At 69.5% G+C, this 56,508-nt stretch carries 53 protein-coding genes (1 of these 53 only partly in view); 35 read left to right on the top strand and 18 right to left on the bottom strand.

Translation table 11 applies throughout. From position 1 onward, the window contains the following. Positions 1-2: 2 nt before the first annotated feature. The gene (locus ACWEOO_RS09495; protein ID WP_452142597.1) at positions 3-3,137 is read right to left on the bottom strand and encodes a glycoside hydrolase family 3 N-terminal domain-containing protein; all 3,135 of its coding nucleotides are present in this window, start codon (positions 3,135-3,137) and stop codon (positions 3-5) included. A 106-nt stretch (positions 3,138-3,243) separates the two neighbouring features. Beyond that, positions 3,244-3,885 (bottom strand): hypothetical protein, encoded by a 642-nt coding sequence (locus ACWEOO_RS09500; RefSeq protein ID WP_452142598.1) that lies wholly within the window; start codon positions 3,883-3,885, stop codon positions 3,244-3,246. A 119-nt stretch (positions 3,886-4,004) separates the two neighbouring features. Here ACWEOO_RS09500 and ACWEOO_RS09505 point away from each other — a divergent pair, with 119 nt between their 5' ends. The 3 genes from ACWEOO_RS09505 to ACWEOO_RS09515 all read left to right on the top strand — a co-directional run bounded on the left by ACWEOO_RS09505 (position 4,005) and on the right by ACWEOO_RS09515 (position 10,712). Then, on the top strand, positions 4,005-5,846 hold the full coding sequence (locus tag ACWEOO_RS09505; protein ID WP_452142599.1) for a S8 family serine peptidase: 1,842 nt from the start codon (positions 4,005-4,007) through the stop codon (positions 5,844-5,846). Between the two features lie 86 nt (positions 5,847-5,932). Next, entirely contained in the window at positions 5,933-6,895 is a 963-nt protein-coding gene (locus ACWEOO_RS09510; RefSeq protein WP_452142600.1) for an LLM class F420-dependent oxidoreductase, read from the top strand. Between the two features lie 187 nt (positions 6,896-7,082). Next, positions 7,083-10,712 (top strand): S8 family peptidase, encoded by a 3,630-nt coding sequence (locus ACWEOO_RS09515; RefSeq protein WP_452142601.1) that lies wholly within the window; start codon positions 7,083-7,085, stop codon positions 10,710-10,712. 101 nt (positions 10,713-10,813) lie between these two features. Here the strand turns inward: ACWEOO_RS09515 and ACWEOO_RS09520 are convergent, their stop codons facing one another. Further along, complete coding sequence (locus ACWEOO_RS09520) at positions 10,814-12,181, bottom strand: lytic murein transglycosylase (protein ID WP_452142602.1); 1,368 nt, start codon at positions 12,179-12,181, stop codon at positions 10,814-10,816. A 281-nt stretch (positions 12,182-12,462) separates the two neighbouring features. On the opposite strand from ACWEOO_RS09520, the gene hemL reads away from it, so the two are divergent. Genes hemL through ccsB form a run of 6 tightly spaced genes read left to right on the top strand, consistent with a single transcriptional unit; the run spans position 12,463 to position 18,316 of the window. Further along, positions 12,463-13,788, top strand: a complete 1,326-nt coding sequence (gene hemL, locus ACWEOO_RS09525; protein ID WP_452142603.1) for a glutamate-1-semialdehyde 2,1-aminomutase — start codon at positions 12,463-12,465, stop codon at positions 13,786-13,788. 37 nt (positions 13,789-13,825) lie between these two features. Continuing rightward, complete coding sequence (locus tag ACWEOO_RS09530; protein ID WP_359941051.1) at positions 13,826-14,449, top strand: histidine phosphatase family protein; 624 nt, start codon at positions 13,826-13,828, stop codon at positions 14,447-14,449. Further along, positions 14,449-15,015 carry a TlpA family protein disulfide reductase gene (locus tag ACWEOO_RS09535; protein WP_452142604.1) on the top strand — a complete coding sequence of 189 codons (567 nt, stop codon included), beginning with the start codon at positions 14,449-14,451 and terminating at the stop codon, positions 15,013-15,015. Before ACWEOO_RS09530 ends, ACWEOO_RS09535 begins: the two co-directional genes overlap by 1 nt. A 16-nt stretch (positions 15,016-15,031) precedes the next feature. Then, the gene (locus ACWEOO_RS09540) at positions 15,032-15,775 is read left to right on the top strand and encodes a cytochrome c biogenesis CcdA family protein (RefSeq protein WP_452142605.1); all 744 of its coding nucleotides are present in this window, start codon (positions 15,032-15,034) and stop codon (positions 15,773-15,775) included. 1 nt (position 15,776) lies between these two features. Next, complete coding sequence (gene resB, locus ACWEOO_RS09545; RefSeq protein ID WP_452142606.1) at positions 15,777-17,348, top strand: cytochrome c biogenesis protein ResB; 1,572 nt, start codon at positions 15,777-15,779, stop codon at positions 17,346-17,348. After that, complete coding sequence (gene ccsB / locus ACWEOO_RS09550; RefSeq protein WP_452142607.1) at positions 17,345-18,316, top strand: c-type cytochrome biogenesis protein CcsB; 972 nt, start codon at positions 17,345-17,347, stop codon at positions 18,314-18,316. The genes resB and ccsB overlap by 4 nt, the downstream gene beginning before the upstream one ends. Before the next feature lie 7 nt (positions 18,317-18,323). Here ccsB and ACWEOO_RS09555 read toward each other — a convergent pair whose 3' ends face one another. Together ACWEOO_RS09555 and ACWEOO_RS09560 are read right to left on the bottom strand one after the other, a co-directional pair. Beyond that, positions 18,324-18,779, bottom strand: a complete 456-nt coding sequence (locus ACWEOO_RS09555; protein WP_452142608.1) for a hypothetical protein — start codon at positions 18,777-18,779, stop codon at positions 18,324-18,326. Continuing rightward, positions 18,779-19,519 carry a hypothetical protein gene (locus ACWEOO_RS09560; RefSeq protein WP_355694508.1) on the bottom strand — a complete coding sequence of 247 codons (741 nt, stop codon included), beginning with the start codon at positions 19,517-19,519 and terminating at the stop codon, positions 18,779-18,781. The genes ACWEOO_RS09555 and ACWEOO_RS09560 overlap by 1 nt, the downstream gene beginning before the upstream one ends. Positions 19,520-19,632: 113 nt before the next feature. Here ACWEOO_RS09560 and ACWEOO_RS09565 point away from each other — a divergent pair, with 113 nt between their 5' ends. Next, positions 19,633-19,884 carry a DUF4229 domain-containing protein gene (locus tag ACWEOO_RS09565; protein ID WP_452142609.1) on the top strand — a complete coding sequence of 84 codons (252 nt, stop codon included), beginning with the start codon at positions 19,633-19,635 and terminating at the stop codon, positions 19,882-19,884. A 61-nt stretch (positions 19,885-19,945) separates the two neighbouring features. Here ACWEOO_RS09565 and ACWEOO_RS09570 read toward each other — a convergent pair whose 3' ends face one another. Further along, on the bottom strand, positions 19,946-20,368 hold the full coding sequence (locus tag ACWEOO_RS09570) for a hypothetical protein (RefSeq protein WP_452142610.1): 423 nt from the start codon (positions 20,366-20,368) through the stop codon (positions 19,946-19,948). A gap of 234 nt (positions 20,369-20,602) precedes the next feature. On the opposite strand from ACWEOO_RS09570, the gene ACWEOO_RS09575 reads away from it, so the two are divergent. After that, on the top strand, positions 20,603-21,199 hold the full coding sequence (locus ACWEOO_RS09575; protein WP_355482157.1) for a TetR-like C-terminal domain-containing protein: 597 nt from the start codon (positions 20,603-20,605) through the stop codon (positions 21,197-21,199). Between the two features lie 59 nt (positions 21,200-21,258). After that, positions 21,259-22,827 (top strand): MFS transporter, encoded by a 1,569-nt coding sequence (locus ACWEOO_RS09580; RefSeq protein WP_452142611.1) that lies wholly within the window; start codon positions 21,259-21,261, stop codon positions 22,825-22,827. A 62-nt stretch (positions 22,828-22,889) separates the two neighbouring features. Here the strand turns inward: ACWEOO_RS09580 and ACWEOO_RS09585 are convergent, their stop codons facing one another. From ACWEOO_RS09585 to ACWEOO_RS09600, 4 genes are read right to left on the bottom strand one after another with little or no spacing between them, the layout of a single operon-like run. Continuing rightward, positions 22,890-23,369: a GNAT family N-acetyltransferase gene (locus ACWEOO_RS09585; RefSeq protein WP_363712774.1), complete on the bottom strand. Its 480-nt coding sequence runs from the start codon at positions 23,367-23,369 to the stop codon at positions 22,890-22,892. After that, entirely contained in the window at positions 23,366-23,977 is a 612-nt protein-coding gene (locus tag ACWEOO_RS09590; protein WP_359940832.1) for a TMEM175 family protein, read from the bottom strand. The genes ACWEOO_RS09585 and ACWEOO_RS09590 overlap by 4 nt, the downstream gene beginning before the upstream one ends. Then, on the bottom strand, positions 23,974-24,990 hold the full coding sequence (locus tag ACWEOO_RS09595; RefSeq protein WP_452142612.1) for a M48 family metallopeptidase: 1,017 nt from the start codon (positions 24,988-24,990) through the stop codon (positions 23,974-23,976). The genes ACWEOO_RS09590 and ACWEOO_RS09595 overlap by 4 nt, the downstream gene beginning before the upstream one ends. 34 nt (positions 24,991-25,024) lie before the next feature. Continuing rightward, positions 25,025-25,336 carry a hypothetical protein gene (locus ACWEOO_RS09600; protein ID WP_452142613.1) on the bottom strand — a complete coding sequence of 104 codons (312 nt, stop codon included), beginning with the start codon at positions 25,334-25,336 and terminating at the stop codon, positions 25,025-25,027. A gap of 162 nt (positions 25,337-25,498) precedes the next feature. Here ACWEOO_RS09600 and ACWEOO_RS09605 point away from each other — a divergent pair, with 162 nt between their 5' ends. Further along, positions 25,499-26,617, top strand: coding sequence for an L-cysteine desulfhydrase Cds1 (locus ACWEOO_RS09605; RefSeq protein WP_359940841.1), 1,119 nt, complete (start codon positions 25,499-25,501; stop codon positions 26,615-26,617). A 61-nt stretch (positions 26,618-26,678) separates the two neighbouring features. Here the strand turns inward: ACWEOO_RS09605 and ACWEOO_RS09610 are convergent, their stop codons facing one another. Continuing rightward, positions 26,679-27,653, bottom strand: coding sequence for an NADPH:quinone oxidoreductase family protein (locus ACWEOO_RS09610; protein ID WP_452142614.1), 975 nt, complete (start codon positions 27,651-27,653; stop codon positions 26,679-26,681). Between the two features lie 104 nt (positions 27,654-27,757). On the opposite strand from ACWEOO_RS09610, the gene ACWEOO_RS09615 reads away from it, so the two are divergent. From ACWEOO_RS09615 to ACWEOO_RS09625, 3 genes are all read left to right on the top strand, one after another. After that, a complete protein-coding gene (locus ACWEOO_RS09615) occupies positions 27,758-28,363 on the top strand; it encodes a TetR/AcrR family transcriptional regulator (protein WP_452142615.1) in 606 nt (201 codons plus the stop codon). An 88-nt stretch (positions 28,364-28,451) separates the two neighbouring features. Then, positions 28,452-28,631 carry a hypothetical protein gene (locus tag ACWEOO_RS09620; RefSeq protein WP_452142616.1) on the top strand — a complete coding sequence of 60 codons (180 nt, stop codon included), beginning with the start codon at positions 28,452-28,454 and terminating at the stop codon, positions 28,629-28,631. A gap of 39 nt (positions 28,632-28,670) precedes the next feature. After that, positions 28,671-29,099, top strand: a complete 429-nt coding sequence (locus tag ACWEOO_RS09625; protein WP_452142617.1) for a hypothetical protein — start codon at positions 28,671-28,673, stop codon at positions 29,097-29,099. Between the two features lie 19 nt (positions 29,100-29,118). Here the strand turns inward: ACWEOO_RS09625 and ACWEOO_RS09630 are convergent, their stop codons facing one another. Further along, positions 29,119-29,991: a 1,4-dihydroxy-2-naphthoate polyprenyltransferase gene (locus ACWEOO_RS09630; RefSeq protein WP_452142618.1), complete on the bottom strand. Its 873-nt coding sequence runs from the start codon at positions 29,989-29,991 to the stop codon at positions 29,119-29,121. 201 nt (positions 29,992-30,192) lie between these two features. Here ACWEOO_RS09630 and ACWEOO_RS09635 point away from each other — a divergent pair, with 201 nt between their 5' ends. Genes ACWEOO_RS09635 through menD form a run of 3 tightly spaced genes read left to right on the top strand, consistent with a single transcriptional unit; the run spans position 30,193 to position 33,847 of the window. Continuing rightward, a complete protein-coding gene (locus ACWEOO_RS09635) occupies positions 30,193-31,287 on the top strand; it encodes an AMP-binding protein (protein ID WP_452142619.1) in 1,095 nt (364 codons plus the stop codon). Further along, positions 31,284-32,210 carry an o-succinylbenzoate synthase gene (locus ACWEOO_RS09640; RefSeq protein WP_452142620.1) on the top strand — a complete coding sequence of 309 codons (927 nt, stop codon included), beginning with the start codon at positions 31,284-31,286 and terminating at the stop codon, positions 32,208-32,210. Before ACWEOO_RS09635 ends, ACWEOO_RS09640 begins: the two co-directional genes overlap by 4 nt. Beyond that, the gene (gene menD / locus ACWEOO_RS09645) at positions 32,207-33,847 is read left to right on the top strand and encodes a 2-succinyl-5-enolpyruvyl-6-hydroxy-3-cyclohexene-1-carboxylic-acid synthase (RefSeq protein WP_452142621.1); all 1,641 of its coding nucleotides are present in this window, start codon (positions 32,207-32,209) and stop codon (positions 33,845-33,847) included. Before ACWEOO_RS09640 ends, menD begins: the two co-directional genes overlap by 4 nt. On the opposite strand, the gene mptB is transcribed toward menD, so the two are convergent. Genes mptB through ACWEOO_RS09665 form a run of 4 tightly spaced genes read right to left on the bottom strand, consistent with a single transcriptional unit; the run spans position 33,834 to position 37,699 of the window. Continuing rightward, positions 33,834-35,237, bottom strand: a complete 1,404-nt coding sequence (gene mptB, locus ACWEOO_RS09650; protein ID WP_452142622.1) for a polyprenol phosphomannose-dependent alpha 1,6 mannosyltransferase MptB — start codon at positions 35,235-35,237, stop codon at positions 33,834-33,836. The two genes, menD and mptB, sit on opposite strands and share 14 nt — an antisense overlap. 40 nt (positions 35,238-35,277) lie before the next feature. Next, the gene (locus tag ACWEOO_RS09655; protein ID WP_452142623.1) at positions 35,278-36,042 is read right to left on the bottom strand and encodes an ABC transporter permease; all 765 of its coding nucleotides are present in this window, start codon (positions 36,040-36,042) and stop codon (positions 35,278-35,280) included. Further along, positions 36,039-37,025, bottom strand: coding sequence for an ABC transporter ATP-binding protein (locus ACWEOO_RS09660; protein ID WP_452142624.1), 987 nt, complete (start codon positions 37,023-37,025; stop codon positions 36,039-36,041). The genes ACWEOO_RS09655 and ACWEOO_RS09660 overlap by 4 nt, the downstream gene beginning before the upstream one ends. Before the next feature lie 32 nt (positions 37,026-37,057). Beyond that, positions 37,058-37,699 carry a PadR family transcriptional regulator gene (locus ACWEOO_RS09665; protein ID WP_452142625.1) on the bottom strand — a complete coding sequence of 214 codons (642 nt, stop codon included), beginning with the start codon at positions 37,697-37,699 and terminating at the stop codon, positions 37,058-37,060. Positions 37,700-37,755: 56 nt separating this feature from the next. Between ACWEOO_RS09665 and ACWEOO_RS09670 the strand changes: the two genes are divergently transcribed. Next, positions 37,756-38,580, top strand: coding sequence for a GNAT family N-acetyltransferase (locus ACWEOO_RS09670; RefSeq protein ID WP_452142626.1), 825 nt, complete (start codon positions 37,756-37,758; stop codon positions 38,578-38,580). Here ACWEOO_RS09670 and ACWEOO_RS09675 read toward each other — a convergent pair. Both ACWEOO_RS09675 and ACWEOO_RS09680 read right to left on the bottom strand, forming a co-directional pair. Further along, positions 38,573-39,187, bottom strand: a complete 615-nt coding sequence (locus ACWEOO_RS09675; RefSeq protein WP_359940877.1) for an MBL fold metallo-hydrolase — start codon at positions 39,185-39,187, stop codon at positions 38,573-38,575. The genes ACWEOO_RS09670 and ACWEOO_RS09675 overlap by 8 nt on opposite strands. Positions 39,188-39,189: 2 nt before the next feature. Beyond that, a complete protein-coding gene (locus tag ACWEOO_RS09680) occupies positions 39,190-40,470 on the bottom strand; it encodes an isochorismate synthase (protein WP_452142627.1) in 1,281 nt (426 codons plus the stop codon). 60 nt (positions 40,471-40,530) lie between these two features. Here ACWEOO_RS09680 and ACWEOO_RS09685 point away from each other — a divergent pair, with 60 nt between their 5' ends. The 15 genes from ACWEOO_RS09685 to ACWEOO_RS09755 all read left to right on the top strand — a co-directional run. Beyond that, positions 40,531-41,244, top strand: a complete 714-nt coding sequence (locus tag ACWEOO_RS09685; RefSeq protein ID WP_359940883.1) for a demethylmenaquinone methyltransferase — start codon at positions 40,531-40,533, stop codon at positions 41,242-41,244. A gap of 154 nt (positions 41,245-41,398) precedes the next feature. Next, entirely contained in the window at positions 41,399-42,712 is a 1,314-nt protein-coding gene (locus ACWEOO_RS09690; protein WP_359940886.1) for a geranylgeranyl reductase family protein, read from the top strand. 108 nt (positions 42,713-42,820) lie between these two features. Next, positions 42,821-43,180 carry an NADH-quinone oxidoreductase subunit A gene (locus tag ACWEOO_RS09695; RefSeq protein ID WP_355694469.1) on the top strand — a complete coding sequence of 120 codons (360 nt, stop codon included), beginning with the start codon at positions 42,821-42,823 and terminating at the stop codon, positions 43,178-43,180. Position 43,181: 1 nt separating this feature from the next. Then, positions 43,182-43,736 (top strand): NuoB/complex I 20 kDa subunit family protein, encoded by a 555-nt coding sequence (locus ACWEOO_RS09700; protein WP_359940889.1) that lies wholly within the window; start codon positions 43,182-43,184, stop codon positions 43,734-43,736. Beyond that, positions 43,733-44,440 (top strand): NADH-quinone oxidoreductase subunit C, encoded by a 708-nt coding sequence (locus ACWEOO_RS09705; RefSeq protein WP_359940892.1) that lies wholly within the window; start codon positions 43,733-43,735, stop codon positions 44,438-44,440. The genes ACWEOO_RS09700 and ACWEOO_RS09705 overlap by 4 nt, the downstream gene beginning before the upstream one ends. Beyond that, positions 44,440-45,777, top strand: a complete 1,338-nt coding sequence (locus tag ACWEOO_RS09710) for an NADH-quinone oxidoreductase subunit D (RefSeq protein WP_452142628.1) — start codon at positions 44,440-44,442, stop codon at positions 45,775-45,777. The genes ACWEOO_RS09705 and ACWEOO_RS09710 overlap by 1 nt, the downstream gene beginning before the upstream one ends. Then, positions 45,778-46,605 carry an NADH-quinone oxidoreductase subunit NuoE gene (gene nuoE, locus ACWEOO_RS09715; protein ID WP_452142629.1) on the top strand — a complete coding sequence of 276 codons (828 nt, stop codon included), beginning with the start codon at positions 45,778-45,780 and terminating at the stop codon, positions 46,603-46,605. A gap of 2 nt (positions 46,606-46,607) precedes the next feature. Further along, the gene (nuoF, locus tag ACWEOO_RS09720; RefSeq protein ID WP_359940900.1) at positions 46,608-47,909 is read left to right on the top strand and encodes an NADH-quinone oxidoreductase subunit NuoF; all 1,302 of its coding nucleotides are present in this window, start codon (positions 46,608-46,610) and stop codon (positions 47,907-47,909) included. Continuing rightward, complete coding sequence (locus ACWEOO_RS09725) at positions 47,906-50,344, top strand: NADH-quinone oxidoreductase subunit G (protein WP_452142630.1); 2,439 nt, start codon at positions 47,906-47,908, stop codon at positions 50,342-50,344. The genes nuoF and ACWEOO_RS09725 overlap by 4 nt, the downstream gene beginning before the upstream one ends. Further along, positions 50,341-51,651, top strand: a complete 1,311-nt coding sequence (gene nuoH, locus ACWEOO_RS09730) for an NADH-quinone oxidoreductase subunit NuoH (RefSeq protein WP_452142631.1) — start codon at positions 50,341-50,343, stop codon at positions 51,649-51,651. The genes ACWEOO_RS09725 and nuoH overlap by 4 nt, the downstream gene beginning before the upstream one ends. After that, positions 51,644-52,192, top strand: coding sequence for an NADH-quinone oxidoreductase subunit NuoI (nuoI, locus tag ACWEOO_RS09735; protein ID WP_359940909.1), 549 nt, complete (start codon positions 51,644-51,646; stop codon positions 52,190-52,192). The genes nuoH and nuoI overlap by 8 nt, the downstream gene beginning before the upstream one ends. Further along, the gene (locus ACWEOO_RS09740) at positions 52,189-53,028 is read left to right on the top strand and encodes an NADH-quinone oxidoreductase subunit J (protein WP_359940912.1); all 840 of its coding nucleotides are present in this window, start codon (positions 52,189-52,191) and stop codon (positions 53,026-53,028) included. Before nuoI ends, ACWEOO_RS09740 begins: the two co-directional genes overlap by 4 nt. Then, on the top strand, positions 53,025-53,324 hold the full coding sequence (gene nuoK / locus ACWEOO_RS09745; protein WP_130384807.1) for an NADH-quinone oxidoreductase subunit NuoK: 300 nt from the start codon (positions 53,025-53,027) through the stop codon (positions 53,322-53,324). The genes ACWEOO_RS09740 and nuoK overlap by 4 nt, the downstream gene beginning before the upstream one ends. Positions 53,325-53,336: 12 nt before the next feature. Next, positions 53,337-55,205, top strand: coding sequence for an NADH-quinone oxidoreductase subunit L (gene nuoL / locus ACWEOO_RS09750; RefSeq protein ID WP_363712824.1), 1,869 nt, complete (start codon positions 53,337-53,339; stop codon positions 55,203-55,205). Then, a protein-coding gene (locus tag ACWEOO_RS09755) for an NADH-quinone oxidoreductase subunit M (RefSeq protein ID WP_355694453.1) crosses the window boundary here: on the top strand, positions 55,202-56,508 show its 5' portion. 217 nt of this gene lie beyond the right edge of the window; the window shows 1,307 of its 1,524 coding nt (coding positions 1-1,307); it begins with the start codon at positions 55,202-55,204; its stop codon lies beyond the right edge, outside the window. Before nuoL ends, ACWEOO_RS09755 begins: the two co-directional genes overlap by 4 nt.

Raw genomic sequence — 56,508 nt, forward strand, 5'->3', positions numbered from 1 at the left:
ATCTACCTGGTCGCGGCGGTCAGCTTGGCGACCGCCGTACTCAATTGACCGCTCAGGAGGGCGTGGTCAGCGTCGGAGACGAGCTTCGACGCGGACTCGTCCAGGTTCTGCCCGATGTGGTTCTGCGCGATCCAGCGGGCCACGCCGACCACCGCGTCGTCCTCGGCGAACGTGTCCGCCTTCGTACGCTCCAGGAACGTGGCGGACCGGGCGGCCGCGGCCAGTGCAACAGTTGCCTGCGGCCCTGACCAGTCGCGGATCCCGAGCGCGGCGCTCGCCGTCGCCGCGGCCGCCACCGCGTACGGGTCGTGCCTGCGCAGCAGGCTGTTGCGCGCTTCGGTCAACGCCTGCCGGGCGGCGGCCTGGGTGGTGAGGCCCCAGCCGAACGGGTACTGCGGGTCGTAGGACGCATCGCCGACGTTGAGCGGCTGCTGGTCCTCGGTGCGCGGCCAGCTGACCGGCAGCCGGCCGCTGAACGGGACCTTGCCGAACAGCACGTCCGCGACACCGGCGCCTTCGGTCCCCGGCAGCCAGGAGGCGACGAGCGCGTCGATCTCGCCGAGCTGGTCGGCGATGACCTGCGGCCGGCCGGACACGATCAGCACGACGCACTTCATCGCGCCGCAGACCTTGTCGACGGCCGCCTTGTCGGCAGCCGAGAGCAACAGGTCGTGGCCGTTGCCGACGTCGCCGATCCCTTCGGCGTACGGGCGTTCGCCGACCACGACCACGCCGACGTCGTGACCCGCGAGCGGTGCCGACGCGTCCGCGCTGAAGGTCGCGTCCGGGACCACCTGCCTGATCCCGTCGAGGATCGTCGTACCCGTGGTGGTCGCGCCCGATCCGCCCTGCCAGCTGATGCTCCAGCCGCCCATCTGGTTGCCGAGGTCTGCTGCGTTGCTGCCCGCGACGTACACCTTGCTGGTCGATGCCAACGGCAACAGGTTGTCCTGGTTCTTCAGCAGCACCTGCGACTTCGCCGCGGCCTCGCGCCCGACGGCGCGGTGTGCGGCCGATCCGACCGACGCGGCGTTGGTCGTGTCGGCGTACGGGTGCTCGAACAGGCCGAGCTTGAACTTCTCGGTCAGGATCCGGCGGACCGCGTCGTCGATCCGCGGCATCGGGATCCGGCCGGCCTCGATCTCCGCGGTCAGGCCCTGGGTGAAGCCCTGGTAGTTCGTCGGCACCATGATCATGTCCAGGCCGGCGTTGACCGACGTCCGGATGTCGCTCGCGTAGTCGCCCGGGAGCTGGTCGATCGCCTGCCAGTCGCTGATCACGAACCCGTCGAAGCCCATCCGCTGCTTCAGCACGCCGTTGATCAGCTCGCCGTTGCCGTGCATCTTGACCGGCGTCGCGCCGTCGACCGACAGGCTCGAGTACGACGGCATCACGGTGCCGACGCCGAGGTCCACGGCGGTCTTGAACGGTGCGAGGTGGATGGCCTCGAGTTGCTGGCGGGTGACCTGTGTGACGCCTTGGTCGATCTTGTACGAGCCCGTGGTCGAGCTGCCGTACGTCGTGCCGCCGTCACCGACGAAGTGCTTCGCGGTTGCGAGCACGTGGTTGTTGCGCGCGAGCTGGCTGCCGTCGGCCTTGCCCTGCAGCCCGGTCACGACGGTCGCCATCGACTGGACCAGCGCCGGGTCCTCGCCGTACCCCTCGTAGGCACGGCCCCAGCGGTCGTCGCGGACCACGCACACGCACGGCGCGAAGTCCCACGGGATGCCGGTGGCGCGCACCTCGGTCGCGGTGACCTCGCCGGTCCGCCGAGCCAGGTCGGGATCGCGGGTGGCGCCGATCGCGATGTTGTGCGGGAGGATCGTCGCGCCGACCACGTTGTTGTGCCCGTGGACGGCGTCGACGCCGTAGATCAGCGGGATCTGCAGGCGGGTGGCCTGCGCGTTCCGCTGGAAGGTGTCGATCATCGCGGCCCAGGCGGCCGGCGTGTTCGGGGTCGGGACGGAGCCGCCGCCGGACAGCAGCGAGCCGAGCGCGTAGGACGCGATGTCGGAACGGGACCGGAGCGCGTTCCGCTCGGCCTGGGTCATCTGGCCGACCTTTTCCGCCACCGTCATCCGGGCGAGCAGATCGTCGACGCGGTTGCGGAGCGGGAGTTTCCGGTCCAGGTACGGCAGGTCGTGCGCGTCGATCACCACGACCGGTTGGGTCTGCGGGGCCTTCGCGCCGGTCACCGTGAGCTCGAGGGGAACGGTTTCCGCAACTTCCGCGGAACTGTCTTTCCGGGTGGTCACGGAAACGTTCTGCGACGTTCCGGAAACCGTTCCGGCAGGGAACGTGAGCGTTCCGGAAACCGGTGTGTAGTCGTCGGCGCCGGCCGTTCCGGTTCCGGTCCGGTAGGCGACTGTGACCGGCTCGTCGAGCGGCGTGCCGCCGGTGGTCACGACCGTGACCTTCACCTGCGCGGTCCCGCCCTCCTTGACCGGGTAGACGTCGGCGTCGGTGACCACGCTGTTCTTCAGCGCCGGGTCGGCCTTGCCGTAGACCTCGACCTGGTCGATCGCGAACTCACCCGGCGAACCGGCCGGCATCGTGAACGCGTAGCCCCACATCTGCGTCAGGTTCAGCACGTGGTCGATACCGCCGACCGGCTGGTAGTCGCCGCGGTACACGAGCTCGCTGAACGGGATCTCGACCTGGTGCCAGCCCTGCCAGTCGTCGGTGAAGCTCGTGTTCCACAACTCCGACGCCTCGGCGTTCGCACCGCCGTCCTTGATCTCGAAGAAGATCCGCTTCCCCGAGCCGGGCGGCAGCGGAGCGGTGTTCTGCCCGTACCACCAGAAGCGGATGCCCTTGTACGGCGACCAGTCGCCCGGGTTCACGTCGTACGTCACGTCGTGGCTGAACCCGCCCCAGCCGCTGATGTCGTAGGTCCCGTGCAACACCTTCTCGCCGGCCGGCGCGTCCGCCCGGGCCTGGAGCTCGAGCGTCGGCGGATCGTCCGCGTCACTGCCCCAGGTGAAGATCCCGGCGTTCGGCGGCGCGGCGAACGGCTCGCCGCCCTCGAACGCCGCCAGCGTCATCGGCGCCGGATCATCGGCCACCGCCTCCAACGGCAGCATCCCCGCCACCAGCGCCGCCACCACAACCACACCAACCCGCCGCCACCCACGCATGGCCGCTCCCTCCCGGAACCCGGGCCCGACGCCCACGTCCGGCCCCGACTCTCAAACACCCACCCTCCGCGGTCAAGACCTCGCCGGTTCCGGAACTAGAGCGCTCTCACAGGCGCGCCGGGCGCATGTGGGGACGTGGTCGGAGGTGGTGGTCGGAGCGGACCAGATCGGCGGTGGGGATAGTGGTGGTGCCGACTGGGAGGTGACGGCGGGACTTGACCCAGGTGATCAGGTCTTCGGGGTGGGTGATGTCTTCGGTGAAGTGGAGGAGGTTGAGGTACCAGATGTCGCGGCGGTCGGGTTCGTGCCAGGCGTCGGGGCCGAGTTCGGCGGTGAGGTGGTCGCTGAAGGTGTCGGCGGTGGTGTCGACCGGCTCGGCGCAGGCCATGACGGTGCCGGGGGTGAGGGTGAGGCCGGTGACGCGGAAGCCGATCGGCCAGGGGCTGCGGGTGGCCGCGCGGCCGAGGGCCGACCGGTAGCGGGTCAGAGCCGGGTCGTCGGGCGGGATCAGCTCGCGGCGCGGCTCCAGAGCCCGCACGGTCAAGTGGGCTGATCCGAGCTGCCCGGTCTGCCAGTGACCCGGCCCCGCCAGTTCGGCGGCCTCCTGGGTCAGCGCGTCGAGGGCGTACGCGAGAGGCCCGGGCGCGGGGCGCAGTACGACGCTGACGGGCCAGCGCCCGCCGTCGCGCGGGATCTCGTCGCGCTGGTGTGTCCCGGCGCTGATCTGCGGGGCGGCGAGGGCGAACAACTGATCGAACTTCGTGGTGTCGATGATCCTGCCTCCTTCGCTCGGGTACGACGCGAGGTCTGGACAGGTGGTTCGTCGGTGGGTGACTGTTGTGCCCGGCGTCGAGTGGGGAGGAATCGATGAAGCTCCGTTATGTCCTGAGCAGCGTGGCACTGATGGTCCCGATGGCGGTGGTCGCTGTCGTGACACCGGCCGCCGCGGGACCGGCTCAGAGCTCTGCTGAAAGCCCCGGTGCATCCGCGAAGGTCCCGTCGCTGTTGCGGGACGCCGCGAAGGCGGCCGCGGCCAAACAGACCGGTGTGAAGGCGCGCGCACTGAGCGCGGACGCGAGCGGCCAGCGTCTCGGCGTACAGGTGTACGCCGCGCAGCCGGTCACCACGCAGCAGCGGGCCGACCTGGCGTCCTTGGGCGTGTCGGTCCTGAAGAACTCTGCCGACTTCAAGAAGGTCCCAGGCGTCGACATGCCGAGCACCGGGCTCGTGTCCGCCTCGGTGCCGTACGACAAGCTCGACGCCGTCGCCGCGCTCGGCTGGGTGACCGCGCTGCGGCCCTCGCTGCGCCCGGCCGTCGACGTCGGACCGATCACCGCCGAGGGCGTCGCGTTGCACAAGGCCGACCTGGCCCAGGCGCGCGGCCTGACCGGACGCGGGCAGAAGGTCGGTGCGATCTCCGGCGACGTCGACCACATCGCCGACTCGATCGCGCAGGGTGAGCTACCGGCCGACGTCCAGGTGCTGCAGCAGGCGGCGTCGTACGAGGACGACGAGGGCACCGCGATGCTCGAGATCATCCACGACCTGGCGCCGGGCGCGAAGCTCGCCTTCGCCAGCACGCAGGACACGACCGCGCAGTACGTCGAGGCGTTCCACACGCTGGCTGCGGCCGGCGTCACGATGATCGCCGAGGACATCGCCCTCGACGACGAGCCCGCGTTCCAGCAGGGCATCGGCGCGGCGACGGCGGAGAGCCTCGCCAAGCACGGCATCTGGGTCAGCTCGTCGGCCGGCAACCTCGGCGGCCGGCACGCGCCGCGGGTCAAGGCGATCGGCACGGGCAGCGGACCGGACGGCGCCACCGGCCCGTTCACCGGCTGCCCGAACGCACCTGACAACGTCGTGCAGCTGCGCGGCACCGACACGACGTACAACCTCAACCTGCTGCCCGGTGCGACCGTGATGCCGACGCTGCAGTGGAGCGAGCCGCGGGCCGTCTACCCGACGGCGGGCCAGGGCGGCTTCACCGACCTGAACCTGTACCTGATGGACGCCGCCGGTACGACGTGCCTCGCGTCCAGCACCGGCGTCCAGGCGAACGGCGTCGGCGACACCATCGAGCAGTTCATCTACGAGAACACGACCGGTGTGGCGCAGCCCGCCAAGCTGGTCGTCGACGTCCAGGGCACGTCGTCGGCCGTGACGCCGCCGATCCTCGACCTGCGCTGGCGGGCGCTCTCGGCCGGCGTCCAGACGATCGACCCGCCGGAGCGCGCCGGCTCGATGAACCCGGACTCGAACTACCTGGGCTTCGCCACCAGCGCCGGCGCCGTCAACGCCAGCGTGTCGGTCGACCCCGCCGTCGCCCCGCTGGAGGCGTACAGCGCGGCGGGCCCGACGCAGGTCGTGACCACGACGCGGTGTGCGGGCGGCAAGCCGGGCCCGTGCCGCGGCATCGCCGGCCCGGGGGCCAGGACCTTCCCGGCGCCGTACTGGGTGGCGTCGGACGGCGTCTCCGTGAGCGGCGCGGGCGGCTTCGGCTCCGGCACCTGCCCGACCACCGTGCAGGGCGCCTGCCGTTTCTTCGGTACGTCGGCCAGCGCGCCGACCGCGGCGGGCGTCGCGGCCCTGACCAGGCAGGAGTTCGGCGGCAAGCTCTCCCCGGTGGCCCTGAACGTGATCCTCGCGGCCCGGGCGAAGCACCGCACCGGCCCCGAGTTCGGCGCGGGGGTGTTGAGCGCCCGCTGATTCAGAAGCTGCAGTGGTCCGATTGAGAACGAATTCAGTACTCGTAGTCATGGACCGATGCCGCCATCCCCGGAAAGGATGGCGGCATGACTACACGTTTCGGGGTCTTCGTACCGCAGGGCTGGAAGATGGACCTGGCCGGGATCGCCGACCCGATCGAGCAGTGGGAGGCGATGACGGCCGTCGCCCAGCGCGCCGACGAGCAGTCCTGGGACTCGATCTGGCTGTTCGACCACTTCCACACGGTGCCGGAGCCGAGTGACAACACCACCTTCGAGTGCTGGAGCGCCACCGCGGCGCTGGCCCGCGACACCAAGCGGGTGAACATCGGCCAGATGGTCGGCTGCAACGGGTACCGCAACCCCTCGCTCTACGCGAAGATCGCCTCCACCGTCGACGTCGCCAGCCACGGCCGCCTGTACGCCGGGATCGGCGCGGGCTGGTACGAGCACGAGTGGAAGGCGTACGGCTACGAGTGGACCGACATCCCGCAGCGGATGGCGGCGTTCCGCGAGGCGACCGAGATCATCTACAAGATGTGGACCGAGGACAAGCCGGTCTACAACGGCAAGTACTACTCGATCGACGCCCCGATCAACGAGCCGAAGGGCGTCCGGAAGCCGCACCCGAGCTTCTGGATCGGCGGCGGCGGCCCGAAGGTCACGCTGAAGCTGGTCGCGCAGTACGCCGACGCGGCGAACATCGGCGGCGGCAACCCGGAGACCTTCAAGGAGAAGGCGGACATCCTCCGCGGGCACTGCCAGAAGGTCGGCCGCGACTACGACGAGATCATCAAGTCGACGAACTTCAACGTGTTCCCGATCGACAAGGGCGACGACCCGCAGAAGGCGACCGAGAAGGCGCTCGGCCCGATGAACCGGGAGAAGTTCGACCGGGACAACCTGATCGCCACCGAGGACGAGATCGCCGACAAGGTCGAGGCCGTCCTCGAGGCCGGCGCCGACTACGTGCTCTTCTACGTCCCCGGCGTCGCCTACGACCTCGACCTGCTGGAGCGCGTCGAGAACATCGCGAAGCGCTTCGCCTGACTTTGAGCACCCACCAATCACATTTCGGTGCGGTTTCTGGTTGGTGGGTGCTCAAAGTGGCTGGTATCGGTCATGGCGGGTGTAGGTCAGGGGGATTGGTGGACCGGGGCTGAAGGCAACTGTCAGGCTCTCGGCGACGGCCTCGCGTGGGTCGGGGCGTCGGGAGGTTCCCCCTGTGATGTCTCTAATGTCCCGGTCCGCGGTTGGCCTGCTCGCTGCGGTGGTCGCCGGTTCCCTGCTGCTGACGACCACCACGGCGAATGCCGGCCCGCCCGACGCACCGGCCGGCCCCACGGCAGCCGATCCGACGCCCGGTGCGGGCAGCAAGCGGATCACGCTGGTCACCGGCGACGTCGCCGAGCTCACCACGAGCTCCAACGGCCAGGTCTCGGCCCGCCTGCTCGGTGACGAGCCGTACTACTTCGGCACCTTCGACGGAGACCTCACGCTGGTCCCGGCCGACGCGTACCCGCTGCTCACCGCGGGCCGGCTCGACAAGCGCCTCTTCAACCTGACCGAGCTGGCCGCGCAGGGGTACGACGACGCGAGCAGCGACCAGTTGCCGCTGCTGATCTCCGGCTCCGCGACGTTGCGCAGTACGGCGGCCACACTCCGCCGTACGCTGTCCAGCGTCGGAAGCAGCGCGGTCTCCGTACGGAAGGCCGACGCGAAGACCTTCTGGGACGGCATCAGCGGCCCGACCACGTTCAAGAGCAGCCAGGTGACCAAGATCTGGCTCGACGGCCGCACACACGCCACCCTCGACCGCTCCACGAAGCAGATCGGCGCCCCGACCGCCTGGAAGCAGGGGTACGACGGCAACGGCGTCAAGGTCGCCGTGCTCGACACCGGGTACGACGCCGGCCACCCGGACCTCGCCAAGCAGGTCGTCGCGTCGGAGAGCTTCGTCCCCGACGAGGCCGTCCAGGACCTGCACGGCCACGGCACGCACACCGCGTCGATCGTCGCGGGCCTCGGTACGGCGTCCGGCGGCGTCCGGAAGGGCGTCGCGCCGGGGGCGGACCTGCTGATCGGCAAGGTGCTCGACAACAGCGGCGGCGGGTACGACTCCGAGGCGATCGCCGGGATGGAGTGGGCCGTCCAGCAGGGCGCGAAGGTGGTCAGCATGAGCCTCGGCGGCTGGCCGTCCGACGGCACCGACCCGATGAGCGAGGCCGTCGACCGGCTGTCGAAGTCGAGCGGCGCGCTGTTCGTGATCGCGGCCGGCAACTCCGGCGCCGAGGAAACCGTCGGTTCTCCGGGGACGGCGTCCGAGGCGCTGACCGTCGGCGCGGTCGACCGCGACGACAGCCTGGCAGCCTTCTCCAGCCGCGGCCCGCGGCTCGGTGACGGCGCGCTCAAGCCCGAGGTCACCGCTCCGGGTGTGGAGATCGCCGCCGCCCGCGCGGCCGGCACCGAGCAGGGTCACGTCCTCGGCCAGTACTACACGGCGATGAGCGGTACGTCGATGGCGACGCCGCATGTCGCCGGCGCCGCGGCGATCCTCGCGCAGCGCCATCCCGACTGGACCGGCCCGCAGTTGAAGGCCGCGCTGGCCTCGACGGCCGTCCCGTCCGCGGGCGCCCGCACCGACCAGCAGGGACTCGGCCGGGTCGACATCCCGAACGCGCTCGACCCCAAGGTCCTGCCGGACACCGCCAACCTGTTCTTCGGCGACCTGTCCTGGACGGGGACGACCGTACCCGCGCCAGTCAGCCGCAAGGTTGCCTATCACAACAACTCGAGCCGGCCGGTGACGCTGACGCTGTCGGTCGCCGCTCAGTCTCCGGCGGGGGTGGCGGCCGGGCTGACGGTGAGCCCGGCCCGGCTGACCGTCCCCGCCGGTGGTACGGCGTCCGCGACCGTCACACTCGATCTGGCGAAGACCCAGCCGGCCAAGTACGCCGGTGTACTGACCGCCCGCGCCGGCGCCACGGCGTCCCGGACCGGCCTCGGGTTCGCGGCCGGTGGGCGGCTGAACCAGGTGACCGTGAAGGCGATCGGCCGCGACGGGCAGCCTGCCACGACCAAGGCCGGCGCGAGCGGCGTCCAGCTGTGGAACCAGGACACCGGCGACGTGAACGCGATCGCGTTCGACGAGACCGGCAGCCGCACCCTCGACGTACCGACCGGGCGCTACAGCGTGATGGCGTACGCCGTCGGCGGCGACGAGGCGGACTGGGCGAACTCGATCACGCTGCTCGGTGATCCGGACGAGTGGATCGACCGCGACCGGACGTTCACCTTCGACGCCCGGACCGCGCACAAGGTGACGATCAAGACGCCGCGACCGGCCGAGGCGCAGAGCATTGGGCTCGCCTGGCACCGCAAGGTCGGCGACCGGGACGCGGTGTCCGGCTGGGCGTTCAACGGCCGGATCGCCGACGGCGTCTACGTGCAGGACTTCGGAAAGGTTGCCAACGGCACCTTCCAGGTCGTACAGCGCTGGGACCTCGCGCAGCCGAAGCTGACTGTGGACGTCAACGGCGCCCGCCTGTCGACACCGGCCGAGGGCTCGCAGCGGTCCGTGTACGTCGGGAACGAGAAGCTGCCGCTCTACAACGGCGGCGACGGCACGGCGGGCGAGCTGACTGGCGCCAAGGACAAGGCCGTGCTCATCCGGTGGGGCGGCTTCGACGCGACCACCGAACAGGTGAAGGCGGCGAAGGCGGCCGGCGCCAAGGTGGTGTTCCTCTACAACGAGGCCCCCGGCTACTGGTCGACCGGAGCCGAGGAGGGCGTCCCGCTCTACCTGCTGCGCGCCGAGCAGGGCAAGCAGTTGCTCAACCAGTTGGGCGCGGGCCCGGTCTCGCTGCAGCTCACCGGTCTGCTCGACAGCACCTACAGGTACGACGTCGCGCTCGCCCCGTCGGTCGTGAAGGGCGCGCTGACGTACGACGCCGCCAAGATGCGCCCGGCCGTCGTGACGACCGACTTCCAGCGCAACGACGCGTTCTGGCTGCACCGGGACCAGCGGATCGCCCACCTGCCGGGGATCGCCACCGGCCTGAGCGCGTCGCGGCTGATCGCCGGTGCGGTCAAGCGGACCGACTACCTCGTGACGGATCAGAAGGGCGTCACCTGGGACGAGACGACATCCGCGGGCGAGTGGAACGAGAGCGGCTTCGAGTCGACGATCACGCGGGCGTACCGGCCGGGCGAGCAGGTCACGCGCGGCTGGTGGGAGTCGCTGACGCGGCCCGCCGTACCGGGGTTGTCGGACGCCTCCAGTGACGAGGCGCAGGGCTGGCCGCCGGCGCGGTTCGAGAACGCGTTGCGGATCGCGATCCCGCAGTACGTCAGCGGCGACCGGACGGTGTTCGGCTGGGGCGACCGCGGCGACGTGACGAGCCTGAAGCTGAGCAGCAACGGCGTCGAACTCGGCAGCAAGAACTGGTCGGTCGCGCAGTTCACTGTCCCGGCCAAGGCGGCCTGGTACGACCTGACGCTGGACCAGAAGCGCGGGCCGAACAGCTGGGCGAAGACGTCCACGTCGACGCACACCCAGTGGCACTTCGTGTCGGCGCCGTCGAAGAGCCGCGCGGTCCTGCCGCTCGTCCAGGTCGACTACCGGCACACCAACGGCCGGCTCGAGCTGACGCCGCGGTACCAGCCGGGTGTCCGCAGCCTGGGGGTCTTCCGGACGACGGCCGAGATCTCGTACGACGGGAAGACCTGGACGAAGCTGGCGCTGCGCGGGATCGGCACCGTGCGGGCCCAGGTCCCGGCCGGCGCGTACCCGAGTCTCCGGGTGACCGCGACGGACCTGATCGGCAACAGCATCACCCAGACGATCGACCGGGCCTGGGCGAGCTGAACGTTAAAAGGGCGACGCCACGAAGCGGGGGGATTGCTTCGTGGCGTCGCCAGGGGCGCGCCTAGGGAGGGGTGGGGGCAGGCGCGCCGGTCCAGTGAGGTTCAGCTGCCGAGGATGCCTCCGCCCAGGATGCCCAGCAGTCCGAGGGCGGACAGGAGACCGCGGATGACCTGGTCGACAGCCTTCGCGCCGCCGGTCTGGTAGGCAGTCACGCACTTCTGCAGCTGCGCCTGGGTCGGCTTGGTGATCGTCACCTTCGCCATCTCGCTCTGGCAGTACGTCGTGGCCTTCTGCAGCTCCTGCAGCGTGCTGCCGACCGTGCCGACGATCACGCCGACGGCCGTGGTGAGGCTGGTGAGCCCCGGCGTCGTGGTCGTGGTCGTGGTGGTCGGAACCGTCGGCTTGGCGGTCGTCGGCTTCGAGGGCGACGGCTTCGACGTCGGCGTCGCGGTCGGCCGGCTGCTCGGCGTCGCGGTCGGCTCGGCGGTCGGCCGGGTCGTCTCGCGGGTGCCGCCGCGGCCGTCGGTCAGCGTCGGGGTCGGCGTGGCCGTCGGCGTCGGGATGTCGATCGCCTGCGGCAGGTCCTTGTCGGACGGCGCGTCGATCGTCGAGTCGCCGATCTGGTCGCCGGCCTCGTCGACGTCGTCGCCCGCGGTGCCGTTGCCGACCGCGATCCAGCTGCCACCGGCATACGCCTTGGCGATGCTCGTCACCAGGTCGACGTACTGCTGGGAGTGGTTGTAGCGCAGGATCGCCGCGTTCAGGTCGCTCGCGTCGGCGAGGTCGGTCTTGCCGGAGCACAGGTACACCCCGGTCGACATCGCCGCGTCGTCGATGTCCTGCGGGTTCCGCACGCCGTCGCCGTCGCCGTCCACGCCCATCGCCCGCCAGGTGCCGGGGATGAACTGCATCGGCCCGACCGCGCGGTCGAACGCGCCGTCACCGTCGAACGAGCCCGCGTCGGTGTCCGAGATCCGGGCCATGCCGGACGAGCCGTCCAGCCGCGGGCCGAAGATGCCCGGGATCGCGACGCCCTGCGCGTTCAGCGCGTTGCCGCCGAAGCGGCCGTGGTTGGACTCGACGCGGCCGATCGCGGCCACCAGCGTCCACGGCAGGTGGCACGACGGGTCCGCCTGGGCGAGCACCTGCTGGGCCCGCGAGTACGCCTTCAGCGCGGCGTTCGGGATGCCGTTGCGGGACAGACCCGAGACCACCTGGGTCGGCTGCTCGCCGGGGTCGACGCCATGGCCGACCACGCCCGGCACCGGCACGTTGGCCGGCTCGCGGACCGGCTGCTTCGGTACGACGACCGGGCTGCCGCCGGACAGGCCGTTCTCCAGCGACGCGGTCGCGATCGCCGGGTCGTCCGTGGCGCTGACGGTGAACGCGCTCGCGAACAGCGCCAACGGGATCAGCGGCGCCACCTGACGCCACCCGCTTCCCGTGGCGCGGCGCTTGCCCTTCGCCATCGATTAGTCCCCTCCGTGACTCATCGACCAGCCCGGCCCCACGCTGCGGACAGTCTTTGTGTCCTACGTCTTTTGTGTCACTGTCGGTTGTCGTCGTATCAGGTCTAACGTCCGCCCCGTTGCGTGGGTTACGCGTCGGACGTAGGCCGTGTACGTGCGGTGACCGGGTACCCATACTGGCGCGTAACAAAGCGCCTGTGAACCCCTTGGGAACGATCGGTACCAGGAATTGGCCCGGCCCTGCCCGCCGGGCCGTTCGCCCGGTCGGGGAGAATGGCCCGGTGAGTGACCTTGGGCCCGACCACACAGAACAGTCCGCCGCGCTCTTCGACAGGGCCTCCGCCGTGACGCCGGGCGGGGTCAACTCTCCCGTCCGCGCGTTCCGCGCCGTCGGCGGCGTGCCGCGTTTCATGGCCTCCGGTGACGGATGTCACATGACCGATGTCGACGGCAACCGCTACGTCGACCTGGTCTCCTCCTGGGGGCCGCTGCTGCTCGGCCACGCGCATCCCGAGGTGATCGCCGCCGTCCAGGCCGCCGTCGGCCGCGGGACGTCGTATGGGACGCCGACCGAGACCGAGGTCCTGCTCGGCGAGGAGATCGTCGCGCGGACGCCGGTCGACAAGGTCCGGCTGGTGTCGTCCGGGACCGAGGCGACGATGTCCGCGCTCCGGCTGGCCCGCGGGTTCACCGGGCGCGCCAAGATCGTGAAGTTCGCCGGCTGCTACCACGGCCATGTGGACGCGCTGCTGGCCCAGGCCGGTTCCGGCGTCCTGACGCTGGGCATCCCCGGGACGCCGGGCGTCACCGAGGCGACCACGGCCGACACCATCGTGCTGCCGTACAACGACCAGGCGGCCGTCACGGCAGCGTTTTCCGAGTACGGCGAGCAGATCGCGGCCGTGATCACCGAGGCGTCGCCGGGCAACATGGGCGTCGTTCCGCCGCGTGACGGCTTCAACGCGTTCCTCGCCCGGATCTGCAAGGAAAACGGTGCGCTGTTCATTTCCGACGAGGTCATGACCGGCTTCCGCATCACCCGCTCGGGCTGGTACGGCGTCGACGGCGTGCGGCCGGACCTGATGACGTTCGGAAAGGTGATGGGCGGCGGTTTTCCGGCCGCGGCGTTCGGCGGCCGCGCCGACGTGATGGCGCACCTGGCGCCGGAGGGCTCGGTCTACCAGGCCGGCACGCTGTCCGGGAACCCGATCGCCACCACCGCCGGCCTGACCACGCTGCGGCTGGCCACCGACGAGGTGTACGCCAAGCTCGACGAGACCTCGCTGACCATCCAGCGGCTGGTGTCGACCGCGCTGGACAAGGAAGGTGTGCCGCACGTCATCTCGGCGGCCGGGAACCTCTTCAGCGTCTTCTTCGTGGAGTCCTCGGAGGGACCTGCCGAGATCCGGGACTTCGCCGGGGCCAACGCCCAGGTGCTGCCCCGGTTCACGGCGTTCTTCCATGCCATGCTGGACGCCGGTGTCTACCTGCCACCGAGCGCGTTCGAGGCCTGGTTCGTGAGCGCGGCGATCGACGACGACGCGCTCACCGAGCTCGAGTCCGCCCTGGCACCGGCAGCCCGCGCGGCGGCCGCCGTACGAGAGTGAAGGGACAGCGGTGACCGAAACGACGGTCGTGCACCTGATGCGTCACGGCGAGGTGCACAACCCGACCGGCGTGCTCTACGGCCGGATCCCCGACTTCCACCTGTCCGAGCTCGGCCGGGCGATGGCCGAGCGGGTGGCCGAGCACGTCAAGGGGCGCGACATCGTGCACCTGGTCAGCTCGCCGCTGGAGCGGGCCCAGGAGACGATGCGGCCGATCGCCGAGGTGTTCGGGATCACGCCGGACATCGACGAGCGGGTGATCGAGGCGGCGAACCTGTTCGAGGGCAAGAAGTTCGGCGTCGGTGACGGCGCGCTGCGCCAGCCGAGCGCCTGGTGGCTGCTGCGGAACCCGTGGAAGCCGTCCTGGGGCGAGCCGTACAACCAGCTCGTCCGCCGGATGCGGGACGCGATCGAGACCGCCCGGCAGAAGGCCGCGGGCCACGAGGCGCTGATCGTGTCGCACCAGCTGCCGATCTGGATCGTCCGGTCCGCGATCGAGGGCCGCCGGATGCTGCACGACCCGCGCAAGCGGCAGTGCAGCCTGGCCAGCCTGACCTCGTTCACGTTCCACGGCGAGGAGATCGTCTCGGTCGGGTACTCCGAGCCGGCCAAGGACCTGCTCCCGGTGAAGAACCCGAAGAAGTTCGTCGGAGGGGCCTGATGCGTCGTCGCGTCGTTGTGCTGGTCGCCGGTCTGCTGCTGGCGGTGACCGCCTGCTCGTCGGGGCAGCAATCGGCGCAGAACCGCGAGGGCCAGGCCGGATTCGTCAGCGGCAACGGCAACGTGTCGATGTTCGCCCCGAGCGACCGGAAGCCCGCGCCGCAGCTCACCGGTCAGACCCTGGACGGCAAGACCTGGACCCTGTCGGACCAGGTCGGCAAGGTGGTCGTCCTCAACGTGTGGGGTTCGTGGTGCCCGCCGTGCCGCAAGGAGGCCCCTGACCTGGTGGCGGCCTCGAAGGAGCTGGGGCCCTCGGTGCAGTTCATCGGATTGAACACCCGCGACCTGGACAAGGCCCCGGCGAAGAAGTTCGTCCAGGAGTTCGGCGTACCGTTCCCGAGCATCTACGACCCGAACGGCAAGGCGCTGCTGCGGTTCCGCGGCCAGCTCTCGCCGGCCGCGATCCCGACCACACTGGTGATCGACAAGTCCGGCAAGGTCGCCGGCCGCGTCGTCGGTGAAGTCACGAAGCAGACGCTTCTGGGAATGGTGGCTGAAGCTCAATGAGGTTAGGCGCAGCCTGATGGGACAGTGGTTCGCCGACTCGATGACGGGTTCGATGCTGGTCGCACTGCCGATCGCGGTGCTGGCCGGTGCGATCTCGTTCTTCTCACCGTGCGTCGTACCGCTGCTGCCCGGCTACCTCTCCTACGTCACCGGCCTGTCCGCGGCCGAGCTCGGCTCCGAGAAACGCGGCCGGATGCTCGCCGGTACGGCGTTGTTCGTGGCCGGCTTCTCCGCGGTCTTCATCCTCACCGGCGTGGTGTTCGGGACCGCGGGCGACCTGCTGATCGACCACCAGGCGACGATCACGAAGGTGCTCGGCGCGCTGACCATCGTCCTGGGGCTGGTCTTCCTCGGCGGGTTCGGGTTCCTGCAGCAGGATCTGCGGGTGCACCGGGTGCCCGCGGTCGGGATCGCGGCGGCGCCGCTGCTCGGCGTACTGTTCGGCTTCGGGTGGACGCCGTGTATCGGGCCGACGCTCGGGACCGTGATGACGCTGGCCACGACCGAGGGCAGCACCGGTCGCGGCGCGGCGCTCGCGCTGGTGTTCAGCCTCGGCCTGGGGATCCCGTTCATCGTGGCGGCACTGGCGTTCCGCCGGATGCTGGCCGCGGTCGCGTGGGTCCGCAAGCACCAGCTGCTGGTGATCCGGATCGGCGGCGTACTGATGATCGCGGTGGGACTGCTGCTGCTGACGGGAGTGTGGGATGCGATGACCGCGGACCTGCGGCAGTGGGTCGCCAACTTCGGATCGGCGGTCTGACATGTCGGAAGTGAAGGACCGCATTGCGGCCGCCTCCGGCCCCGAGGAGCCGGGAACCCCGCCCGCGCTCGGCCTGGTCGGCTGGCTGCGCTGGATGTGGCGGCAGCTGACGTCGATGAAGACGGCGCTGGTGCTGCTGTTCCTGCTGGCGCTCGGCGCGGTGCCGGGATCGCTGATCCCGCAGACGCCGATCGACCCGATCAAGGTGTCGGACTTCCTCGCCGCGCACCCGAAGCTCGGCCCGCTGTACGACAAGCTCGGCCTGTTCGACGTCTACAAGTCGGCGTGGTTCTCGGCGATCTACCTGTTGCTGTTCATCTCGCTGATCGGCTGCGTCGTCCCGCGGCTGTCCGTCTACCTGAAGGGTCTGCGGGCGCGGCCGCCGAAGCCGCCGCGGAACCTGAACCGCCTGCCCGGCTACGAGCGCTTCGAGATCCCCGAGGCCGGTGACGTCCTCGAGGTCGCGACCCGGGAGCTGCGCAAGCGCCGTTTCCGGGTGCAGGCCTACGACGGCGCGGTCGGTGCGGAGCGCGGCTACCTGCGCGAGGCGGGCAACCTGCTCTTCCACTTCTCGCTGATCCTGGCGCTGATCGGGGTCGCCTGGGGATCGCTGTTCGGCTACCGCGGCACCGTGCTGGTTGTCGTGGGCAACGGTTTCTCCAACTCCGTCGCGCAGTACGACGACTTCACGCCCGGTCGGGCGTTCAGCGGTGACGACGACCTGCCGCCGTTCTCGCTGACCGTCAAGGACTTCCAGGCGAAGTTCCAGGAGGACGGTCCGCAGAAGGGCGCGGCACGTGAGTTCAAGGCGCAGCTGACGTACCAGGAGACGCCGGACGCGCCCGAGAAGCCGTACCTCCTCGAGGTCAACCACCCGCTCCGGGTCGACGGCAGCGACGTCTTCCTGCTCGGTCACGGGTACGCGCCGCGAGTGACGGTCCGCGACGGGCAGGGCAACGTGGCGTTCTCCGGTCCGGCGCCGTTCCTGCCGCAGGACGCCAACTTCTCGTCGTTCGGCGTGATCAAGGCGCCGGACGCGCGACCGGCGACCCTCGGGTTCGAGGGCTTCTTCCTGCCCACGGCCGTCATCGGCCAGCAGGGGCCGGTGTCGATGTTCCCCGACGACCTGAACCCGGCGCTGGTGATGACCGGGTACTACGGCCGCCCGCAGCCCGAGACCGGGAAGCCGGAGTCGGTGTACCAGCTGGACAAGACGAAGCTGACGCAGTTCACCCAGAACGGTGACAAGTGGCGGTTCCAGCTCGCCCCCGGGCAGAGCGTCCCGCTCCCCGACAAGGCCGGGTCGCTCACGTTCGACGGCTACAGCCGCTGGGTGAAGCTGCAGATCAGCGACACGCCCGGCAAGAACCTGGCGCTGGGCGGCATCCTGCTGGCGATCCTCGGCCTGATGGGCTCGCTGTTCGTGCACCCGCGCCGTACCTGGGTACGGGTCCGCGACGAGGACGGGCGTACCGTTGTCGAGGTCGCCGGTCTCGACCGGGGACTGGAGCGTGGACTCGGTGACGAGATCGGCGCGATCGTGAAGAGCCTGAAGAAGCAGGAGCAGGTATGAACCCGTCCACCCTGGCATCGCTGTCGAATCTGCTGATCCCGACCGCGACGATCATCTACGGGCTCGCGATGCTCGCGCACGCGGTGGAATGGGCGAGCGGCCTGCGGGTGGTGAAGAAGGACGCCGAGGCGAAGGTGCTGGTCGCCGCGGACGGCGGGGAGGTTCCGGACGCCCCGGCCGATGCTGTCGCGGACGAATCGTCGGTGCGTGGCGACCAGGCGAGCCGGATCGGCATCCTGCTGACCGTGCTGGCCTTCGCGCTGCACGCCGGCGGTGTGCTGACCCGCGGACTGGCTGCCGGGCGGGTGCCGTGGGGCAACATGTACGAGTTCTCCATCACGGCGTCGCTGGCGGTCGCGATCGTGTACCTCGCACTGCTCAAGCGTCAGCGGCTGCAGTGGCTCGGTCTCGGAGTCACCTTCGTCATCACCGCCGCGCTCGGCATCGCCGTCTTGGCGTTCTACGTCCCGGCCGGTGACCTGCTGCCGGCGCTGCACTCGTACTGGCTGGTGATCCACGTGTCCGCGGCGGCGATCGCCGGCGGCGGGTTCACGCTGGGCGGGCTGGCCTCCGTGCTCTACCTGATCAAGTCCAGGGCCGAGGCCCGGGCCGTCGACGGCAAGTCGATGCCGGCCGCGCTGCGCCGGGTCCCGTCCGCCGAGTCGATCGACGCGGTCGCCTACAAGGTGCACGCGTTCTCGTTCCCGATCTGGACCTTCGGCGTCCTCGTCGCCGGGCCGATCTGGGCGTACTACGCCTGGGGTCGCGCCTGGGGCTGGGACCCGAAAGAGGTCTGGTCGCTGGTGACCTGGGTGGTCTACGCGGCGTACCTGCACGCCCGCGCGACGGCGGGCTGGCGCGGCCGCCGCGCCGCCTGGGTGGCGATCGCCGGGTGGGTCGTCTTCCTGTTCAACTTCGTCGGCGTCAACCTGCTGCTGTCCGGCTTCCACGCCTACTCCGGTCTCTGAGCCGGGGCTACCAGCAGATCACGCCGGTCTGATAGCGCCCGACGACACTCCCGCCGGCATCGTCGTACTGCACCATCACCCCACGCCCGCACACGAGCGGAGGAGCCGGCCGCTTGGTCCCGGGGAACGGGTACTTCCAGGCGTAGTACTTGGTCTGCCCGGCGGCCTGCCTGAACTTCCCCAGGTCGTGACGAGTACCGGTCAGGACGGTGCCCTGCTTGTTCACGAACTCCCAGGCGAAGCGCAGCGTGACAGGATTCCCGCGCTCCTTGTGGTAGCGGATGTTCACCTGCGAGACAGCCGTGGTCGAGTAACTGCACAGCCCGGTCTCGAGTCGTCCGGAGGTCAGGCGGTTGCTCGCCCTGTTCTGATAGGTGCCGTACTGGCAGTCGGTGATCCAGTCGGAGGCCGACGGCGTCAGCAGTGTGCCGACCAGGGCGAGTGTTGCTGCGGCGCCCAGCATCAGAAGGTCTTGTAGGAGGGGTCGGTGCCCTTCTGGAAGTGGACCCCGCTGCCGCTGTAGCTGACGCTGAGGAAGCCCCACCCGGCCGAGGCGCTGAAGCCGGACTGACCCTGGTTGTGCTCGTAGGTGTACTGCGCGCCGTGGCCGTGCTTGGAGCAGCCCCGGGGCCGGGTGAGGATCACGTCGGTCACACCGTGGTCGGTGACCATCTTGTGGCCCGAGGTCGCGTCCTTCACGGCACTGATCGGCGCGTTGGTCCCCAGGCCGCCGTGATACAGGTACGCCGCATTCGGAGTCTGCTCGTTGGTGTAGTCGTAGGTGCGGGTGATCGTCTGCTTGATCCGGGTGCAGCCGAGAGACAGTTGCACGCTCGAGAGGTCCTCGGGCCGTACGCCACCGACGAATCCGTCCCGGAAGTCCCAGATCCCGCGGGCGACGGTGCCGACCCAGACGAAACCGACGCTGAGGTTGTCCGCCGGGTTCTTGCCCGCCTTCCGTGCCGCCCAGCGCCGGTCGAGGATCTCTTGCGCCGCCGCGCCGGTCACGGGCTTGGCGATGCCGTTCAGCTGCACCTCGATACCTGCTCCGGTGTGTTGGCGGGAGACCCGGTCGAGACCGGCGAGGTCGAGTGGGTGAGCCACCGCGTACTCGTACACCGGGTCACCTGCCGGGACTGCCGCGGCCGGTACCGGAGCCACTGCCAGCGCGAGAGCGCCGACGACGACGGCAAGACGCATCATGCCCACCCCTTTCACGATGTGTAGTCCTTCGATTTCGGATTGTAGTCGGGGTGGGGGTCGTCGAGTCGAGGTCGGCGGGTGTGTGATGCTGTGAGGCGAGGAAAGGGATCGCTGTGAAGGAATTCGCCATCTACACCGGCCTGCGGGCCGCGCTGTTCGCCATCTGCTTCGCGGTGCTGTGGTTCGCGTTGAACAACTGGCTGACCGTCTTTCCCTTGCTGCTGATCGCCCTGATCATCTCGTCGATCCTGTCGATCTTCGTCCTCCGGGCCGCCCGCGACCGGCTGGCCGGCAAGATCGAGACCCGCGCCACGAAGATCTCCACCCGCCTCGAGCAGGCCCGCTCGGCCGAGGACGACGACTGACCGCCCGCTGACCTGTGCGGTGGCGCCGGCGGCAGGATGGCCGCCGGCATCCGCGGGTGGGTCATACCGCGTCGAGGGCTTCGGTGATCTTGCGGATCATCTCGGTCATGGCCGGACCGGTCCCGCCGCGCTCGGCGCGGGCGCCCGCCTCGACCGCGGTGAGGACAGTGCTGCGGAAGTTGGCGGCCTCGGCCTGATCCTGCTGCTGGAGCAGGCTCATGGACGCGGTCAGTGCCGGCAGCACCGTGTCGGCGAGTTCAGCGGTGGACTTGCCCTTGAGTTTCACGCTCTTCTGCTTCTCGGCGAGCGCGTGCCCGACCGGGCCGGTCGCGGCGGACAGGGCGAGGGCGCCGGCGACGGCGACCTTGCCGGCCGACTTCACGCCGGCCGCGGTGATGAGCGTGATCGCGCCGTGCGCGGCGGTGGCAAGGGTGAGCTTGTCGTTGTCGGTCAGGGTGATCGATGAAGTGCTGTTGTTCGTCATGGGAGGACCATCGCGGTCCCGGCTGACACCGGTCTGTCCGCGCCCTGACACGGGCCCCGACACGCCCGGGCGCCTCGGCGTACCAGTCGAGAACTGGTACGCAGAGTGATTTACGCCACTGGCGAATTTCGGGGAAAATCGTTTGTGCATTCCTTCACATGAGTCGTAACGTGGTGGATGAAACGAAACCGTTTCGTTCTATCGGTGTTCTTGTAGCTACTCAGGGTGATGACTGTGGATGTGGTGCGCCAGCGGCCGCGGGTCGAAGGCGGTCGGGAGGAGGAGATCCTCGACGCGACCGTCGCGGTGGTGGCCGAGCTCGGCTACGACCGGCTGACCATGGATGCGGTGGCGACGGCGGCGAAGGCCAGCAAGGCCACGCTGTACCGGCGCTGGTCCACCAAGGCGGAGCTGGTCGTGGACGCGATCAGCCGGGCGAAGGGCTGCCCGATGCCGGAGGACGTCGACACCGGCAGCCTGCGCGGCGACCTGGTCTCGATGGCGTGCGGCGACGGCGGTTTCACCGACGAGATGCCGATGTCGGTGGTGGCCGGTCTGCTCACCGCGCTGCACCGCGACGCCGACCTGCAGAAGGCCTTCCGGGAGCGCTTCCTGGCGCCCCGCAACGAGCTGACCAACAAGGTGTACGAGCGTGCCGTCCAGCGCGGCGAGATCGCGCCGGACGTCGACGTCGCCCTGCTGTCGGTGACGCTGCCCGCGGTGATCATCCACCACGCCTACATCCTCGGCGTCGAGCCGACCGACGACCTGATCCTCCGAGTGATCGACAACGTGATCCTGCCTGCGGCGCGGGGGTCGCAGGTGAGCTGACCGGTGAGGGGCCGGTCCGCGATTCAACCAGGCAAGTCTGCCCAAGAGGGGAAACACTCATGTCCGAAGAAGTCATCAACGCCGATCCGCCGGACGGCCGGCCGGTCGACGCTGTGGCGGCGACCGGAGCCAACGCGCACGGCCATCGCAACCTCGGCATCGCGCTCGCGCTGATCTGCATGGCGCAGCTGATGGTGGTGCTGGACGGCACCATCGTGAACATCGCGCTGCCGCACATCAAGAACGAGCTAGGCTTCAGCGACGCGTCGCTGCCGTGGGTGGTCAACGCCTACGCGCTGGCGTTCGGCGGTCTGCTGCTGCTCGGCGGCCGGATCGGTGACATCGTCGGCCGCCGCAAGGTGTTCGTGTTCGGCGTCGTCCTGTTCGGCCTGGCGTCGTTCGTCGGCGGTATCGCCCAGAGCGAGGGCGTGCTGCTGGCCAGCCGGATCCTGCAGGGCGTCGCGGCCGCGGCCGCCTCGCCGAACGCGCTGGCACTCATCACCACCACGTTCCCGGCCGGCAAGGAGCGCAACCGCGCGATGGGCGTGTACGCCGCGATGTCCGGAGCCGGAGCGGCGATCGGGCTGATCCTCGGCGGCGCCCTGACCGAGGCCGACTGGCGCTGGACGTTCTTCATCAACACGCCGATCGGCCTGCTGGTGGCCGTGGCAGCCTTCCGCTTCCTCGGTGAGTCGGAGCGACAGACCGGCAAGTTCGACATCCCGGGTGCGGTCACCGGAACCATCGGTCTGACCTCGCTGGTCTACGGTCTGACGCACGCCGCCACCGAGGGCTGGGGCGACACCTGGACCCTCGTCTTCATCTTCGCCGGCCTGGCGCTGATCGGGACGTTCCTCGGGATCGAGGCGCGCTCGCGGCACGCGCTGATGCCGTTCCGGATCCTCGCGAACCGGACCCGCGGCGTGAGCTTCTTCGTGATGCTCATCGTCGGTGCGGCGATGTTCTCGATGTTCTACTTCCTGGGCATCTTCGTGCAGAGCATCATGGGCTACAGCGCGATCAAGACCGGCCTGTCGTTCCTGCCGTTCAGCTTCGGCATCGTGGTCGCCGCGCAGGTCGCGTCGACGCTGGTGGCGCGGGTCGACCCGCGCTGGATCTCCGGCGCCGGTGGGGTCTTCGTCGCGGCCGGCATGTTCGGCTTCAGCCGGCTCCAGGTCGACTCGTCGTACCTGACCGACCTGCTCCCGTACATCCTGGTGCTGTCGTTCGGTATGGGCCTGATCTTCGTCCCGCTCACGCTGACCGCGGTCAGCGGCGTCGCGAACGAGGACTCCGGCGTCGGATCCGCCGTCCTGAACACGGTGCAGCAGATCGGTGGTGCGGTCGGCCTGGCCCTGCTGGGCACGATCTCCACCAGCGCGATCAAGGACAAGTTCGCCGAGCTGGCCCCGGGCCTGCAGAAGGCGGCGGAGTCCGGGCAGTCGCCGGAGCAGATCAAGCAGCTGCAGGGCCAGTTCACCGCGCTCGCCACGACGCACGGTTTCACCCGGGCGTTCATCTGGTCGGCGTTCCTGGCGCTGGGCGCGGCCGTGATCACGCTCGTCGGCCTGTCGATCAAGCACAAGGACCTGGCCACCGACGGCCAGAACGCCGTCCACATGGGCTGATCGGCCGCAGTACCTGAAGGGCCTGCTTCCCGGGAGGGGGGAAGCAGGCCCTTCGTCTGTGTCTACAGCGGTTTACGCATGACCAGCTCCCGGCGTACGCCGTCGGCCATCAGGTCGCCGGGCTCGTCGGTGTCGACGTACCCGTGCCGCAGGTACAGGTTGTGCGCCGGATCGTTGCCCGGAACAACGGAAAGCTTCAGCGTCGCGGCGCCGATGCCGCGGGCCCAGTCCTCGATCGCGGTCATCAGCGCGTTGCCGACGCCCTTGCCACGGCCCGCGGGCGCGACCCACATCGAGACCAGTTCGGCGGTGTCGTCGGCGCTCGGAAACCCGCCTGCCATACCGGCCGGCGTACCGTCGATCGAGGCGATCACCTGATAGGCGCCGGGCGAGCTCAGCCGCTCGCGCCAGCGGTCCTCGGTGGCGTCCACCCAGTCCGCGTACTGCGAACCGAAGGCGAACGGCGCCTCCGCGAGCGCGGCGAGCCGGAGCTCGCGCCACGCCTTCCAGTCGTCCGGGCCGATGGGTCTTACGTCGGTCACGTCCTGCTCCGTCGGGTCAGGGGCGGCAGCCAGTAGAACGGGATGAGCAGCGAGAACGCGACGATGCCGAGGATCGGCAGGATCGCGCCGAGCGCCGTGCCGGCACCGTACAGCAACGGGCCGAGCAGGAAACGGCGGCTCATCCGGCGAGCCTCGTCCGGGTTGATCGTGTCGCCCAGCAGCCGGTGACCGCGGCGCGCGTACTCCCAGATCGCGTTGAACGGCAGGCCGCCGGCGACGAGCAGCGCGCCGTACAGGACGACCGCCGTCCGCTCGCCCTCGTGGTTGCGCAACGCCGACGCGAACACACCGGCCGTGAACGGGATCAGGGCGACCAGCAGCAACAGGATCGTGTTCAGGAACAGCAGCGCCCGGTCCGCGCTCGCGATGTGGTCGAACATCGCGTGATGGTTCGCCCAGATCAGGCCGATCACCAGGAAGCTGATGACATAGCCCAGGTACGACGGCCACAGGTGGCCCAGCTGCTGCATCAGGTGAGAGGTGTCCTCGGGGACCTTGATCTCGATCACCAGCAGGGTGATCGCGATCGCGAACACTCCGTCGCTGAACGCTTCCAGACGAGCGGTCTTCAGCACCGGCCCCGTCACCGGGGTGGGAACTTGGAGGACACCCAGTCGCGGACGCCGCCGAGGCCGTCGCCGAGGTCGCGGAGGAACTTGGCCAGCGGGTCCTGCGAGCGGTTGAACGCGTCGGTGTACGACTTGGCGGCGTTCTTCGCCTCCTGCGAGATCGACGCGTCGGCGTCGCCCTGCCGCTTCGGGTAGTCGCCGGAGACGATCGTCGTGTACTCGCCCTCGTCGACCCAGCGGCGTAGCTCGTGCGCCCGGATGACGGCCATCGGGTGCGACTGCGCCTCGAGCAGCAGCAGCTTCAGCACGCTGTCGCGCAGGTCGCCGGCGCTCTCGTACTCCGTGCCCTGGGCGAGGAACGTGGTGGTGTCGAGTTCATCGAGCTGACCGCCGCTGGCGAGCTTCATCTGGACGCGCAGCGCGACCGCCGGGTCCTGGACGGCGAGCAGACCCGCCCGATCACCGGAGAGTTCGGCCTTGCGGTGCCATTCGTGCAGCGCGGCGATGATCGCACGGAGACCGAGCGCGCCGATCGGCATCCAGCCGACGGCACCGGTCAGGCGCATCAGCCAGAGCAGCAGCGACTGGTACAGCGCGTGCCCGCTCTGCGCGTGGCCGAGCTCGTGACCGAGGACGAACCGCAGCTCCTCCTCGTCGAGGCCCTTGATCAGGGCGCTGTTCACCACGATGAACGGCTTGTCCATGCCGATCGTGACCGCGTTCCAGATCGGGCTGTTGGTGACGTACAGCTCGGGGAGCTGGCGGACGTCGAGCGTGGAGGCCGCCTCGGTGAAGAGCCGGTGCACGGTCGGGAACTGCCGCTCGTCGACCCGGATCGCGCCACCCAGGAACTGCAGCCGGAACGCCCGCTCGTTGATCATCCCCGACATCTTGCGCAGGACGTAGTCGAAGCCCTTCAGCTGCCGCAGCGCGACCAGCGCACCCCGGTCCGCCGGGTGCTCCCACGCCCGCGAGCTGATGTCGGTCAACGTCACCCGCTGCCGCGTCGGCCGATCACTGTTCTCGGTCATCGTTCCCCCTGCCCGGTCGTCATGGATTCCCAACCTAGCTCGCCCTCGGGGTCCAGCGGGGATTGAGCGCCGCGGCCAGCAACCCGGTGGGGATCCAGCCGGTCGGTACCGCCCACCAGCCGAGGCCCTGGCCGGCCGCGATGGCAGTCGTCCCGACCGACAGCGCCGTACCGGCCAGCCAGTACCAGAGCGCGTTCCAGCCGGGGCGCTGGGTGCCGCGGCGGTAGCCGACCCAGGCAAGCGTCAAGGTTGCGGGGAGGGCCAGGGCGATCGCTCCGACGGTGAGGATCGCGAGGATCATCGCGACCTCGGCCGGCGAGAACTCGATCGCGCCGAGCGGGATCACCGGGGCCGCCCGGCGTACTGCTGGGCGTGCAGGTACCGGACGACCATGAGCGCGACGAACCAGTCAGGGACATCGATCATGGGACCGATCCTCGCTGTCGGGGTGAGTGGTTGCAGAGCGTAGGAATACTCAAATCGCGCCGTACGTCTTAGCCTGGCCCGCATGAGTGAGGTAGACGGGGTGTGCCGTGAGGTCGACCGGCGCGACGACAAGGCGCGGGCCTGGGTCTCCGAGGCGATCCGGATCGTCGACGCCGACGCGAACCGCAGCGCGGACACGCACCTGCACGTGTTCCCGATGCCGGCAGGTTCCGGCGTGGACCTGTACCTCAAGGACGAGTCCGTCCACCCCACCGGCTCACTCAAGCACCGGCTCGCCCGCTCCCTGTTCCTGTACGCGCTGTGCAACGGCTGGATCCACGAAGGCACCACCGTCATCGAGGCGTCCAGCGGCTCCACGGCCGTCAGCGAGGCGTACTTCGCCCGCCTGCTCGGCCTGCCGTTCATCGCGGTGATGCCGGCGTCCACGAGCCGCGAGAAGGTCGAGCTGATCGAGTTCTACGGCGGCCGCTGCCACTTCGTCGAGCGCTCCGGCCAGATCTACGGCGAGGCCAAGCGGCTGGCCGAGGAGACCGGCGGTCACTACATGGATCAGTTCACGTACGCCGAGCGTGCGACCGACTGGCGCGGCAACAACAACATCGCCGAGTCGATCTTCGGGCAGCTCTCGCTCGAGGCGCACCCGATCCCGACGTGGATCGTGGTCGGCGCGGGCACCGGCGGCACGTCGGCCACCATCGGGCGGTACGTGCGCTACCAGCGGTACGACACGTCGGTCGCGGTCGTGGACCCGGAGAACTCCGCGTTCTTCCCCGCCTTCGAAGCCGGCGACCACGACTTCTCCACCGGCCGCCCGTCCCGCATCGAAGGCATTGGCCGCCCGCGCGTCGAGCCGTCCTTCGTCCTTGGCGTCGTCGACCGGATGATCTCGGTCCCCGACGCCGCCTCGATCGCCGCGATGCGCTTCTGCTCCCGCGTCACCGGCCGCCTCGTCGGTGGCTCCACCGGCACCAACCTCTGGGGCGCCCTCCGCCTCGCCGCCGAAATGCGCCGCACCGGCGCCCGCGGCAGCATCGTCACCCTCCTCTGCGACAGCGGCGAACGCTACGGCAACACCTACTACGACGACACCTGGCTCCGCACCGCCGGCATCGACATCACCCCCTACACCACCACCCTCGAAACCTTCGCCACCACCGGCCACTGGACCGAACCGGAGTAATCAGCCCCCGCGTGCTACGCAGTACGTGTTTGTGGATTGCCGTCGACTGGTTGGTGCTCGGTCAGGGCAGGAGTGCGACTTTGCCCACCGTGGCCCGGGAATCGAGTTCGGCGAGGGCTTTCGGGCCGTCGGCCAGGTCGTAGGTCGTGGGCTGGGCGGGGGTGAGTACCCCGGTGGCGATGAGGTGGAACAGTTCTGCCATCACCTCGCCGAAGATCTGTGGTGTGTGCTGGATCAGGGTGCCGATGTTGAGGCCGATGAGATGGAGTTGGTGTTTGTAGACCAGGTCCCAGTTGGTGATCGTCGCTTCTCCGGCGGGGAGGCCGGTGACGACTACTCGGCCGGTGACGCGTTTGGTGGCGGTCAGGCTGGTCTCGAGGGTGGGGCCGCCGATCGACTCCAGGGTCAGGTCGACACCGGCGCCGTGCGTTAACCGCAGCACTTCGGCGGCCAGGTCGGGGCTGCGAGAGCTGAGGATGTGGTCGGCGCCGAGGGCGCGCACGACGTCGTGCTTCTCGGGGGAGGCGGTTGCGATCACCGTTGCGCCGTAGTGCTTTGCCAGCTTCACGGCGGCTTGGCCGGTTCCGCCTGCCGCGGCGTGGATCAGCGCGGTCTCGCCGGCGGTCAGCCTGCCCAACGGCCGGAGCGCGGCCAAGGCGGTCGGCCAGTTGACGACCAGACCCAATGCCTGCTCGTCATTCCATCCCGCAGGCACGGGCACGGCCGCGACTGTGGGCAGCACCAGGTTCTCGGCGAACGCTCCGCCGCCGATGCTGACGCCGATCACGTGAGTGCCGACCGCGAGCTGAACCCCATCACCGACGGAGACCACCTCACCGGCGGCCTCGATGCCGGCGATGTATGGCGGGTTCGGGCCGCCTGCGAAGGTGCCGCGGGACTGGGAGATGTCGACGTAGTTGAGGCCGGCTGCTCTGACTCGCACGAGAACCTCGCCGGGGCCGGGCTCCGGGATCGGTACGTCGGTCAGTTGCAGGTCGTGGGGTCCGTTGAGCGACATCTGCTGCAGTGCCCGCATGACACCCCTCCTTTGTTGGTCGATTGACCAACAAATCGTGACACCGCCTTGTGGGCCGGTCAAGATAAACTTGGTCGATCGACCAACAAAGTCGGGGAGGACCGATGGCAACCCGCGGCCGGCCGCGTACGTTCGACCCGGACGTCGCCTTGCGTCAGGCCTTGGATGTCTTCTGGGAACGCGGGTACGAAGGCACGTCGCTCAGCGATCTCGGCGGTGCGATGGGGATCCGGTCCGCGAGCATCTACGCGTACTTCGGTAGCAAGGAAAACCTGTTCCGGCAGGTCATGGCCCTGTACGGAACAACAGCCGGAGGTCCGCCTCGGCAGGCCCTCCGCGAAGGACCGACCGCCCGCGAGGCGATCCACGCGATGCTGCAGGCGACCGCGGATCAGATCACCCATCCAGAACATCCGCACTACTGCATGCTCGTCCTCGCCGCCCCGACCGGCGCCGTCGAGAATCACGCAATACGCGAGTTTCTGGCCGACGGTCGGCACGGCCAGTACGTCGAGATCAAGGACCGCCTGTCCCGTGGCGTGACCGACGGCGATCTGCCGACGCCAGTCATCGGGCTGGAAGCAATGGCCAGGTACTACGCCACCGTCGTCCAAGGCCTCTCGATCCAGGCCCGCGACGGCGCGACCCGCGCCGAACTGGAAACCGTCATCACCTGCGCGATGGCTGCGTGGGACACCCTCGCCGCATGACTCGCATCCTGATCACCGGCATGTCCGGCGCCGGCAAGACCACCCTCGTCGACGAACTGGCGCTCCGGTCCACGTCCTCATCGACCGCGTGAGCCGCCGTACGAACAACCCGTACGGCCGGACCGCGGACCAACAGGCCGAGATCGCCGGCCATGTCCGAGAAGTCGAGCCATTGCTGCGGCGAGGTGCGACTCTGGAACTGGACGGTGAACAACCGGTGGGGGAACTCGCCGACGCCATCGAAGACCTGATCACGCGAATCCGCTGAGGCGGGGATCGTCAGGACCACACCGGTGGGAGGTGGACCATGCGGCTCGACCATCTCTGTGACGTCGAGTGGCGGTATGACTTGCTCCAGGCGGTCGAGCCGTCGGAGGCAGGCGACGGATTGCTGTACGGGCAGGGCACCGCGGTCTTCACGGGCCGGCTCAGCGGCACCGCTCGGTGGTCCAACAACCCCAGGATCCAGGGCGGGTACGCCCATCCTGACGCCCGCGGAACGGTCGACGTCGGAGACGGCGGTTTCGTGCTGTTCCGGCTGACAGGTCTGTCGAACCTCGCCGACGGCGCAGGCCTGCATGTCCTCACATTCGTGACCGATGACGAAACCCACCGGTGGCTCAACCATGTCCTCGCCATCGGCGAGGGCGCCGTCGACGTCGAGCGCGCTGCGCTGTCGATGCGCTACTACACCTGCGAGGTCGACTTCCGCCCCCGGATTCCTGCCGACGAGTGAACGTTCGCGTCGGAACGGATTAGCCGCCCAGGGCCAGTCCAAGGCCGAGGCCGATGGCGTACAGGAGTTCCGTCAGGCCGGTGAATTTCAGGACCGGGATCAGGGCGGGGCCGACGGCGTCGCTCAGGATGATGCGGGTGGACTTCACAGCCAGGGGGAGGGCGATGAAGGCCAGGAGGGTCCAGGGTGTGGCGATGACGGACACTGCAGCGAGGATGAACGCCAGGGCGATCAAAGCGGCGTAGAAGCGGCGGGAGAGGGCGGCGCCCAGGACCACGGCCAGCGTGCGTTTGCCCGTGACCGAGTCGGTTGGGATGTCGCGGAGGTTGTTCGCGACCAGGAGAGCGCAGGCGATGGCGCCGATCGAGACGGCGCCGGCCACCGCGGTCCAGCTCAGGGTCTCCGCCTGGACGTACGTCGTACCGAGGACGGCGACCAGGCCGAAGAACAGGAACACGCTGACCTCGCCGAGGGCGCGGTAGCCGTACGGGCGCTTGCCGCCGGTGTAGAACCAGGCGCCGAGCAGGGACGCGACGCCGGCGACCAGGAGCCACCAGCTCGACGTTGCGCAGAGCACGATGCCGAGGGCGGCGCCGATGCCGAAGCAGGTGAAGGCGGCGGTCTTGACCGCCCGTGGCGTGGCGACCTTGGAGCCGACCAGGCGGAGCGGGCCGACGCGGTTCTCGTCGGTGCCGCGGATGCCGTCGCTGTAGTCGTTGGCGTAGTTGACGCCGATCTGCAGCGCCAGCGCGACGCCGAGGGCCAGCAGCGCCTTCCACCAGACGAAGCCGTCGAGGTACGCCGCGGCGCCGGTGCCGACCAGCACGGGGGAGATGGCGGCGGGCAAGGTGCGGGGGCGGGCGCCTTCGATCCACTGGGCAGGGGTAGCCATGACCGTCGATTCTGTCAGCCGCACGGCCGACCGCCCGAAGCGCCCCGGCGCGCCGACTCGTGGCGAATGGCTCCGGCCCTGTTCGCCGAGTCGTGGGAAATGGCCGGCCGGCACAGCCGGAATCCACGACTCGGTGGTCGGCCGCCGGTCGGCCGGTCCGGTGCGACCGGCTGGGTGGGTGGGCCGTACGCTCGGAGGGACATGTCTAGGTTGCGGCTGGTTCCGGGGACGCCGGACGGGGTGTTGGCGGCGCTCGCCGGTGTGTTGGACGGGAGCGGAGCGCCATTCGCGCCGGTGCCGGGGGACGCGGTCGGGGCCGCGCGGGTGCAGCAGGCGGCCAGGCCGGACGAGCCGGTCGAGGACGGCTGTGCGGTCGTGCTGACCACCTCCGGATCGTCCGGCGAGCCGAAGGGCGTGCTGCTCTCGCGGGAGGCGCTGGTCGCGTCGGCGGTTGCCACGCACGACAGGCTCGGCGGCCCGGGGCAGTGGTTGCTGCCGATGAAGCCGTACTTCGTAGGCGGGCTGCAGATCCTCACGCGCTCGCTGGTCGCCGGTACGACGCCCGTGCTGCTCGGCGACAGCTTCACCGAAGCCGCCCGGCAGCTGACCGGCGTACGGCGCTACACGGCGATGGTGCCGACGCAGCTGGCCCGGTACCTCGAGACCGACGTCCAAGCGCTGCGCTCGTTCGACGCGATCATCATCGGCGGGGCGTCGACGCCGGAGCCGCTCAAACAACGCACCGCGGAGGCCGGCGTGAAGGCGATCCCGGCGTACGGGATGACCGAGACCGGCAGCGGCTGCGTGTACGCCGGGGTGCCGCTGGACGGCACCGCGATCGACCTCGGCGCCGATCAACGCATTCTCATCAAGGGAAGCACGCTGTTCTCCGGCTACCGGCTGCGGCCGGAGCTGACCGCGGAGGTGCTGCGCGACGGGTGGTTCCGGACGCAGGATCGCGGTGAGCTGGTGGACGGTCGGCTGCGGGTGATCGGCCGCGTCGACGACGTGGTCGTTTCCGGTGGGGTGAACGTCACGCTGACGACGGTGCAGGCCCGTCTGCTCGAGCATCCGCGGGTGAAGGACGCCGTAGTACTGGGCGTTCCGGATGCTGAGTGGGGGACGCGCGTCGTGGCGTTCGTCGTCGGCGAGCCGACGCGCGACGAGGCTCGGAACTGGGTCAGCCAGACCCTGCCGCGGACCTGGGCGCCGCAGGAGGTCGTACAGCTCCAGGCGTTGCCGATGCTTGCCTCGGGCAAGGTGGATCGGCAGCGGCTCCTGGAGGGCGTGCGGTGATCACGTACTCGATCGGCCTCAAGAACAAGTTCCGCGGGATCACAGTGCGCGAGGGGATGTTGTACGAAGGCCCTGCGGGCTGGGCGGAGTGGAGCCCGTTCTTGGACTACGACGATGCCACCTGCGTGTCCTGGCTGCGGGCCGCTCGCGAGGCGGCTGAGGTCGGCTGGCCGGCACCAGTACGCGACCGTGTGCCCGTCAACTGCACCGTGCCCGCAGTTGGCCCTGAGAAGGCAGCCGAGATCGTCAGAGCATCCGGCTGCAGTACGGCGAAGGTGAAGGTGGCTGAGCCGGGTCAGACGCTCGCTGACGACTTGGAGCGCGTGGAAGCAGTACGGGACGCCATCGGCAGCGGACAGGTACGCATCGACGCCAACGGGCTGTGGTCGGTGGACCAGGCCGTCCAGAACCTCAAGCAGCTGCAGCGATTCGACCTGGAGTACGTCGAGCAGCCGACCGCATCCGTGGAAGAGCTGGCCGAGGTCAGGCGCCGGACGGACGTGCCTGTCGCGGCTGACGAGTCTATCCGGCGCGCTGAGGACCCACTCCGGGTCAAGAAGCTCGACGCGGCGGACATCGCCGTACTGAAGGTGCAGCCGATCGGCGGAGTCCGTGCGTGCCTGGACATCGCGGAGCGGATCGGACTGCCCGTTGTGGTCTCGTCAGCACTGGAAACCTCCGTGGGTATCGCAGCCGGCGTTGCGCTCGCCGCCGCACTGCCGGAGCTGCCGTACGCCTGCGGCCTGGCCACGGTGTCGATGTTTACGCGAGAGGTCACCACCGAGCCATTACTGGCCAAGGACGGTTTCCTGCCGGTCAGACGCGTCGCACCGGATCCCGAGCTGCTTCAGCAAGCGCGGGCCGACGCGGACCGGACCAAGGTGTGGGAAGAACGCCTGTCCCGAGTAAGGAGTTCCGGATGAACCCCTCCACGGCCTTTGCGACGGTGGTGGTCGACGAGCTGATCCGCTGCGGCGTACGCGAGGCCGTGGTGTGCCCCGGCTCGCGTAGCGCCCCGCTGGCGCTGGCGTTCGCGGCCGCCGACCGGGACGGCCGGCTCAGGCTGCACGTGCGGATCGACGAGCGTACGGCGGGCTTCCTGGCGATCGGCCTGATGCGCGGTAGCGGTCTGCCGGTGCCGGTCGTCACCACCTCGGGTACTGCGGTGGCGAACCTGCACCCCGCCGTACTCGAGGCGTCGCACAGCGGTCTCCCGCTGATCGTGCTGAGCGCGGACCGGCCTCCTGCGCTGAGAGGCAGTGGCGCGAACCAGACCACCGATCAGATCAAGGTGTTCGGCTCTGCGGTCCGCCTGTTCCACGAGATGGGTACGCCGGTGCGTGAGGCCGGCCAGGTGGCGTACTGGCGGTCGCAGGTCGCGCGTGCCGTGGCCAACGCGACAGGTGCGCGTTCCGCGGACCCTGGGCCGGTGCAGCTCAACTGCCCGCTCAGTGAGCCGCTGGTGCCTACTGACGGACCTGAGTGGCCGGAGCCGTTGCACGGACGCAGCACGGGACCGTGGACTGCTGTGCACGCTGCGAGTGCTCAACCCGCTGCTGTGTCTCCAGGGCCGAGGACCGTGGTCGTTGCTGGTGACGGGGCCTCGCAAGCGGCGCGGCTGGCTGCTGAGGCGGGGCGGTGGCCGTTGTTCGCGGAGCCGTCCAGCCGGGCGCGGACGGGCCCGGCGGTGGTCAGTGCGTACCGGCTGTTGCTGCAGGCAAGCCCTCTCGCCAGCGAGATCGAGCGGGTGCTGGTCTTCGGGCACCCGACCCTGTCGCGGCCGGTCGCGAAATTGCTGGCGCGGCCCGATGTCGAGCTGATCGTGGTCGCGCCGACGGGCCTGTGGCCGGACCCGGCCCGCCGCGCGGCCTCCGTGGTCTCCGGGCTGACCGTCACCGGACCCGACACGACCGGCTGGCTGCAGAGGTGGCAGGACGCCGACCAGGCGGCCCGTCCGGAGATCGACAAGGTGCTCGCGGACCGCCTCAGCGGACCGCGCGTCGCGGCGCTCGTCGGTGCGGCGGTCGGTGCCGACGGGATGCTCGTGGTCGCCTCGTCGAACCCGGTCCGCGACCTCGACCTCGCACCGGTCGTCCCGATCCGCACGATCGCGAACCGCGGCCTGGCCGGGATCGACGGCACGATCTCGACCGCCGTCGGCGCCGCGCTCGCGAACGCGGGCCCGACGTACGCGCTGATCGGCGATCTCGCCTTCCTGCACGACAGCACCGGGCTCGTCATCGGGCCGGACGAGGCCCGGCCCGACCTGCGGATCGTGGTCGTGAACGACAACGGCGGCGGGATCTTCTCCACGCTGGAACAAGGCGACCCGGACCACGCGACGCACTTCGAACGGGTCTTCGGCACACCGCACAACGTCGACCTCGGCGCTCTGTGCGCGGCCAGCGGTACGCCGTACACGCTGGTGGAGACCGTCGACGAGCTGCAGGCCGCGCTGGCGCTCACGGTCGCCGGCCTGGACGTCGTCGAGGTGCGGATCTCCCGGGACGGTCACCGTCCGATCGGCGCGGCGCTGGTCGCGGCGCTCAGGCAGCTGTAACCGGCACCTTTCGCGCGGGCTGCAAGGTCCTGAGGTGGCTGAGCAGCGGTACGGCCATCGCGATGACCAGCGCCGTCGTCGTGAGGATCGGGATCGTCGCGCCGCGCAGTGACGAGTTGAGCGGGGCAGCGATGGTGAAGATCAGGCTGACCGCGGTGATGATCGTGGTCAGCCGGCGACCGGGCCGGGCCACGGCCAGGAACGGCAGACACCACAGGAAGTACCAGTCGTGCGCGCTCGGCCCGAGGACGACGACCGCGAGCAGGGCGACGCCCACAGCCCTCGCCGCGTAGTGGATGGACGACCGGAGACTCAGCCACGCGATCAGGCCGAGCGCGGCGACCATACCGACCAGACGGACGATCTGGAGAGCCTGTGCGGCCGCAGTGTCCTCACCGAGCCAGCCGAGGATGCCGGACGCGGCCATGCCGATCAGGTTGGCGATGGAGAACGGTGAACGGACCAGTCCGGGTACGTCGAGCGCCCCGAGCCAGCCGGAGCCCACACCGGTCAGCGCGCCGATGGTGACGAGCGTCAGTACAGACACCGCGCCCGCAACGACCAGGCTGGCGAACCGGTGCAGCCGCCCGGCGAGCGGGCTCATCACTGCGGCAATGGCGACCGCCACCAGCCCGCCTGGAAGCTTCACGGCGGCCGCTGCACCGGCGATGACGGCCGCCGTGCCCCAGCGGCCGGTCAGTGCGAGCGCGAAGGCGCTGCAGGCCAGCCCGAGCATCAGTACGTCGTTGTGCGCCGCACCGATGCCGTGGGTGATCAGCATCGGGTTCAGAACGACCAGCCAGGTGGCGACAGCCGGGTCGACGCGGCATGCGATCGCCAGCCGCGGCACGGCCCAGGCGATGAGGACTATGCCCAGTACGGCGAGGACGCGGTGCCCCAGCATCAGCACGTACGGGTCCATGGTGAGGTGGGCGAGCAGACCGCCGTACGCGAGCGGCAGGGGACCGTACGGCGCCGGTGTCTGCATCCACATCGGGTCGACGGCCTCGACGATGTGGCCGGACAGTACGCCGGGGCCTACGTCGTACGGGTTGTAGCCCTCGGCGACCAGGGCGCCCTGGGCCGCGTAGCTCCAGGCGTCCCGACTGAACAGCGGCGGGGTCAGGAGGAGCGGTGCGCTCCAGCACGCCGCCATACGGAGCAGCGGGAGACGTGCACCGGCCATGACCTGCCGGCCGACGGTCAGCCAGGCCCAGGCCATCAGCCCGAGCCCGGCGACCATGAACGTCAACCCGACCATCCGACCGGGCAACGAGTGGCGAAGCGGAACCGCAGCGACCCACGACGACGCCGGCACCACCGACGTCACCAGGCTCGCCATCGCGACTACGACTGAGCCGACGACCCCACGGACCACCGGCGAGCGCATGAGCGGACCGTAGCCCGCCCATGCAACACACCAATGAACATCAAGCAGATTCCTTGCGGAACGTTCTTGCGCCGACAGCGAGTCCGATGACTGTCAGCAGGACCACCCAGAACAGGCCCCAGAGCGAGGGCGAGCTGCCGATGTCGCCGCGGAACAGGGCGCGGACGCCGTTCACCACGTGCTTCAGCGGGCTGATGTCGGACAGGTGCTGCAGCCAGGCCGGGCCGATCTGCATCGGCAGCAGGATGCCGGACAGCAGCAGCAGCGGCATGGCGATGCCGTTGAGCAGCGGCGCCAGTGCGTCCTCGCTCTTGGTGATGAGCGCGACCGAGTACGACAGCGAGGCGAAGGTGGCGCCGAGCAGCGCGACGATCACCAGCGACAGCAGTACGCCGCCCCACGGGGCCCGCAGACCGAGGGGGAGCGCGGCGAGCAGCAGGAGGATCGACTGCACCACGAGGACGACGACGTCACGCAGTACTCGTCCTGCCATCAGCGCGATCCGGGAGGCCGGGGTGACGCGGTCGGCCTCGATGACACCGGCCCGGTACTCCGCGATCAGGCCGAAGCCGACGAACATCGCGCCGAACATGCCGAGCTGCACGATCAGGCCGGGAATGAACACCTGGTAGGCGTTCGTGGTCGCGCCCTGGCTGATCTGGGCGGTGATCGGCTTCAGCAGCGGGCCGAACAGGAACAGGTACATCAACGGCTGGCTGAGCATCAGGATCGACCACATCGGGTTCCGCAGCGACAGCCGCATCGCGCGGTGGAAGACGATCCAGGTCTCACGCAGGACGGTCATGCCGCGGTCTCCTCGACAGCCTCGGGGGCCGTGTCCTCGTCGCGGAGGGAACGGCCGGTCATGGTCAGGAACACGTCGTCGAGGGTCGGCCGGTGCACCTCGACACCGTGCAACTCGATGCCCTGGGCATCGATCGAGCGCAGCAGTCCGGGCAGCACCGAACCGCCGCGCGGGATCCGGAAACCGACCACGTCGTCCGACGTCTCGACCTCGCCGGCGCCGTCGAGCTCGCGGACGATCTTCATCACCGCGGGCGCCTGTGCACCGTCCGCGAGGCGCAGCCGGACGGCGTCCCCGGACACCTGTTCCTTGAGGTTTTCCGGCGTTCCGGAAGCGACGATCCGGCCGTGGTCGATGACCAGGATCCGGTCGCAGAGCGCGTCCGCCTCGTCCAGGTAGTGGGTGGTCAGGAAGATCGTCGCGCCCCGGTCGCGGAGGCCGCGGATGTGTTCCCACAGGTTGGCCCGCGCCTGCGGGTCGAGGCCGGTGGTCGGCTCGTCGAGGAAGATCAGCTTCGGGTCGTGGATCAGGCCCATCACGATGTCCAGGCGCCGGCGCTGACCGCCGGACAGCGTCTTGCACTGCCGGCGCCAGAGGCCGGGCAGGTCGAGCTCCTCGAACAGCCGCTGCCCGTCCGCGGCCGCCTTCGCCTTCGGTACGCCGTACAGCCGGGCGTGGTCGACGACCTCGTCGCCGGCGATCGCCTCGGGCAGCGTGGACCCGCTCTGCGGCACGTACCCGATCCTGCGCCGGACGCCGACCGGGTCCTTCGCCAGGTCGCAACCGGCCACCGTCGCGGTCCCCGCCGTCGGCGTGATCAGGGTCGCCAGCATCCGCATCGTCGTGGTCTTGCCGGCCCCGTTCGGCCCCAGGAACCCGACGATCTCCCCGTCGGCCACCTCGAGATCAACCCCCTGCACCGCCTGTACAGGGCCTCTCTTCGTCTTGAACGTCCGCACCAGCCCGCGCGCTTCGATCATCATGCGGGCCAGTGTGACTAATCAACTTTGACTAGTCAATCTTGATTATCGCGATCGGGGGCGTCCGGGATCTTGCCCCAGTGGGTCACCATGCCCGGGTACGGCTCCCAGTCGGCGGGCTCGCCGGCGAAGGCGTAGGCGCCACCGCGGATCCGGTCGAGGAACTCGCGGGTCCAGCGCAGTTCGCCCTCGTCGCGGGCCTTGGTGATCCGGAACATCTCGACCACGTGGTTCGGCGTCGCGGGGTCTTCCTGGATCTGGCGCTCGGCGAACGGCTCCGACTTGAGCCAGGACTCGATCTGGGCGATCCGCGCCTCGAGTGCCGCGATCACCTCGTCGCGGCGCAGCGACCACAGGAAGCTGATCGTGGCCTGCATCTTGTCGGGATGGAACCCGTCCACGGTCCACAGCATGCCGCGCAACAGCGAGAAGTACTCCGTCTCGCCGTCCGCGGTCAGCTTGTACGACGTACGCCCGGGCCGGTGCGCGCCGTCCTGCTCCAGCTCCTGCAGGTACCCATGTTTGGCCAGGGTCCGCAGGCCGGTGTAGATCGAGCCGGGGTTGATGTTCGCCCAGTTCTCCACCTGCCACGTCATCAGCTCGCGCCGCAGCTGGTACCCGTACGCCGGCTGGAAGATCCGCACGACGCCGAGCAGCAACAACCGCGTGGTGGACATGCCCGCAGTGTAAATCCGCAGGACCGGTCGGGCGCCGCAGGCGTACGCTCCAGGACATGGACGTCCGGGTGACGAGTGATCCGCGTGCCTTCGAGCAGACCGCATTCCCTTTCCTGCAACAGGATCCGGTGCTGCACAACCTGGTCATGACCGTCGTCCACGAGCGGGTGACGGGCCGGATGCGCGACGCCGAGCCGGCGTTCTACGTCTCGGTGCACGACCCGGACGTGGTCGGTGTCGCGATGCGGACCCCAGGACGTTACGTGTACCTGGGTGCGCTGCGCGAGGACCTCGCCGTACCCGTCGCCGACGCGTTCGCCGGCGTACTGCCGCAGGAGGTCCCCGGCGTCGCGGGAGATCGACCCGTCGTGACCGCGTTCGGCGAGCGGTGGCGCGAGCATCGCGGCGGCCGGATGGACGTCGTGCGCGGCACCCGGCTGCACAAGCTGATGGAGCTCACCCCGACCGCGGCCGACGCCGGTGGCCCGCGGCTGATGACCGCGGACGAGGTCGACCTGGTCGCCGGGTGGGGCAAGGACGGGTTCGCCGAGGAGTTGCGCATCGGTTACCGCGAATGGGCCGAAGGACACCTCGAGCACCGGACCCTGTGGATCTGGGAGGTCGACGGCGAGCCGGTCAGCATGGTCGGTTTCCACCGGCCGGTGTTCGGCGTCAGCCGGGTCGGCCCGGTCTACACGCCTCCGGACCGGCGCCGGCACGGGTACGCCGGCGCGCTGACCAGCCACGTGACGGCGCTGATCCTTGCCGACGGCAACCAGGCGTGCCTGTTCACCGACCTCGCCAACCCGACGTCGAACAAGATCTACCACCAGGCGGGCTACCGCCCGGTGGCCGACTTCGTCGAGGCCGAGCTCAGCTGAGCTCGAGGGACTGGCCGGGGGCCAGGCCGTGGTACGGGCGGCCGCCGGCTTCGCCGATCCAGCGCTTCATCATGCCGAGGCCGATGTCGCTGAGCAGGGCGTTGTGAATGCCGACGGTCTGCTCCGCCTTGACCGAGCGTGCGTACTCGACCGCCGCCGGCAGTGCGAACCACGGGCCGGAGATCGGCACCAGGTTGGTGTGCACCTCGCGGTCCGGCCGGGTGAACGAGTCACCGGGGTGGTAGACCGCGTCGTCGACCAGGTACCCGATGTTCTCGCACGGTACGCCGAGCTCCGGCAGGATCACCGCGTGGTCCTTGCCGTAGGCACGGACCGCGAACCCGGCCGCGTCGAAGGACTGACCGTCCGACACCACCGTGACCCGCTCGTCGCCCAGTTGGCCCGCGACACCGGCGGTGGTGAAGATCGGCGCCTGCAGCCCACGCAGCCGCTCGACGTCGACGTGGTCCGGGTGCTCATGTGTGATCAGCACGGCGTCCGCGGTCTCGAACGCGGCGTCCTCGCTGAACGTTCCGGGATCGATCAGCAGCACCTTGCCGTCCTTCTCCAGCCGGACACAGGCATGTGCGAACTTCGTCAGCTTCACCCTCAGTCTCCCAACGCGTCTCTCATCGGAACCAGCTTGGCGTTCGTCTCGGCCAGTTCGGCGTCCGGGTCGGACCCCGCGACGATGCCGGCGCCGGCGAACAGGCGCATCCGGCGCGGGTCGTCGGAGTCGGCCTGGCCGCAGCGCAGCGCGATGCACCACTCGCCGTCGCCGGCGGCGTCCATCCAGCCGACCGGTCCGCTGAACCGGCCGCGCTGCATGCCCTCGATCTCGCCGATCAGGTCCCGCGCGACCGGCGTCGGCGTACCGCAGACGGCCGCGGACGGGTGCAGCGCGGCGGCGAGGCCGAGGGCGGAGGCGCCGTTGTTCGCGACGCCGGCGACGTCGGTGGCCAGGTGCATCACGTTCGGCAGGTGCAGCACGAACGGGGTCTCCGGCACGTTCATCGACGTACAGTGCGGCTCGAGCGCCTCGGCCACCGACCGGACCGCGAACTCGTGCTCCTCGAGGTCCTTCGAGGACCGGGCCAGCGACGCGGCCAGCGCCAGGTCGTGTGCGTCGTCACCGGTGCGCCGGATGGTCCCGGCCAGCACGCGGGACGTGATCAGGCCCTTCTCCCGGCGGACCAGCAGTTCGGGCGTGGCGCCGATCAGGCCGTCGACGGAGAACGTCCAGCAGTTCGGGTACGCCGTGGCGAGCCGGTGCAGCGGCCAGCGCTGGTCGATCGGCTGCTCGGCGATCGCGATCAGGTCGCGGGCCAGCACCACCTTGTCGAGCTCTCCGGCGGTGATCCGGCGGACCGCGTCGGCGACGATGCTCGACCAGTCCGTACCGGTCCGGGCGCCGTCGGCGAACGTCACGCCGAACACCGGGGACGGCTCGTGACGGACCAGGTCCGGCGGGGCCGCCAGCGAACTGGCCGGCGAGATCGTGGTCACCCAGGTGGTGTCGCCGCGCCGGCCGACGATCACCTCGGGCACCACCAGCTCACTCGGGTCGGAGTCGGTGAACCCGAAGGACCCGAAGCAGACCAGCCCGGAGCCCGGTACGCCGATCTCGTCGCGGACCACCGCGGCGCCGGTCAGCTCCCGCCACCAGGTCACGGCCTGCTGGAAGCGATTGCCACCGGCAACGTCCAGCCTAGCGGCGACGCCCCAGCCGACGTGGCCGTCGCCCCGCCGTACCCACGCGAGTCCGCCCTCGGCCGGCAGATGGTCGAGCAGGTGCGCCGACACCCCGTCCACCGGCTGACTGCGAACCACCAACTGCGGTGCGGGGCCTCGGGTCGCGAGGGCCGCACGGCTACCTGGAGATGCACTCACGAGATGCAAGCGTATGCCTCCTGTCGGCCCGGCCTCACCCCGCGTGATGAACTAGACAGCGTGACGCGCGCAGATCTCAGCAAGGACCCGCAGGCCGTGGCGGCCATGTTCGACAACGTGGCCGAGGGGTACGACCGGACCAACGCGGTCGCCACCATGGGGCTGGAGAAGCTGTACTGGCGGCCCGCGACGCTGGCCGAGATCGCGCCGCGGAAGGGGCTGAAGATCCTCGACCTGGCGGCCGGGACCGGCGCGTCGAGCATCAACCTGCGCGAGGCCGGCGCCGAGGTGGTGTCCTGCGACTTCTCGGTCGGCATGCTCCGGGTCGGCAAGCGCCGGCACCCCGAGCTGGACCTGGTCGCGGGTGACGCGCTCCGGCTGCCGTTCGCCGACGACACGTTCGACGTGGTGACGATCTCCTGGGCGCTGCGGAACGTGAACGACGTGGCGGCCGCCCTGCGGGAGATGCTGCGGGTCACCCGGCCGGGCGGGCGGCTCGTCGTCCTCGAGCAGTCGCACCCGACCTGGAAGCCGTTCCGGGTGGTGTACCTGGAGTACATGATGCGGGCGGTGCCGGCGGTCGCGAAGGTGGTGTCGACCAATCCCGAGGCGTACGAGTACCTCGCGGAGTCGACCCGGGCGTGGCTGCCGCAGGAGCCGCTGGCCCGCGCGATCGAGGACGCCGGCTGGACCCGGGTGCAGTGGCGGAACCTGACCGGCGGCCTGGTGGCGATCCACCGCGGGGTGAAGCCGCGGCAGAATCCGGCCAGTTAATTACGCAACGGAACTTAAGCGAAAATCGCTTGTCCGCAAGGGCGTTGGGGCGAGTTTCGTGTCCGCGTCAGGCAGTCCTAGACTGTCGAGTGAACAGGGTTCGTGAATGCCTTCACGAGCGCACAACGCCCCCCAACATCCAGGCCGGGAAGAGATGAGCCAGAGCGTGCCGAGCGGGCAGCAGGCGGAGACCGCCGATGTGATCGTCGTCGGCGCCGGACCCGCCGGATCGGCGGCGGCGTACCACCTGGCGAACGCCGGACTGGACGTCCTGCTGCTGGAGAAGACCGCGTTCCCGCGCGAGAAGGTCTGCGGCGACGGCCTCACTCCGCGCGGCACCAAGCAGCTCATCAACATGGGCATCGACATCTCCGAAGCGGCCGGCTGGATCCGGAACTACGGTCTGCGGATCCAGGGCGCCGGGCACGTGCTGCAGCTCGACTGGCCGGATCTGGCCAGCCACCCGAACTACGGCCTGACCCGCAACCGGATGGACTTCGACGACATGCTCGCCCGGCAGGCCGTCAAGGCCGGGGCGCGGCTGCGCGAGCGGACCAACGTCAGCGGGCCGATCCTGGACGACCGCGGCCACATCGTCGGCGTCACCGCGAAGCCGGTCGACGACAACGGCCGGCGGGCCGGCGACGACCTCGAGTTCCGGGCGCCGCTGGTGATGGCGGCCGACGGCAACTCGTCCCGGCTGAGCATCGCGATGGGCCTGCACAAGCGCGACGACCGCCCGATGGGCGTCGCCGTCCGGACGTACTTCACCAGCCCGCGGACCAACGACGACTACCTGGAGTCCTGGCTCGAGCTGTGGGCCGACGACCCCAAGCAGCCGGGCCAGCAGGTGCTCCTGCCGGGGTACGGCTGGATCTTCGGGATGGGCGACGGCACGGTCAACGTCGGGCTCGGCATCCTGAACACCTCCGACGCGTTCGGCAAGGTCGACTACGCCGACCTGCTGAAGGCGTGGCTGCGGAACACGCCGCCGGAGTGGCAGTTCACCGACGAGTTCCAGACCCTCCCGATCCGCGGGGCCGCGCTGCCGATGGGCTTCAACCGGCAGCCGCACTACACCCGCGGCCTGATGCTGCTCGGCGACGCCGGCGGCATGGTCAACCCGTTCAACGGCGAGGGCATCCCGTACGCGATGGAGTCCGGGGCGTTCGCCGCCGAGGTCGCCGCCCAGGCCCTGCGCCGGCAGCCGAACCAGCGCGAGCGCGCGCTGTCGGCGTACCCGAAGGCGCTCAAGCAGGAGTACGGCGGTTACTACACGCTCGGCCGGATCTTCGTGAAGCTGATCGGAAATCCGGAGGTGATGCGGCTGTGCACCAAGTACGGTCTGCCGCGCACCACCCTGATGAAGTTCACCCTGAAGTTGCTGGCCAACCTCACCGACCCGCGCGACGGCGACGTGATGGACAAGATCATCAACGGCCTCACGAAGCTCGCTCCCGCGGCCTGAAAACGGCGGGGCGAGTGAGCTGAGCCACAGCGCAACTGATAACACAGTCCTGGTACAGGGCTGACCCGATAGACAGAACCAACCGGCTGAAGGAGGGAGCACGCAGCGATGCACCCCTACACACCGATTCTCGCTCTAGGTGTGCTCGCGGCGCTCTTCGTCGCGGGCAGTATCGCCGTCAGCGCGCTGGTCGGCCCGAAGCGCTACAACCGGGCCCGGCTGGACTCGTACGAGTGCGGCATCGAGCCGACCCCGCAGCCGGTCGGCGGCGGCCGCTTCCCGGTGAAGTACTACATCACCGCGATGCTGTTCATCGTGTTCGACATCGAGATCATCTTCCTCTACCCGTGGGCGGTCGCTTTCGACCAGATGGCGCTGTTCGGGCTGGTCGAGATGGTCATCTTCATCGTCACCGTCTTCATCGCGTACACCTACGTGTGGCGCCGCGGCGGACTGGAGTGGGACTGACATGGGTCTTGAGGAACAGCTTCCGGCCGGCGTGCTGCTGAGCACCGTCGAAGGACTGCTCGGCTACATGCGCAAGGCCTCGTTGTGGCCGGCAACCTTCGGGCTGGCCTGCTGCGCCATCGAGATGATGACCACCGGCGCCCCGCGGTACGACGCCGCGCGGTTCGGCATGGAGGTCTTCCGGGCCTCGCCTCGGCAGGCCGACCTGATGATCGTGGCCGGCCGGGTGAGCCAGAAGATGGCTCCGGTGCTGCGCCAGATCTACGACCAGATGCCCGGCCCGAAGTGGGTGCTGGCGATGGGCGTCTGCGCGTCGTCGGGCGGCATGTTCAACAACTACGCGATCGTCCAGGGCGTGGACCACGTCGTACCGGTCGACATGTACCTGCCCGGCTGCCCGCCGCGGCCGGAGATGCTGCTGGACGCGTTCCTGAAGATCCACGACCAGATCCAGAACATGAAGCTCGGCGCGCACAAGAAGGCGCTGCAGACCGAGCAGGAGGCCGCGGCCCTGACCGCCGCCCCGACGATCGAGATGAAGGGTCTGCTCCGGTGAGCGACACGCAACCCGAGAACCTTCCGGCGACGTCCGCGGCCGGGGACGCTCAGACCCCGGGCGCCGAGGTGATCGACCAGCGCGAGGGCATGTTCGGCGTCCGCGGCACCGGCGACACCTCCGGCTTCGGCGGCCTGCGCCGCCAGGTCGCGCTGCCGGGCAGCACCCCGCGGCCGTACGGCTCCTGGTTCGACGGGGCGGTGGACCGCCTCGAGGACCTGGCCGCCGACGGCGCGATCGAGAAGGTCGTCGTCGACCGCGGCGAGCTGACGCTGCACGTCAAGCGCGAGAACCTGGTCGAGGTGTGTCAGCACCTGCGCGACGACGAGGCGCTGCGGTTCGAGTTCTGCTCCGGTGTCAGCGGCGTGCACTACCCGCACGAGACCGGCCGGGAGCTGCACGCGGTCTACCACTTCATGTCGATCACCCACAACCGCCGGATCCGGCTGGAGGTGGCGGCGCCCGACAGCGACCCGCACATCCCGTCGATCGTCGCGGTCTACCCGGCCAACGACTGGCACGAGCGGGAGACCTGGGACTTCTTCGGCATCGTCTTCGACGGGCACCCGGCCCTGACCCGGATCCAGATGCCGGACGACTGGCCGGGCCACCCGCAGCGCAAGGACTACCCGCTCGGCGGTATCGACGTCGAGTACAAGGGCGCTGTCATCCCACCGCCCGACACGCGGAGGTCGTACAACTGATGACCACTACAGACCCGTACGCGACCACCCGGGACACCACCGAGGGCAAGGTCTTCACCGTCACCGGCCAGGACTGGGACTCGGTCGTCTCCGGTCTCGGCGAGGAGCCGGAAGAGCGCGTCGTCGTCAACATGGGCCCGCAGCACCCGTCCACGCACGGCGTGCTCCGGCTGATCCTCGAGCTCGACGGTGAGAACGTGACCGAGGCCCGCTGCGGCATCGGCTACCTGCACACCGGCATCGAGAAGAACATGGAGTTCCGCTCCTGGACGCAGGGCGTCACGTTCTGCACCCGGATGGACTACCTGTCGCCGTTCTACAACGAGGCGGCGTACTGCCTGGCGGTCGAGCGGCTGCTCGGGATCGAGGACCAGATCCCGGAGAAGGCCAACGTGATGCGGGTGCTCCTGATGGAGCTCAACCGGATCAGCAGCCACCTGGTCTGCATCGCCACCGGCGGCATGGAGATCGGCGCGCTGACCGTGATGACGATCGGCTTCCGCGAGCGCGAGAAGACCCTGGACCTGTTCGAGCTGATCACCGGCCTGCGAATGAACCACGCGTTCATCCGGCCGGGCGGTGTCGCGCAGGACCTGCCGCCGGGGGCGCTGGACAAGATCCGCGAGTACATCACGTGGATGAACCGGCACCTCAAGGAGTACGCCGAGCTCTGCAACGCGAACCCGATCTTCAAGGCCCGGCTGCAGAATGTCGGCTACCTGGACCTGGCCGGCTGCATGGCGCTCGGCATCTCCGGCCCGACGGTGCGCTCCACCGGCTACGCGCTGGACCTGCGCAAGAGCCAGCCCTACTGCGGCTACGAGACGTACGACTTCGACGTACCGACCTGGGACTCCTCGGACTCCTACGGGCGGTTCCGGGTGCGGCTGCAGGAGATGCACGAGTCGCTGAAGATCGTCGAGCAGTGCGCCGACCGGCTGGAGAAGATGGACGGTCAGCCGGTGATGGTCGCCGACAAGAAGATCGCCTGGCCGAGCCAGCTGGCCGTCGGCGCCGACGGGATGGGCAACTCGCTCGACCACATCAAGCACATCATGGGCGAGTCGATGGAAGCGCTGATCCATCACTTCAAGCTGGTCACCGAGGGCTTCCGGGTGCCGGCCGGCCAGGCCTACGTGCCGATCGAGTCGCCGCGCGGCGAGATGGGCGCGCACGTCGTCTCCGACGGCGGCACGAAGCCGTTCCGGGTGCACTTCCGTGACCCGTCCTTCGCAAACCTGCAGGCGATGCCGATCATGTGCGAGGGCGGCCAGGTCGCCGACGTGATCGTCGCCGTCGCCAGCCTTGACCCGGTGATGGGTGGAGTGGACCGCTAAATGGCCGAGAACCACACGACTGCTACCGACAAGACGGTGCCGTACAGCACCGGCGACTCGAAGATCACCGACGCCACGCTCGCCGAGATGCGCGAGATCGCGGCCCGGTACCCGGTCGCCCGGTCCGCGCTGCTGCCGATGCTGCACCTGGTGCAGTCGGTCGAGGGCCGGGTCACCCCGGAGGGCATCGAGGCCTGCGCCGACGTGCTCGGGCTGACCGGCGCCGAGGTGTCGGCGGTGGCCACCTTCTACACGATGTACAAGCGCCGCCCGGTCGGCGACTACCACGTCGGCGTCTGCACCAACACGCTGTGCGCGGTGATGGGCGGCGACCTGATCTTCGACCGCCTCAAGCAGCACCTGGACGTCGGCAACGACGAGACCACCGAGGACGGCAAGATCACCCTCGAGCACCTCGAGTGCAACGCCGCCTGCGACTACGCGCCGGTGATGATGGTCAACTGGGAGTTCTTCGACGACATGACGCCGGAGTCCGCGACCCAGCTGGTCGACGATCTGCGCGAGGGCAACGAGGTGAAGTCGCCCCGCGGTGCGACGGTCTGCACCTGGCGCGAGGCGGAGCGGGTGCTGGCCGGGTTCCCGGACGGCCGCGCCGACGAGGGCCCGACCGGCGGCAAGGCCTCGCTGGCCGGCCTCCGCCTGGCCCGCGAGCGCAACTGGTCGGCGCCGGGCGGCAACGGCGGCGGCTCCGGCCGTGCGGCCGAGACCACGGTGTCGCCGGAGGCGGCGGCCGGTCCGCGGCCGTCCGACCAGCCGGGCAAGGAATCGCAGGCAGTCGACGGTGACGACTCCCGGAAGGAGGACTGACGATGCTGACCCCCGTACTGTCCGACAACTGGGACCAGATCAACGCCTGGCAGCTCTCGTCGTACCAGCGAACCGGCGGGTACGACGCGCTGCGCACGGCGTTGCGGATGGAACCGGCCGACGTCGTCGCCGCCGTCAAGGACTCCGGTCTGCGCGGCCGCGGCGGCGCGGGCTTCCCGACCGGGATGAAGTGGTCGTTCATCCCGCAGGACAACCCGAAGCCGAAGTACCTGGTCGTCAACGCCGACGAGTCCGAGCCGGGCACCTGCAAGGACATCCCGCTGATGATGGCCTCGCCGCACACGCTCGTCGAGGGCGTCGTCATCGCCTCCTACGCGATCCGCGCGTCGGTGGCGTTCATCTACGTCCGCGGTGAGGTCCTGCACGTGATCCGCCGGCTGCAGCAGGCGGTCCAGGAGGCCAAGGACGCCGGCTACATCGGCCAGAACATCCTCGGCAGCGGCTACGACCTCGACGTGGTCGTGCACGCCGGCGCCGGCGCCTACATCTGCGGCGAGGAGACGGCGCTGCTGGACTCGCTCGAAGGTCGTCGCGGTCAACCCCGTCTGCGTCCTCCGTTCCCCGCGGTCGCGGGCTTGTACGGCTGCCCCACTGTCATCAACAACGTCGAGTCGATCGCATCCGTTCCCGTCATCCTCAAGAACGGCGCGGACTGGTTCTCCTCGATGGGCACCGAGAAGTCCAAGGGCATGACGCTGTACTCGCTGTCCGGGCACGTCACCCGCCCGGGGCAGTACGAGGCGCCGCTGGGCATCACGCTGCGCGAGCTGCTCGACCTGGCCGGCGGCGTCCGTGAGGGCCACCAGCTGAAGTTCTGGACGCCGGGCGGTTCGTCGACGCCGCTGCTGACGTCGGAGCACCTCGACGTCCCGCTGGACTACGAGGGCGTCGGCTCGGTCGGTTCGATGCTCGGCACCAAGGCGCTGCAGATCTTCGACGACTCGGTGTGCGTGGTGCGCGCCGTGCTGCGCTGGACCGAGTTCTACAAGCACGAGTCCTGCGGCAAGTGCACGCCGTGCCGCGAGGGCACCTGGTGGCTGGTGCAGATCCTCGAGCGGCTGGAGAAGGGCCAGGGGTCCGAGGCGGACCTGGCCGAGCTGCTCGACCTGTGCGAGAACATCACCGGCCGGTCGTTCTGCGCGCTGGCCGACGGTGCGACCGCACCGATCGCCAGCTCGATCGCGCACTTCAAGGACGAGTACCTGGCGCACTTCGAGAACGGCGGCTGCCCGTTCGACCCGATGGCAAGCACTGTCTTCGCGACTGCTGGAGCTAGCGCATGACGATCCAAGCGAACCCGCCGGCCGGGTCCGAGGTGGAGCGCACCGATCTGGTGACGGTCACCATCGACGACATCGAGGTCAAGGTTCCGAAGAACACCCTGCTGATCCGGGCCGCCGAGCAGATCGGGATCCAGATCCCGCGGTTCTGCGACCACCCGCTGCTCGATCCGGTCGGCGCCTGCCGGCAGTGCCTGGTCGAGATCACCGACGCCGGGAACGGCCGGGGGATGCCGAAGCCGCAGGCCTCCTGCACGATCACCGTCGCCGACGGCATGGTGGTCCGGACCCAGGTGTCCTCGCCGGTGGCCGACAAGGCCCAGCACGGGATCATGGAGTTCCTGCTGATCAACCACCCGCTCGACTGCCCGGTCTGCGACAAGGGCGGCGAGTGCCCGCTGCAGAACCAGGCGATGAGCAACGGCGCCGCCGAGTCCCGGTTCCACGAGTCGCACGGGATCAAGCGGACCTACCCGAAGCCGATCAACATCTCGGCCGAGGTGCTGCTGGACCGCGAGCGCTGCATCCTCTGCGCGCGCTGCACGCGATTCTCCGAGCAGATCGCCGGTGACCCGTTCATCGCGCTGATCGAGCGCGGTGCGCTGCAGCAGGTCGGCATCTACGAGAAGGAGCCCTTCGAGAGCTACTTCTCCGGCAACACGATCCAGATCTGCCCGGTCGGTGCGCTGACGAGTGCGGCGTACCGCTTCCGCTCGCGGCCGTTCGACCTGGTGTCGGTGCCGTCGGTGGCCGAGCACGACTCGTCCGGTGCGGCGATCCGGGTCGACTACCGGCGCGGCAAGGTGATGCGCCGGCTGGCCGGTGACGACCCGCAGGTCAACGAGGAGTGGATCTCCGACAAGGACCGGTTCGCGTTCCAGTACGCGAGCACCGGCGACCGGCTGACCCACCCGATGATCCGGGAGGACGGCGAGCTGCGGCCGGCGTCCTGGCCGGAGGCCCTGACTTTCGCGGCGGAGAAGCTGAACGCCGCGCGCGGCAACGCCGCGGTGCTGACCGGCGGCCGGCTGCCGCTCGAGGACGCCTACGCGTACTCGAAGTTCGCGCGGGTCGCGCTGGGCAGCAACGACATCGACTTCCGGGCCCGCCCGCACTCCGCGGAGGAGGCGGACTTCCTCGCCGCCGCGGTAGCCGGCACCGGCCTCGGGACGACATTCGCGGACCTCGAGAAGGCCGGCTCGGTGCTGTTCGCCGGGTTCGAGCCCGAGGAGGAGGCGCCGTCGGTGTTCCTCCGGGTCCGCAAGGGCGTGAAGGCGCACGGCACCAAGGTGTTCACGATCGCGGCGTACGCGTCGCGTGGTGTGGAGAAGCTCGACGGCGTCGTCGTGCACGCGTCGCCGGGCACCGAGGCCGCCGTGCTCGCGGATCTCGGCAACGCCGGCGAGGCCGGGGCCGCTGCCCGGGCCGCGCTCGGACCGGACTCGATCATCGTCGTCGGCGAGCGGCTGGCCGCAGTGCCGGGCGGGTACTCGACGGCGCTCCGGCTCGCGCTCGACACCGGCGCGCAGCTGGCCTGGATCCCGCGCCGCGCGGGTGACCGGGCCGCGCTCGAGGCCGGCTGCCTGCCGGGCCTGCTGCCCGGTGGCCGCCTGGTCAGCGACCCGCAGGCGCGGGTCGACCTGCAGGCCGCCTGGGGCGTGGAGAGCCTGCCGGCCCAGCCGGGCAAGGACCTCACCGAGATCGTCCGGGACGCCGGATCGCTGCAGGCGCTGGTCGTCGCGGGTGTCGAGATCGACGACCTGCCCGACCCGGCCGCGGCCCTGGCCGCGCTCGCGGCGGCGCCGTTCGTGGTCAGCTTCGAGGTCCGCAACTCCCAGGTGACCGAGTACGCCGACGTGGTCTTCCCGGTCGTACCGCCGGTGGAGAAGTCCGGCACCTTCGTGAACTGGGAGGGCCGCGAGCGGCCGTTCCCGGTCGCGCTGAAGGTGCCGGCCGCGATGCCGGACGTCCGCGCGCTGGCCGCGCTGGCGCAGGAGATGGGCCGCTCGCTCGGCTTCAGCACGCCCGACGGCGCGAAGCGGGAGTACGACGAGCTCGGCCGCTGGGACGGCGACCGGGCCCAGGAGCCGACGTACCAGGCCGGTCCGGCCCTCGGCGCGTTCGACTCCACCCGGCTCGCGACCTGGCGGATGCTGATCGACGACAGCCGCGCCTGCGACGGTGAGCCGCATCTGACCGCGACCGCGCGCAAGCCGGTCGCCCGGATCTCGCGCACCACCGCGCACCGGATCGGTGTCGCCGACGGCGACGAGCTGGCGGTGAGCACCGACGCCGGATCGATCCGGCTGCCGGTCGTCATCACCCCGATGACCGACAACGTGGTCTGGCTGCCGACGAACTCGGCCGACTCGCACGTGCGCCGGTCGTTGCACGCAGACCATGGCTCGATCGTGACGATCGCCGGAGGGAACGCATGAACATCCCGCTCGCGGTACCGGACGCCGGGGTCGGGCACGACCCGTGGTGGGTCATCCTGATCAAGGTCCTGTTCATTTTCGTCTTCCTCGTGGTGCTGACGCTGTTCAACATCTGGTGGGAACGCCGGGTGGTGGCGCGGATGCAGCACCGGATCGGCCCGAACGTGCACGGCCCGCAGGGTCTGTTGCAGTCGCTGGCCGACGGTGTGAAGCTGATGCTCAAGGAAGACCTGATGCCGAAGGGCGTCGACCGGCTGGTGTTCGTCCTGGCGCCGGCGATCGTCGCGGTGCCGGCCTTCCTCACCTTCGCGGTGATCCCGTTCGGGCCGACGGTGAAGATCCCGTTCACCGACACCTACACCCGGCTGCAGCTCACCGACCTGCCGGTCTCGGTGCTGTACGTGATGGCGGTCGCCTCGATCGGCATCTACGGCATCGTCCTCGGCGGCTGGTCGTCGAACTCGACGTACTCGCTGCTCGGCGGTCTGCGCTCCAGCGCGCAGATGATCTCGTACGAGGTCGCCATGGGTCTGGCGCTGGTGACCGTGTTCCTGTTCGCCGGCTCGATGTCCACCTCGGAGATCGTGGCGGCGCAGTCGCACCAGACCGTGCACTTGTTCGGGGCCGACATCCCGCTGCCCGGGTGGTACGCGTTCCTGCTCTTCCCGTCGTTCGTGATCTACGTGGTCTCGATGGTCGGCGAGACGAACCGGGCGCCGTTCGACCTGCCCGAGGCCGAGGGCGAACTGGTCGCGGGCTTCCTGACCGAGTACTCCTCGATCAAGTACGCGATGTTCTTCCTGGCCGAGTACATCAACATGGCGACCGTGTCCGCGCTGGCCACCACGCTGTTCCTGGGCGGCTGGCGGGCGCCGTGGCCGATCTCGCTCTGGGACGGCGCGAACTCCGGCTACTGGCCGGTGCTGTGGTTCATGGGCAAGCTGATGGGCTTCATCTTCTTCTACATCTGGCTGCGCGGAACGCTGCCACGACTGCGCTACGACCAGTTCATGAAGCTCGGCTGGAAGGTCCTGATCCCGGTCTCGCTGTGCTGGATCCTGCTGGTCGCCACCGTCCGCGCGGTCGGCCGGGAGACCGATTTCAGCCGGACGACGCTCCTGGTCGCGGCCGCGATCGTGCTGGTGCTCGCGGTGCTCAGCATGTTCGCTCCGCAGAAGCCCAAGCCCGAGCAGGTCACCGAGGCGGACCGCGCGAAGGACTTCGACGCGTTCGCCGGCGGCTTCCCGGTGCCACCCCCGATGGCCGTCAACACTCCGAGCCGAAGCGAGGAAGCCAGAAATGGCTAGTGTCAAAGAGTCCCTCTGGGACCCGGTAGCCGGGTTCGGGGTCACCTTCCGGACGATGTTCCGCAAGGTGTTCACCGAGCAGTACCCGTTCGAGAAGAAGCCGACCGCGCCCCGGTTCCACGGCCGGCACCAGCTGAACCGCTGGCCGGACGGTCTGGAGAAGTGCATCGGCTGTGAGCTGTGCGCGTGGGCCTGCCCCGCGGACGCGATCTACGTCGAGGGCGCGGACAACACAGACGGCGACCGGTTCTCGCCGGGCGAGCGGTACGGCCGGGTGTACCAGATCAACTACCTGCGCTGCATCCTCTGCGGACTGTGCATCGAGGCGTGCCCGACCCGGGCGCTCACGATGACCAACGAGTACGAGCTGGCCGACACCAGCCGCGCGTCCCTCATCTACGAGAAGAAGGACCTGCTGGCGCCGCTGCTCCCGGGCATGCAGGAGCCGCCGCACGAGATGCAGCTGGGCAAGACCGAGAAGGACTACTACCTCGGGCTCACCGGCGCTGCGGCCAAGGCCGACGGGAGTGACGCCAAATGATCGGTCTCGTCACCGGCCCGCAGGTCGCGTTCTGGATGCTGGCCCCGGTCATGATCCTGGCCGCGATCGGGATGGTGCTGGTCCGCAAGGCGGTGCACTCGGCGCTGCTGCTGGCGACGGTGATGATCTGTCTCGCGGTGCAGTACGCCGCGCAGGACGCGCCGTTCCTGTTCGCCGTCCAGATCATCGTCTACACCGGCGCGATCCTGATGCTGTTCCTGTTCGTGCTGATGCTGGTCGGCGTCGACGCGTCCGACTCGCTGGTCGAGACGATCCGCGGTCAGCGGCTGCTCGCCGGGATCGCGGCCCTGGGCTTCGGCGTCCTGCTGGTCGCCGCCGTCGGCAACGCGGTCTACGGCAACCCGGTCGGCCTGGCCGCCGCGCAGCCGGACGGGAACCCGAAGGCCATCGCGAACCTGCTGTTCAGCAAGTACGTCTGGGCCTTCGAAGTCACGTCGGCGCTGCTGATCACCGCGGCGATGGGCGCCATGATGCTGGCCCACCGCGAGCGGCTGACCAAGAAGCGCACCCAGCGCGACCACGCCGAGGACCGGATCCGCAAGTACGCCGAGCAGGGCATCCACCCCGGCCCGCTGCCGACTCCGGGTGTGCTGGCCCGGCACAACGCCGTCGACACCCCGGCCCTGCTGCCGGACGGGTCGATCGCACCCACCTCGGTTTCGCGCGTGCTCCAGGCACGTGGCACCGTGTTGCCCGAGGCCGAGGAGCGCGCGGACATCGAAGAGGTGCGCGAGCTCGACCTGGGCGAGGCGTACCCGTCCGAGGCGGAGAGCACCGACACGACCGGATTCGTCGGCGAGGAGGACAAGAAATGACGACCGAGCCGTACATCGTGCTCGCGGCGATCCTGTTCAGTATCGGCGCGCTCGGCGTGCTGGTCCGCCGCAACGCCATCGTCGTCTTCATGTGCGTCGAGCTGATGCTGAACGCGACCAACCTCGCGTTCGTCAGCTTCGCCCGCCAGCACGGCAACCTCGACGGCCAGATCGCCGCCTTCTTCGTGATGGTGGTGGCCGCGGCCGAGGTCGTGATCGGGCTGGCGATCATCATGGCCATCTTCCGCACCCGTCGCTCGGCCTCGGTCGACGACGCCAACCTGCTCAAGTACTGAGGTAAGCACCCCATGAGTCATGAGCTGACGTGGCTGCTGGTTGCCGTACCAGCGGTGTCCGCGGCGATCCTGCTGCTCGGTGGCAAGGCCACCAACGCGTGGGGTCACCTGCTGGGCACGCTGGCGCCGGTGATCTCCTTCGTCTTCGGCGTCGTGCTGTTCGTCCAGATGCGCGGCTTGTCCGGCGAAGAGCGGTCCGAGACGGTCAACCTGTTCGAGTGGTTCTCGGTCGGCCACATCAAGGTCGAGTTCAGTCTGCTGATCGACCCGCTGTCGATCCTGTTCGTGCTGCTGATCACCGGTGTGGGTTCACTGATCCACGTCTACTCGATCGGTTACATGGAGCACGACCCGCGCCGGCGGCGGTTCTTCGGCTATCTGAACCTGTTCATCGCGGCGATGCTGCTGCTGGTGCTCGCGGCCGACTACCTGCTGGTGTTCGTCGGCTGGGAGGGTGTCGGTCTGGCGTCGTACCTGCTGATCGGCTTCTGGCAGCACAAGACCTCGGCCGCGGTCGCCGCGAAGAAGGCGTTCGTGGTGAACCGGGTCGGTGACATCGGCCTGTCGCTCGCGGTGATGAGCATGTGGGTGCTGTTCGGCTCCTCGGCCTTCTCCACGGTGTTCGCGGGCGCCGACCAGCTGTCGAAGACCTGGGCCACGCTGCTCGGCCTGATGCTGCTGCTGGCCGCCTGCGGCAAGTCCGCGCAGGTGCCGCTGCAGTCCTGGCTGCTGGACGCGATGGAGGGCCCGACCCCGGTGTCGGCGCTGATCCACGCGGCGACCATGGTCACCGCCGGCGTCTACCTGGTGGTGCGGTCCGGGGTGATCTACGAGCAGACCGAGGCGGCCTCGACCGCGGTGGTCATCGTCGGTACGGTCACCGCCCTGGCCGGTGCGATCATCGGTTGCGCCAAGGACGACATCAAGAAGGCACTGGCCGGTTCGACGATGAGCCAGATCGGCTACATGATGCTGGCCGCCGGCCTCGGCCCGGCCGGCTACGTGTTCGCGATCTTCCACCTGCTCACGCACGGCTTCTTCAAGGCCAACATGTTCCTCGGCGCCGGATCCGTCATGCACGGCATGAACGACGACGTGAACATGCGCCATTACGGCGCGCTGCGGACGGCGATGAAGATCACTTTCGTGACCTTCGGCTTCGGCTACCTGGCCATCCTCGGCATCCCGCCGTTCGCCGGCTTCTTCAGCAAGGACAAGATCATCGAGGCCGCGTTCGCGGACAACACGGTGATCGGTCTGTGCGCGCTGCTCGGCGCCGGGCTCACCGCGTTCTACATGACGCGGGTGATGATCATGACGTTCTTCGGCAAGAAGCGTTGGGCCGAGGACGTGCACCCGCACGAGTCGCCGAAGGTGATGACGTGGCCGCTGATCATCCTGGCCGCGCTCTCGCTGGCCGGCGGTGCGCTGTACTTCGCCGGTCACTGGATCGTCGGCTGGCTCGAGCCGGTGGTCGGGCACGAGGAGGAGCACCCTCCGGTGAGCGCCGCGGTGATGACGATCATCACCCTCGCGGTGGTTGCCGTCGGCATCGCGATCTCGGTGCTGATGTACCGCCGGGAGGTACCGCGGGAGGCTCCGGCCGGCTCGCCGCTGACCAAGTTCGCGCGTCGTGACCTGTACGGCGACGCGCTGAACGAGGCGGTCTTCATGCGCCCGGGGCAGTACCTGACCCGGACGCTGGTCTGGCTCGACAACCGGGGCGTCGACGGCCTGGTCAACGGCCTGGCCGCACTCTTCGGCGGACTGTCCGGCCGGCTCCGCCGGGTCCAGACGGGCTTCGTCCGTTCGTACGCACTCAGCATGGTCTTCGGCGCCGCATTCGTGGTCGTCGCCCTCCTCGCGGTGAGGTTGTCGTGAACATCGGTTGGCTGACCCTGTTACTGCTCCTGCCGTTCGTCGGGGCCATCGCGACGATGCTGGTGCCGAAGGCGAAGGCGCTGACGGCCAAGCAGGTCGCGCTCGGGTTCTCGCTCGTGACGCTGGTGCTGACCGCGATCGTCGCGATCGGCTACCAGCGCAACGGCGCCGAGGACTACGCCGTGACGCACACCTGGATCAAGGCCTTCGGCGCGCACTACGCGCTCGGCCTGGACGGCGTGGGCATCGTCCTGGTGGTGCTGACCGCGCTGCTGACGCCGATCGTGATGATCGCGTCCTGGAACGACGCGCAGCAGGGCCGCTGGTCGGAGAAGTCCTTCTTCGCCTGGATCCTCGGCCTGGAGGCGCTGTCGATCGGCGTGTTCGCCGCCACCGACGTGTTCTTGTTCTACGTGCTGTTCGAGGCCACGCTGATCCCGATGTACTTCCTGATCGGCGGTTTCGGCGGCCCGCAGCGTTCGTACGCCGCGGTGAAGTTCCTGCTCTACTCGCTGCTCGGCGGTCTGCTGATGCTGGCCTCGGTCGTCGGCCTGTACGTCGTCTCCGCGCGGCAGGGCGACCCGTCGTACCTGCTGTCGGACATGATGAAGCTGGACATGAGCCAGAACACCGAGCGCTGGCTGTTCCTCGGCTTCATGTTCGCGTTCGCGGTGAAGGCGCCGATGGTGCCGTTCCACACCTGGCTGCCGGACGCGGCCGGTGAGGCGACGCCGGGGACGTCGGTGCTGCTGGTCGGCATCCTGGACAAGATCGGCACCTTCGGGATGATCCGGTTCTGCCTGGGCCTGTTCCCGAACGCGTCCGAGTGGGCCACCCCGGTGGTGCTGGTGCTGGCGCTGATCTCGGTGCTGTACGGCGCGCTGCTGGCGATCGGGCAGACCGACATCAAGCGGCTGATCGCGTACACCTCGATCTCGCACTTCGGCTTCATCGTGATGGGTATCTTCGCGCTGACGTCGCAGGGCCTGACCGGGTCGACGCTGTACATGTTCAACCACGGCCTCTCGACCGCGGCGCTGTTCCTGGTCGCCGGGTACCTCGTGTCCCGGCGCGGGTCCGCCCGGATCGCCGACTACGGCGGGGTGGAGAAGGTCGCACCGGTGCTCGCCGGGACCTTCCTGTTCGCCGGCCTGTCCAGCCTGGCGCTGCCCGGTCTGTCGCCGTTCATCTCCGAGTTCATGGTGCTGGCCGGGACCTTCAGCAAGCACCGGACGATCGCGGTGATCGCGGTGGTCGGTATTGTGCTGGCCGCGCTGTACATCCTGCTGATGTACCAACGCAC

The sequence above is a fragment of the Kribbella sp. NPDC004138 genome, from assembly GCF_053603655.1.

Coding starts and splice junctions, on each gene's coding strand:
- ACWEOO_RS09495 (WP_452142597.1), bottom strand. CDS start 3,137: ATGCGTGGGTGGCGGCGGGTTGGTGTGGTTGTGGTGGCGGCGCTGGTG.
- ACWEOO_RS09505 (WP_452142599.1), top strand. CDS start 4,005: ATGAAGCTCCGTTATGTCCTGAGCAGCGTGGCACTGATGGTCCCGATG.
- ACWEOO_RS09510 (WP_452142600.1), top strand. CDS start 5,933: ATGACTACACGTTTCGGGGTCTTCGTACCGCAGGGCTGGAAGATGGAC.
- ACWEOO_RS09515 (WP_452142601.1), top strand. CDS start 7,083: ATGTCCCGGTCCGCGGTTGGCCTGCTCGCTGCGGTGGTCGCCGGTTCC.
- ACWEOO_RS09520 (WP_452142602.1), bottom strand. CDS start 12,181: ATGGCGAAGGGCAAGCGCCGCGCCACGGGAAGCGGGTGGCGTCAGGTG.
- ACWEOO_RS09530 (WP_359941051.1), top strand. CDS start 13,826: ATGCGTCACGGCGAGGTGCACAACCCGACCGGCGTGCTCTACGGCCGG.
- ACWEOO_RS09535 (WP_452142604.1), top strand. CDS start 14,449: ATGCGTCGTCGCGTCGTTGTGCTGGTCGCCGGTCTGCTGCTGGCGGTG.
- ACWEOO_RS09540 (WP_452142605.1), top strand. CDS start 15,032: ATGGGACAGTGGTTCGCCGACTCGATGACGGGTTCGATGCTGGTCGCA.
- resB (WP_452142606.1), top strand. CDS start 15,777: ATGTCGGAAGTGAAGGACCGCATTGCGGCCGCCTCCGGCCCCGAGGAG.
- ccsB (WP_452142607.1), top strand. CDS start 17,345: ATGAACCCGTCCACCCTGGCATCGCTGTCGAATCTGCTGATCCCGACC.
- ACWEOO_RS09555 (WP_452142608.1), bottom strand. CDS start 18,779: ATGCTGGGCGCCGCAGCAACACTCGCCCTGGTCGGCACACTGCTGACG.
- ACWEOO_RS09560 (WP_355694508.1), bottom strand. CDS start 19,519: ATGATGCGTCTTGCCGTCGTCGTCGGCGCTCTCGCGCTGGCAGTGGCT.
- ACWEOO_RS09570 (WP_452142610.1), bottom strand. CDS start 20,368: ATGACGAACAACAGCACTTCATCGATCACCCTGACCGACAACGACAAG.
- ACWEOO_RS09580 (WP_452142611.1), top strand. CDS start 21,259: ATGTCCGAAGAAGTCATCAACGCCGATCCGCCGGACGGCCGGCCGGTC.
- ACWEOO_RS09595 (WP_452142612.1), bottom strand. CDS start 24,990: ATGACCGAGAACAGTGATCGGCCGACGCGGCAGCGGGTGACGTTGACC.
- ACWEOO_RS09605 (WP_359940841.1), top strand. CDS start 25,499: ATGAGTGAGGTAGACGGGGTGTGCCGTGAGGTCGACCGGCGCGACGAC.
- ACWEOO_RS09610 (WP_452142614.1), bottom strand. CDS start 27,653: ATGCGGGCACTGCAGCAGATGTCGCTCAACGGACCCCACGACCTGCAA.
- ACWEOO_RS09615 (WP_452142615.1), top strand. CDS start 27,758: ATGGCAACCCGCGGCCGGCCGCGTACGTTCGACCCGGACGTCGCCTTG.
- ACWEOO_RS09625 (WP_452142617.1), top strand. CDS start 28,671: ATGCGGCTCGACCATCTCTGTGACGTCGAGTGGCGGTATGACTTGCTC.
- ACWEOO_RS09630 (WP_452142618.1), bottom strand. CDS start 29,991: ATGGCTACCCCTGCCCAGTGGATCGAAGGCGCCCGCCCCCGCACCTTG.
- ACWEOO_RS09635 (WP_452142619.1), top strand. CDS start 30,193: ATGTCTAGGTTGCGGCTGGTTCCGGGGACGCCGGACGGGGTGTTGGCG.
- menD (WP_452142621.1), top strand. CDS start 32,207: ATGAACCCCTCCACGGCCTTTGCGACGGTGGTGGTCGACGAGCTGATC.
- mptB (WP_452142622.1), bottom strand. CDS start 35,237: ATGCGCTCGCCGGTGGTCCGTGGGGTCGTCGGCTCAGTCGTAGTCGCG.
- ACWEOO_RS09655 (WP_452142623.1), bottom strand. CDS start 36,042: ATGACCGTCCTGCGTGAGACCTGGATCGTCTTCCACCGCGCGATGCGG.
- ACWEOO_RS09660 (WP_452142624.1), bottom strand. CDS start 37,025: ATGATGATCGAAGCGCGCGGGCTGGTGCGGACGTTCAAGACGAAGAGA.
- ACWEOO_RS09665 (WP_452142625.1), bottom strand. CDS start 37,699: ATGTCCACCACGCGGTTGTTGCTGCTCGGCGTCGTGCGGATCTTCCAG.
- ACWEOO_RS09670 (WP_452142626.1), top strand. CDS start 37,756: ATGGACGTCCGGGTGACGAGTGATCCGCGTGCCTTCGAGCAGACCGCA.
- ACWEOO_RS09690 (WP_359940886.1), top strand. CDS start 41,399: ATGAGCCAGAGCGTGCCGAGCGGGCAGCAGGCGGAGACCGCCGATGTG.
- ACWEOO_RS09695 (WP_355694469.1), top strand. CDS start 42,821: ATGCACCCCTACACACCGATTCTCGCTCTAGGTGTGCTCGCGGCGCTC.
- ACWEOO_RS09700 (WP_359940889.1), top strand. CDS start 43,182: ATGGGTCTTGAGGAACAGCTTCCGGCCGGCGTGCTGCTGAGCACCGTC.
- ACWEOO_RS09710 (WP_452142628.1), top strand. CDS start 44,440: ATGACCACTACAGACCCGTACGCGACCACCCGGGACACCACCGAGGGC.
- nuoE (WP_452142629.1), top strand. CDS start 45,778: ATGGCCGAGAACCACACGACTGCTACCGACAAGACGGTGCCGTACAGC.
- nuoF (WP_359940900.1), top strand. CDS start 46,608: ATGCTGACCCCCGTACTGTCCGACAACTGGGACCAGATCAACGCCTGG.
- ACWEOO_RS09725 (WP_452142630.1), top strand. CDS start 47,906: ATGACGATCCAAGCGAACCCGCCGGCCGGGTCCGAGGTGGAGCGCACC.
- nuoH (WP_452142631.1), top strand. CDS start 50,341: ATGAACATCCCGCTCGCGGTACCGGACGCCGGGGTCGGGCACGACCCG.
- nuoI (WP_359940909.1), top strand. CDS start 51,644: ATGGCTAGTGTCAAAGAGTCCCTCTGGGACCCGGTAGCCGGGTTCGGG.
- ACWEOO_RS09740 (WP_359940912.1), top strand. CDS start 52,189: ATGATCGGTCTCGTCACCGGCCCGCAGGTCGCGTTCTGGATGCTGGCC.
- nuoK (WP_130384807.1), top strand. CDS start 53,025: ATGACGACCGAGCCGTACATCGTGCTCGCGGCGATCCTGTTCAGTATC.
- nuoL (WP_363712824.1), top strand. CDS start 53,337: ATGAGTCATGAGCTGACGTGGCTGCTGGTTGCCGTACCAGCGGTGTCC.